Raw genomic sequence first — 55,162 nt, 5'->3', positions numbered from 1 at the left:
CCGCTCGACTTGGGCGCGTCGCTCCCCTGGGCGTTCTTGAACGACTCCGTCTCGGCTAGGCCGCGCCGCAGGTAGAACACCACCACCGCCAGCCCCCCGCCGATGACGAACGGGATCCGCCAGCCCCAGGATTCCAGGTCCGGCTCGGGCAGGATCGCCTGCAGCACCAGCAGCACCAGCAGCGCCAGCAACTGGCCCGAGATCAGCGTCACGTACTGGAAGGACGAGAAGAAGCCGCGGCGCCGCTTGCCGGCCATCTCGCTCAGATAGGTCGCGCTGGCCCCGTACTCGCCGCCGACGCTCAGGCCCTGCATCAGGCGCGCCAGCACCAGCAGCGCCGGCGCGATCCAGCCGATCTGGTCGTATCCCGGGGTCAGGGCGATCAGCAGCGAGCCGGCGCACATCAGCGACACCGACAGGGTCAGGCCCGCCTTGCGCCCCTTGCGGTCGGAATAGATGCCCATGATCCAGGCCCCGATCGGCCGCATCAGGAAGCCGACGGCGAACACCGCCGCAGCGTTCAGCAACTGCGCGGTGCGGTCGCCCGCCGGGAAGAAGACCGGAGCGAAATAGAGGGTGAAGGCCGAATAGACGTACCAATCGTACCACTCGACCAGGTTGCCGGTGGACCCGCCGATGATCGATTTGAGACGATGCCGGCGATCGGCGGCGGCGCTGTCGGCCATAAGACCCCTCCCCCTGGGGAACTACGAAACAGGCCGGCGCTCTTGCGGCGCCGGCCGGACGCCGGGAGACTACTTCCAGACGAGGGAGTCTTCCTAGGCCTGAAGCCTCAGTGCGCGCTCGACAGCTTCATCAGGACCAGCCCGCCGACGATCATCACCGCCGCCAGCACCCGCACCGCGCTGAGATGCTCGCCCAGCACCGCGACGCCGACGACGAAGGCGCCCACCGCGCCGATCCCGGTCCAGACGGTATAGGCCGTGCCCAGCGGCAGGGTCTTCATCGAGACCGACAGCAGGCCGAAGCTGGCCGTCACCGTCCCGAGGGTGATCACCGTCGGGACGAGCTTGGTGAAGCCGTCCGACTGTTTCATGGAGAACGCCCAGACCACCTCCAGCAGTCCGGCGACAAACAGAATGATCCAGGCCATCACGGCCCTCCTTTCGAAGAGCCGGGCCGTCCCGGACATTGCTACCCATGTGGTGGGGGAGGTCGTTCCTCGCGGCCCCTAGCTAGGGTTCGCCCGCCGCGTGGTCGTCGCCCGCCGGCCGGCTGGGGCTTGGCAGCCGGGGCGGGGCGTGGCATCGGTCCGCTGGCGCGCGGTGCGCCGGCTTAGCTCAGTTGGTAGAGCAGCGGTTTTGTAAACCGAAGGTCACGGGTTCGAATCCTGTAGCCGGCACCATTCCCCACGCGGGTCTCCGGGACCTTCCCTCATTCCACAGGCGGCCGAACTTGGACCTCAAGCCCATCGAGATCTTCATCGACGCCGACGCCTGCCCGGTGAAGGACGAGGTCTACAAGGTCGCCCAGCGCTATGGCCTGAAGACCTGGGTGGTTTCCAACGCCTTCATGCAGATCCCGCAGTCGCCCCTCGTGGCCCGGATGATCGTCGACGCCGGACCCGACGCGGCCGATGACTGGATCGCCGAGCAGATCGCCCCCGGCGACGTCGCGATCACCAACGACATCCCCCTGGCCGAGCGCGTGCTCAAGGCCGGCGGCCACGCCCTGGCCGCCAACGGCCGGCCCTTCACCGAGAACTCGATCGGGTCGGCGATGGCCCAGCGCGCCCTGATGGAGCAGTTGCGCTCCACCGGCGAGATGCTCGGCGGCCCCAAGCCCTTCGACCGCAACGACCGCTCGCGGTTCCTCCAGGCCCTCGACGAGACGATCCAGAAGGAACGCCGCCGTCGCGCCTTGCAACCGGGCCGCTCATGACTAGCTTGCGGTCAAGTTTGGTCGAGGGGTTACGAACATGCGCAACGCGCTGATGCTGTCTGTCCTGGGGTCCTGCGCCCTGCTCGCCGGCTGCGGCCAGGGGGGCGGCGAGAAGGCCGCGGAGCCTTCGACGGCGGCGCCGGCCGCGCCCGAACCCAGCGCCGCCGAGAAGCAGGCCCTCGTCGCCAGCCTGCCTGCGCCCTACAACACCGCCGACATCGACAACGGCAAGATGAAGTTCGCCATGTGCCGGTCGTGCCACACGATCGTCCCCGGCGGCGCCAACCTGACCGGCCCCAACCTGCACGGCGTCTTCGGCCGCAAGGCCGGCGCGCTCGAGACCTACAAGTATTCCGACGCCGTGAGGAACGCGGGCTTCGTCTGGGACGCCGAGCACCTGGACAAGTGGCTGGCCGAACCGCGCACCTTCCTGCCCGGCACCAAGATGTCGTTCGCCGGCCTCAAGGCCGAGAAGGACCGCATCGACCTCATCGCCTATCTGAAGGTCGAGACCGGCTATAAGGCCCCGTGAGGCGCTAGCATTCCAGAAAAGCAACCTTGACGAGAATAGAGTTCAGCCGCAGCATGACGCTGTCGAGGCTGCGCTTGCATCTGTCAGCCGAGATCCTGCGCCGGCGCCTGTGACACCCCCTTGTCGCAGCCGGCGCCACCCCGACAACTCGCCTCCCCCGCCGGGGGAGGCTTTTTCGTTGCAGGCCTATTCGGCGGCGTTGGCGGCGCGGGCCTGTTCGGCTTCCTCGAAGGCCTCGATGCGCCGCGCGGTCGCCTGGGGCGATTTCGTGAAGCGCGCCAGCATGTTGTAGAACACCGGCACGATGAACAGGGTCAGCAGGGTCGCGAAGATCGCCCCGAAGAAGATGACCACCCCGATCGTCTTGCGGCTCTCGCCGCCGGCCCCGCCCCACATGATCAGCGGAATCGCGCCGGCCGCCGCGGCGATCGAGGTCATGATGATCGGCCGCAGGCGCAGCGAGGCGCTCTCGATCACCGCCTCGCGGATCGACAGCCCCTCGTCGCGCAACTGGTTCGCGAACTCGACGATCAGGATGCCGTTCTTGGCGGCGATGCCGATCAGGATGATCAGGCCGATCTGGCTGTAGGTGTTGATGGTCGAGCCGGCGATCAGCAGGCCGAACAGCCCGCCCAAGGCCGCCACCGGCACGGTCAGCATGATCACGCCCGGGTGGATCCAGCTTTCGAACTGCGCGGCCAGCACCAGGAACACCAGCAGCAGCGCCATGCCGAACGCCAGCCCGACGGCGCCGCCGGCCTCCAGGTAGTCGCGCGCCATCCCGCCCCACTTCACCTGCGGGCCGGGCGGCATCTTGGCGATCTCGGTCTCGAAGAACTTGACCGCGTCGCCGACCGGATAGCCCGGATTGAGCTGGGCCGAGAGCGTGACCGAGCGCAGGCGATCGACGCGCGAGCGGTCGGGCGTGTCGCCCCGCACCTCGGTCGTCACCACCGTCGACAGCGGGATCAACTGCCCGGAACTGGCCCGGACATAGAGGTTGCCGATGTCCTTCTCGGTCTGGCGCTGCTCGCGGTCGGTCTGCAGCAGCACGTCGTATTCCTGGCCGTTCTTGATGTAGGTCGTGACCCGGCGCGTGCCGAAGTTGCTCTCCAGCGCCCGCCCGACCGCCTGGGCCGAGACGCCCAGCGCCGCAGCCTTCTCGCGGTCGACATTGACCAGCACCCGCGGGCTGGTCGGCTCATAGTCGATCCGCGCGCGCGACAGGCCGGGATTGGCTTCCGCCGCCGCCAGCAGCGGCTTGATCCAGGCCGCGATCTGCCCGTAGTCGTCGCCGGTGACGATCACGTCCACGCCGCTGCCGCCGCCACCGCCGCCGCCTCCCCGCTGGAAGGCCGGCCGCACCGAGGCGATGGCGCGCACCGAGGTGATCGACGAAAGCTCGCGGTTGAGCTGGGCGGCCAGCTCGTTCGAGGTCAGCCCGGCGTCCGGCGCCAGGTTGGCGTTGCCGAAGCCGCTGTTGAACTGGCTGCTGCCGCCGAAGCGCGGCACGCCGAGGATGTAGCGGGTGATGACCCCGTCCTTGAGCAGCTCCTGCAGCCGCGTCTCGACCTCGCCCGCCGCCTTCAGGGTGTAGTCGTAGCCGGCGCCCTCGGGACCGACGACGTTCAGGTCGATCCGTCCGCGATCCTCTTCCGGCACCAGTTCGCGCGGCAGGACGGAAAACAGGCCGCCGGCGCCGGCGGCCAGCACCACGACCAGCACCACGGTCGCGATGGTCGCGCGCCGCTCGCCCAGGATCGCGTCCAGCGAGGCGTGATAGGACCCCCGCAGCCTGTCCATCGCCCCGTCGACATAGCGGGCGATGAAGCCCTCGCCATGCGCCGGGCGCAGCAGCTTGGAGGCCAGCATCGGCGACAGGCTCAGCGCCAGCAGGGCCGAGAACGCCACCGCCGCGGCGATCGCCACCGCCAGCTCCACGAACAGCCGGCCGATGTATCCGGGCAGGAACATCAGCGGCGCGAACACCGAGATCAGCACGATCGTCGTGGCGACGACCGCGAAGAACACCTGGCGCGCGCCCCGCTGCGCCGCGACGATCGGCGGCTCGCCGTCGTCGATGCGGCGCTGGATGTTCTCGACCACCACGATGGCGTCGTCGACCACCAGGCCGATGGCCAGCACCAGGGCCAGCAGCGTCAGCAGGTTCAGCGAGAAACCCAGCGGCGCCAGGACGATGAAGGTCGACAGGATGCAGATCGGGGCCACCACCGAGGGGATCAGCGCCGCGCGCCACGTCCCCAGGAAGATGAAGTTCACCAGCGCCACGAGCGCCATGGAGATCCCCATCGTGATCCAGACTTCCTCGATCGCGTGCTTGGTGAAGATCGTATAGTCGACCGCCACCTCCAGCACCGTGCCCTTGGGCAGCGACTTGTTCAGTTCCGGCAGCAGGTCGCGCACGCCCTGCGAGATCTCCAGGTCGTTGGCCTGGGACTGGCGGGTGATCCCGATGCCGACCTGGTCGCGGCCGTTGGAGCGGAAGCTGCGGCGCCGCTCGTCCGGCCCCTCCTCCACCCGCGCGATGTCGCCCAGGCGGGTGACGTATTCCTGGGTGGTGTTGCCCGTGGCCGCGCCCGTGCGCGCGCCCGACGGCGTCACCGGAAGCTGGGCGAACTGCTCGGGCGTGGAATAGCCGCGCCCGACCCGGATGGTGAAATCCTTGTCCGGGGCCTCCAGCGAGCCGGCCGGCAGCTCCAGGTTCTGGCTGTTGAGCGCGTTCTCGACGTCGTCGACCGTCACCCCGCGCGCGGCCATGGCGTTGGGATCGAGCCAGATGCGCATCGAATAGAGCTGGCTGCCGCCGACGAACACCTGGGCCACGCCCGGCACCGTGGAGAACCGCTCGACCAGATAGCGCTGGGCGTAGTCCGACAGTTGCAGCCGGTTCAGCGTCGTCGACGCGAACGAGATGAACATGATCGGCGAGCCGTCGGCCGTCGCCTTGGCGATCTGCGGCGGATCGGCCTGCAGCGGCAGGTTGGCCGCGACCCGGCTGACGGCGTCGCGCACGTCGTTGGCGGCGTCGTCCAGGTTCCGGTCGAGCCGGAACGAGATGTTGATGTTCGAACGGCCGTCGCGCGACGAGGAATTGACCCGGTCGATCCCCTGGATGCCGGAGATCTGCCGCTCGATGACCTCGGTGATCCGCTCCTCGACCACCTCGGCCGACGCGCCGCGATAGGTGGTGGAGATCGACACCACCGGCGGGTCGACGCTGGGCAGTTCGCGCACCGTCAGCGAGGCGAAGGCCGCCACCCCGACGACGCAGAGGATGATCGCCGCGACCGCCGCGAAGACCGGGCGGCGGACCGAAATATCCGACAGCATCATGCGTCAGGCCGCGCGGCGCGCGCCCCGGGCTCGGCTGCGGCCGGCTCGGACGCCAGGATGCGGACCGGCTGGCCCGGCTGCAGCTTGTTCAGGCCGTCGGCGACGATCTGCTCGCCGACCCGCAGGCCCTCGCGGATCTCGACATAGCCGTCCTGGCGCACGCCGGTCAGCACCGGGCGCTGCTCGGTCATCGCCTGTTCGCCCTGGCGCGCGACCACATAGACGAAGGCGGAGTCGCCCTGCACGGTGACCGCCGATTCCGGCGCCGCCACCACCTGCCGCTGTCCCTGGGCGATGGCCACCCGCAGCATCATGCCCGGCTTCAGCTTGCGGCTGGGATTGGGGAATTCGGCCCGCGCGGTGATGGCGCGGCTGCGCTCGTCGATCCGGGTGTCCAGCTTCTGGATGCGGCCCTGGATCACCTCGCCCGGATAGGCGTCGATGCGGGCGGTGATCGGCTGGCCCTCGCGGATCGAGGCCAGGTAGCGGTCCGGCACTTCGAAGTCGACCCGCACGCTCGAGATGTCGTCCAGCGTCACGATCGGCGCGCCCGGATTGATCAGCGCGCCCGGGGCGATGTCCGAAAGCCCGACCACGCCGGCGAACGGCGCGCGGATCATGCGATCGCCTTCCCGGGCCCGGGCCGCGTCGACGTCGGCCTTGGCGGCCAGATAGGCCGCCTCGCGCTGGTCCAGCGCGGTCTTCGCCGCATAGCCCTGGGCGGCCAGTTGCTTCCAGCGGTCGTAGTCGCGCTGGGCCTGGACCATGCGCGCCTGCGCCTGGGCGATGCCGGCGCTCTGCTCGGTGGCCTTCAGCTCGACCAGCACCGCGCCTTGGGGCACCGACTGGCCGTCGGTGAAGCGGACCTTCTCGACCAGTTGGGTCGCCGCGGCCGTCAGGGTGACCGACTGGCGGCCCTTGGCCACGCCGATGACGTCGATGGCGTCGACGAAGGTCTTCGATTGCGCGCCGACCACGCTCACCGGCGAGGGGCCGCCCATGCCGCCGCGGCGGCCGCCCCCCGGCCCGCCGGGCCCGCCGCCGCCCTTTTGCGCGGCCATCGCGCCGCCGCCGGGGCCGCCCGGCCCCTCCTTCTTGCCCAGGGTCAGCTTCCAGCCGCCCGCGACCACCATAAGGCCCAGGATCACAATCGCGCCGACGAGGAAAAAGTGGCGTCGTAACAAGCTACGAAATCTCCGGGACGGCTGCGAAATGGAGTTAGGATGAGTGTGAATCGAGGCGGGTCTTATGGCGACGACATAGGCGCCGTCCAGTGACAGAACGATGGCTTTGCGTGTCGCTGCTGAAATACGGCGGCGATATCCCCGCCCGTATCACTCGACGAAGCTTACAAGTCCGTATTGGCGTCATGCTGCAAAGAAAACGGGCGCCCGAGACCGGGCGCCCGCCTTGGCCGTTCCTTGCGGATGACCTTAGACGTCGTAACCCGGCAAAGCCCGGTCGAGCTGCCGCAGCGCGCCCGGCCAGGCCAGCTTGCCGCCCAGGCCCCGGGACATCTGCATGGTCACCTCGTCCTGCGCCGCCTGGGGCGCGAACAGCACGTTCTCGCGTCCCGCCGACAGCGCCATGACCTGCTGCTTACAGGCCCGCTCCAGATAGAACATGTTGATCCAGCAGTCGGCCGCGGTCTCCCCCACCGTCAGGGTGCCGTGGTTGCGCAGCAGCATCATCTTCTTGTCGCCGATGTCGGCCACCAGGCGCTCGCGCTCGTCGAGGTTCAGCGCGATGCCCTCGTAGTCGTGATAGGCCAGCATGGTGCGCACGATCAGCGCATGCTGCGACAGCGGCAGCAGGCCGTCCTTCTGGGCCGCGACCGCGACCCCCTGGTCGGTGTGCAGGTGCATGACGAAATGGGCGTCTTCGCGCGCCGCGTGGATCGCGGAATGGATCGTGAAGCCCGCCGGATTGATGAAGTAGGGCGTCTCCTGGAGGATGTTGCCGTCCAGGTCGATCTTGACCAGCGCCGAGGCGGTCATCTCGCCGAAATACATGCCGTACGGGTTGATCAGGAATTGGTGATCAGGCCCCGGAAGACGCGCCGAAATGTGCGTATAGATGGCGTCGTCCCATCCATAGAGCGCAACGAGCCGATAGAGGGCGGCCAGGTCCACCCGGGCCTGCCATTCCTCAGCGCTAACCTTGCCTTTCAACGAGCCTACGCTCGCGATCGAACCATCGGCCATGGGGGCCTCCCTGCAGAATTTTATGCCTGATCGTTGATCACCAGAGTCGCGCCGACGGCGGCGAGCGTCAAGCGCCGCCTGGCACGTTGATTTCGCAGTGCAAACTGACGTTGACACCAAGCTTGGTTAGACGGAGAACTTCGTTAACGACAAGACCTGCTCGCGCATCATCAAGTAACGCTTGTCGGCCCGTATGTTCCTAAGGCTGGGGATGGCGGGCCCCTATTGAAAACAAGGTTGTACGCTCGGACGTGGAGGTCGCTGTGCCTGACACGACACTCAAGCTTGCCGCGATTGCAGTCTGCCTGACCCTCGCGGGCGCGGCCAAAGCCGCAACGGTCTACAGGGCGCCGCTGCTCGGCGCGAACGAGAACCCGCCGATCGCTTCGCCAGGCCATGGCGTCGCCCTCCTGGCCATCGACGGGGACCTGCTGACGGTCGCCGCCTCCTTCGACGACCTGCTCGGCGGCGTCGCCGCGGCGCATATCCACTGCTGTGCGCCGGCGCCCGCCAACGCGGGGGTCGCGACCCAGACCCCGACCTTCGTCGGCTTCCCGTCCGGCGTCGCCAGCGGCTCGTATCAGCAGGACTTCAGCCTCACCGCGCTCAGCACCTACAACCCCGCCTTCGTGACGGCCAACGGCGGGACCGCCGAGAGCGCGCGCAACGTCCTGCTGGCCGCCCTGGACAACGGCCAGGCCTATTTCAACATCCACACCACCTTCGCGCCGGCCGGCGAGATCCGCGGCCAGTTCGCGCTGGTCCCCGAGCCGGCCAGTTGGGCGCTGATGATCGCCGGCTTCGGCCTCGCGGGCGCGGCCATCCGCTGGCGGCGACGGGTCTTCACGGCCTGAGGCGTCAGGCCGTCGTCTTCACCCGCGCCACGGCGTCCAGCCACCGGGCGTAGGCCGCCTCGCGGTCGTGAGCGTTGAGGGACGGCTCCAGCCGCTCGGTCGAGGGCCTTGCCGAAGCCGCCTCCTCGACGCTGCCATAGACCCCGGCCCCCAGGCCGGCGAACAGCGCCGCGCCCAGCGCCGTCGTCTCCATATAGGTCGCACGCCCGACCGCGACGCCGGTCAGGTCGGCCAGCCTTTGGCTGAACCAGACGCTGCGCGACATGCCGCCGTCGATCCGCAGCTCCACGTCGCGGCCGAAGGCGCCGGGCGCGTCGGCCCGCATCGCCTCGATCAGGTCCCGCGTCTGCAGGGCGCAGGCGTCGAAGGCCGCATGCGCGATCTCCGCCAGGCCGGTGTCCCGCGTCATGCCGAACAGCGCCCCGCGGGCGTTGGCGTCCCACCAGGGCGCGCCCAGGCCGGTGAAGGCGGGCACCAGCACCACGCCATGATCGTCGCGCGCGGTCTGCGCCAGCGCCTCGACCCCGGCCCCGCCGCCCTCGACCTTCAGCCCCTCGTTGACCCATTGCAGGGCGGCCCCGGCGATGAAGATCGAACCTTCCAGCGCATAGGTCGGCCGCCCGCCCAGCCGCGCCGCCACCGTGGTCAGCAGCCGCGAGCGCGACGGCGCCAGGTGCTCGCCCGTATTGACCAGCATGAAGCAGCCGGTGCCATAGGTCGCCTTCATCTCGCCGGCGCGGATGCAGCCCTGCCCCATCAGCGCGGCCTGCTGGTCGCCGGCCACGCCCCGGATCGGGATCGCCCGCCCCAGCAGCCCGGGCTCGGTGGCGCCATAGTCGCCGGCGCAGTCCAGCACCGTCGGCATCAGCGCCCGGGGCGTCTCCAGCATGTCGAGCATCTCGTCCGACCAGGTCTGGGACTTCAGGTCGAACAGCATGGTGCGCGAGGCGTTGGTCGCGTCGGTGGCGTGCACCTTGCCGCCGGTCAGCTTCCAGATCACCCAGCTATCCATGGTCCCGGCCAGCAGCTCGCCGGCCTCGGCCCGCGCCCGCGCGCCCTCCACGGCCCCGAGGATCCAGGCGATCTTGGTCCCCGAGAAGTAGGGATCGAGCAGCAGCCCGGTGATCTCCGTGACCTGCGGCTCCCGCCCCGCCGCGCGCAGCCGCTCGCAGGTGGCCGCCGTGCGGCGGTCCTGCCAGACGATCGCCCGGTGGATCGGCTTGCCGGTGGCCTTGTCCCAGATCACCACCGTCTCGCGCTGGTTGGTGATCCCGATCGCGGCGACGTCCTCGACCGCCCGGCCCGACTTCGCCAGCGCCTCGCGCAGCACCGCGACCGAGGTTTCGTAGATCTCCTCGGCGTCGTGCTCGACCCACCCGTCGTCCGGATAGAACTGCTCCAGCGGTCGCCCGGCCTCGGCGAGGGGCGCCCCCTTGGCGTCGAACAGGATCGCCCGCGTCGAGGTGGTGCCCTGGTCCAGCGCCAGGATCAGAGGTTCCGCCATTCTCCGCCCCCTAATTCTCGCCCGGCGCACGACTCGCGCCCGCATGGTCAACAGGTTGTAACCATGTTTTCATCTGCTCGGAGCAGATTCGAGGCGTTCGTGGGGGATGCCAGTTTGAGCGTGGCCGCCAAGACCGATGATCTGCTGAATCTGGCCCGCAGCCGCGCGCCGGCCGATCGTGAGCGCCTGCTGCTGGCCATCGTCGATCTCTGCGACGCCGGCGAAAGCGCCGCCGGGCTGATGACCTCCCGGCCGATCCAGGCCCTGCTCAACTCGATCTTCATGTCGCTGGTGGTCGAGGCCGAGCGCGACATCCGCCGCCGGCTGTCGGAAAAGCTGGCCCAGGCCGACTGGGCGCCCTCGGCCCTGGTCAACGTCCTGGCCCTCGACGACATCGAGATCGCCCGCCCGATCATCGCCAGCAGCCCGGTGATCAAGGATCACGACCTGGTCCGCCTGCTGGTCGAGGCGACGATCGAGCACCAGATCGAGGTCGCCCGCCGCCCCAACATCGGCCCGCCCGTGGTCGCCGCCATCCTGCAGCAACGCGAGCCGGCGGTGCTGACCGCCCTGGCCGGCAACGCCACCGCCGCCCTGGGCGAGCATGACCTGGCCGTCCTGGTCGCGGCGTCGGAACGCACCGCGGCCATGCGCTCGCCCCTCGCCCGCCACCCGGGCCTGACCGACAACCTGGCCCGCCAGCTCTATGTCTGGGTCGGCCAGGCGCTGCGCCAGTCCCTGGTCGACCGCTTCCGCCTGGACGCGACCGAGCTCGACGCCGCCCTGGCGGTCTCCGTGCAGGAGGCCCACGGCGGCGGCGGCGCGGCCGCCGCGCCGCTCGCCCAGGCCCGCGAGGGCGAGCGCGAGGAGATGGAGCGGCGGCTGGTTGCCAAGCTCGACGCCGCCGGCCAGTTGCGGCCCGGCTACCTGCTGCGGGCCCTGAAGGAAGGCCGCCTCACCCTGTTCCTCGCCAGCCTGGCCACGCTCGGGCGGTTCGACCCGACGCATGTGCGCCGCGCCGTCGACTCCGACCGGCCCGAACTGCTGGCCCTGGCCTGCGCGGCCGTCGGCATCGACCGCAGCGTCTTCCCGACCATCCTGGAGATGGTGCGCAACCTCAACGCGGGCCTGCCGGGCGGCGGGCAGGAAGGCGCGCGCCGCGCCGGGGGCGCGTTCGGCCCGTTCGACGCCCACATCGCCGGCGCCGCGTTCCGCCGCGCGGTGAACCCTGGTTGACGGATCGCCCGTTTCACGGACTTTTGCCGGGCCATGTTCAAGCCTGAGCCCTTTGTGACCCGTCTCGCCTTCGAGGCCAGCGACCGCCCCGAGGCCCAGGAAGCCAAGGAAGCGCTCATCGCGCGCTATGGCCAGGCGCCGGAGGACGAGGCCCAGGTCATCGTCGCCCTCGGCGGCGACGGCTTCATGCTGGAAACCCTGCACGACAACCTCAAGAGCAGCCGCCCCATCTACGGCATGAACCGCGGCTCGGTCGGCTTCCTGATGAACGAGTACAGCGAGGACGGGCTGCTGGAGCGGATCAACGCCGCCGAGCGGGCCGTGATCCACCCGCTGTCGATGGTCGCCATCGACGCCGACGGCCGCCGGCACGAGGCCCTGGCCATCAACGAGGTCTCGCTCCTGCGCCAGACCCGCCAGACCGCCAAGCTGCGCATCTCCATCGACGGCAAGGTGCGGCTGGGGGAGTTGTCCTGCGACGGGGCGCTGGTCGCCACGCCGGCCGGCTCGACCGCCTACAACCTCTCGGCTCACGGCCCGATCATCCCCCTGGACGCCAAGGTGCTGGCCCTGACCCCGATCAGCGCCTTCCGCCCGCGGCGCTGGCGCGGCGCCCTGCTGGCCCACACCGCCAAGGTCAATTTCGAGATCCTGGAGGCCGACAAGCGCCCGGTCAGCGCCGTCGCCGACAACTTCGAGGTCCGCGACGTCGTCGAGGTGCAGATCGCCGAGAACCGCGACGTCGCCCTGCACATGCTGTTCGACGCCGGCCGCAGCCTGGAGGAACGGGTGCTCGCCGAGCAGTTTTCCGTGTGATTACCGCCGCTTCCCGGCTCATTCGTTGTTAACGCATGGCTTTTAGGCTGACGCCCGTTGTCCCAGGAGGCGCGTAGTGAGCCAGCAGAATCCGGTCATTCAGCCGCCCAGCCTTCGCCTGAAGGTCGGTGGTCGGTTCGGCGCGATCGATCCCAGCGCGATCGCCAAGGCCGAAGCGGCCCTGAAAAGCCTGTCGGGCAATTTCGCTCAATGGCTCTCCGAGGAAGTGGTCAAGCTCGACGCCGCGCGCCAGCGCGTGCGTGACGAGGGCGTCACCGCCGAGACCATGGAGACGCTCTACCTGCGCGCCCACGACCTCAAGGGCCTGGGCACGACCTACGAATTTCCGCTGATCACCCGCATCGGCGCCTCGCTGTGCCGGCTGATCGACGACAAGGACAAGCGCCTGACCGTGCCGCTGGCCCTGGTCGACGCCCATATCGACGCCATCAAGGCGGCGGTCCGCGACGACATCAAGACCGACGAGCATCCGGTCGGCCGCATCCTGATCGAAGAGCTGGAACGCAAGGTCGCCGCGGCGGCCTGACCGCCGCCTCGCCTCACATCACGTTGGCGAGCGGCTCCTCCACCACGCCGTAGCCGGCGTCCGGCGGCAGCACCAGCACCTTGCCGTCGGCGCGGTCGCGGATCTGCGGCTCGACCGTCACCAGCGGCCGCGCATTGGCCCGCGCCACGCAGTCGTCGGCGCTCATCGCCTCGGCCAGCAGCTTCACGTTCATCCGCGTCGGGAAGATCACCTTGCGCTCGCCCGCCTCGGCCAGCCGCAGCACCTCCCGCGGCGAGATCCATTCGGCGTCCACCGTCTCGCGGCCGTCGCATGCGGCCAGTTGGTCGTCCGGCGCCGTCACCACGTAGAACCAGGTGTCGAACCGCTTCGGGGTCAGCGGCGGCGTGATCCACCGCGCGAAAATCGTCAACGCATTCAAGTCGATGACGACATCCAGTTCGCGCACCACGTCAAGGAAGGCCAGTTCGCCGACATCGACCTTCTGGCGCACCTCCAGCGGCGCGGACTCCCCGCCGATCGGCGAGCCGTCCGCGCGACGGCCCAGCAGGATGCCCGCCTCCTCGAACACCTCGCGGATCGCGGCGATGCGCAGCCCGCGCTGCTCGGCGTCGAACCCGCCCCAGCCCAGGGCCTGGGCCTCCCACGCCGGGTCGTGATCGCCCGCATGGCTCTTGCCGCCCGGAAACACCAGCGCGCCCGAGGCGAAGTCGATCTGGTGATGGCGCTTGACCATCAGCACCTCGAACTCGGGATCATCGCGCAGCAGCAGAATCGTCGCGGCGGGCTTGATGTCTTGCGTCGTCATGCCGCCAGCTTGGGAGCCTCGCCGCGACCACGCAAGTATGACGCTAGGTCAGGCGCTGGCCTGCCGCCGGGCTTCGGCCTGCGCCTGGTACGAGGCCCGCGCCGCGCCCGACAGCCTGTCCATCTTGTCGAGCAGATAGTCGGTGTCCTCGCGCCCGGCGATCTCGGGCTGGGTCAGGAAGCGTTGCAGCATCCGCTCCTGGAAGCGCTCGCGGTCGCGCGCGCCGCCGTCGAACTCCATCGAGTGATAGGTGTCCACCCCGGCCCGGAACGCGCCATAGAGCCGCGCGGGCAGCCCCGCCCGGTCGTAGACCGCCTTCAGCCCCAGCGGCCCGGCGTCGTGGATCATCAGCCAGGTGCGGTGGTGCGGCACGCTGGCCAGCTCGGCCAGCCCCCACTCCAGGAAGGTCATATGCCCCTGGGCCAGGGCCCGCAGCAGCAGCGAGGCGGTCAGCCGCTCGTTCTGCATCAGATGCGCCACGAACGCCTTCACGTCGCTGGTCCGGCCGGCCTGGTCGACCAGGTCGACGGTCGCCCGCTCCCGCGCGCCCATGGCGATCTCCAGCGCCAGCTCGGCCGAGATCTCGTGATGGTTCAGCAGGTGGTCGCGCACCTGCTCGCCGACCAGGCTCACCAGCTTCTCGGTCACCGACAGCGGCAGGACGCTGCGATAGGCCACCGCCGAGAGCACCCGCTCGGACCGCTCGAACCGCCGCACCGCCTCGTCCAGGGTCTGGTCGGCGAACTCGGCGTTGTCGTTGGCGCAGGCGGCCTCGACCGCCCGCTCCTCGCCATGCTCGACGATCGCCCGGGTGACCTCCTGCGACAGCTTCGGCCGCTTGGCCACCGCCACCTGGCGCACGCCCCCGCCCACCCGGACGATCTCCACCAGGTCGGCGTCGGTGAACACCGGCGAAGCCCCCAGGATCGGCAGGCAGACGCTCTCCACGTCCCTGGCCAGGCGCAGGGCCACGTCGCGCGGCACCAGCGGCGAACTCTTCAGGGTGATCGACAGCGCCTGGCGCACCCGTTCGGCGGCGTCCTGCGCCATCACCCGCAGGATTTCATAGGCGTGCTCGCGGTCTTCGTCGCTCAGCGTCGCGGCGTCCAGCTTGCGGCAGATCTTCTGGGCGGCGAAGGCGCGCTCGTCCGGCGTCGCGCCCCTCACCAGCGTGCGGATGTCCTCGTCCGTCAGCGCCGCCCGCGTCGTCGCCATAACCCCAGCCCCCGATGGGGCGCCAGCGCCCCGCCAAAAGGATAATCCAAGGTTAAGCTTAACGATCGGTTGCCCGCCAGGCTGTGGATTTACCCTACCGCGTAACCTGTCGCCAACCGTGCCGCGCTAGGGTCCTCGCTTGCCGCCGAGGAACCGATTCATGCTGGTTGAGACCGATAAACTGGAGACCCGGGGCGGGTCGTCGGTCACCCAGCAGGCGCTCGAAACGCAGACCTCCCTGCTGCCTTACGCCCTGGCGGTTTTCGCCGTCAGCCTGCCGGTCTTCGTCTGGGCCGGATCCTACGCGCAGAACGCCGTCTGGATGACCGGCACCTTCGCGATCTTCGCCGCCGCCTGGGGCGTGTTCTACGCCGCGGTGAACTGGCTCAAGCGGCCCGAGGCGGCCCAGAACCTTACCCGGCGCGGCCAGGTCCACCTGCTGTGCGGCCTGATCTGGGCCGCCGCCGTGGCCCAGATGGCCGCCTTCGGCGACGGCGCCGGCCCTGCCCGCGACGAGCTGATGCTGATCTCGGTCGCCGCGGCGGTGATGGTGATCTTCTTCACCGCGCCCTGGCTGCCCAGCCTGCTGATCGTCGGCGCGGCCACCGCCGCCGGCCCGCTCTACTTCCTGCTGCGCAATCCCTCGGATCGGCCCCTCGCCAACCTGGCCTGGGGCGGGATGGCCCTGGCGCTGGCCCTGTCGCTGATCCTCAACCGCCTGCTGCGCCGCCAGTTCGCCCTGGCCGCCGAGCGCGAGGTGCTGATCGCCGACCGCGACCGCCGCATGGACCAGGCCCGCCGCCTCGCCCAGTCGAAATCCGACCTCGTGGCCACCCTCAGCCACGAGATCCGCAACGGCCTGACCGGCGTCGCCCACGTGCTGGCCTCCGCCGTCGGGCACAACGGCCGCAGCGCTCCCTCGCGCGAGCAGCTCTCGGCCGCCCTGGACGCCGCCAACGACCTGATCTCGGTGCTGAACACCACGCTCGATTCCGAGACCGCCGAGGCCGGCCGCCTCGAGGTCGACACCCACGCCTTCGACGCGGTCGCCCTGATCCGCGACCTGGTGATCCTCAACCGCCCGAACGCCGCCGCCCGCGGCCTGGAGCTGTCGCTGCACGTCTCGCCCGAGCTCTCCATCATGGAGCGGGGCGCGGCCGTGGCCGACGCCCACCGCGCCCGCCAGATCCTCGCCAACCTGCTCGGCAACGCGCTCAAGTTCACCGTCCGCGGCCGGGTCGAGGCGCGGGTCGAGCTGACCGCGGCCGGCCGCCTGGCGATCGAGATCGCCGACACCGGTCCCGGCCTCGCCCTCGAGGAGCTGGAACAGGCCTTCGAGCCGTTCAACCGCATCGCCCGCACCAGCGCCGGCACCTCCGGCGCGGGCCTTGGCCTCTCGCTGTCGCGCCAGCTCGCCCGGCTGATGGGCGGCGAGCTTTCCGCCCACAGCGCCGTCGGCGTCGGTTCCTGCTTCCGCCTGGAGCTGCCCTTCGACGCCGCCGCCCTGCCCGAGCGCGAACTGGACGCGCCGCGCGAGCTGGCGGCGGCCCAGGTCGAGGTGCGCCAGCGCCTGCGCGTGCTGATCGCCGAGGACGACGCCCTCAACGCCGCCATGCTGCGCGCCGTGGTCGAGCAGCTCGGCCACCAGGTCGTGCACGCGGTCGACGGCCGCCGCGCCGTGGACCTGGCCCGGGTCTGCGAGTTCGACCTGCTGATGATCGACGGGCGGATGCCCAACATGGACGGCCCGGCCGCCATCGCCGCCATCCGCGAGCTGGACAGCGACATCGCCCAGGTTCCGATCGTCGCGGTGATCGGCGGCGACGCCGACGAGGCCGAGGAATGCACCCAGGCCGGCGCCGACGCGGTGCTGCGCAAGCCGGTCAGCGTCACAGCCGTCGCCCGCGCGGTCGCCGACGCCGTCGCGGTCGAGCGCGACGACCAGCCGGCCCGCGCCTTCGCCTGACCTGACGCCCGGGCAGCCTTGAGGCCGCGCCCGCGCCCCGCCAAGATGCTCCCAACCAGAAAACGGGAGGAGCGCCGCGTGCTGTTGCAGGGTCTGAAGGTCGTCGAGTTCGCCTCCTACATCGCCGCGCCGGGCGCCGCCGGCGTCCTGGCCGACTGGGGCGCGGAGGTGATCAAGGTCGAACGGCCCGAGGGCGACCCGATGCGCCACGTCTTCGGCGACGCCAAGAGCGACCTTTCCGGCAACCCGACCTTCGGCCTCGACAACCGCGGCAAGCGCGCCGTCGTCCTCGACATCTCCAAGACCGAGGGCCGCGACGCCCTCGCCCGCCTGGCCGCCCAGGCCGACATCTTCCTGACCAACGTGCGTCCCGCCGCCCTCAAGCGCGCGGGCCTGGACGAGGCGACCCTGCGCGCGGCCAATCCGCGGCTGATCTACGCCATGGTCACCGGCTATGGGCTGGACGGCCCCGACGCGGCCAAGCCGGGCTTCGACGTCACCGCCTTCTGGTCGCGGGCGGGCGTGGCCCACATGCACGCGCCCAAGGGCGCGGACCCGTTCATCCTGCGCACCGGCGTCGGCGACCACATGACCTCGCTGGCCACCGTCTCGGCGATCCTGGCCGCGGTCTACGAGCGCGAGCGCACCGGCGTCGGCCGCGTCGTCCAGACCTCGCTGCTGGCCACCGGCGTCTACGCCGTCAGCTCCGACCTCGCCGTGCAACTGGCCTTCGGCAAGCTGGCCTCGAACCGGCCGCGCACCGCGCCGTTCGATCCGCTGGCCAACTTCTACCGCAGCCGCGACGGCCACTGGTTCGTGCTCAACCCGCGCGGGGCCAGCAACGACTGGCAGGTGCTCTGCGAGACCTTCGAGCGGCCCGACCTGCCGGCGGACGAGCGGTTCGCCACCGGCCGCGTCCGCCGCCAGAACAGCGCCGCCCTGGTCGAACAGCTCGACGCCGTCTTTTCCAGCCTGGACTTCGCCGAGATCGCCCGGCGGCTGGACGAGGCCGACCAGGTCTGGGCGCCGGTCCAGACCCCGGCCCAGGTCGCCGCCGACCCGCAGGCCGCCGCCGCCGGCGCCTTCGTGGAGATCGAGGACGGCCAGGGCGGAACCTACCGCTCGCCGGCCGCCCCGGCCCGCTTCCCGGGCGCGGATCTCGATCGTCGCCCGCCCGCGCCGGACCTGGGCCAGCACACCCGCCAGGTCCTGGCCGAACTCGGCTACTCCGCCGCCGAGATCGAGGCCATGCTCAGCGCCGGCGCGGCCGCATAGGCCCCGCCTCCGCCGGGATGAGCGGTGTTAAGCCTCAACTGGCCTTGTCGCGCGCCTCGGACAGCACCCGCAGCATCTCGCTGGTGAACAGCGAGCCGGTCATCCGCCGGCTGGCGCTGGCGTCGTCGTCGGCCTTGGTCCCGCGCAGGATCAGGTCGACCATCGCGTCCTGGCTGCTCTGCAGGGCCTGCTGCCGGGCCGAGGCGTACTGCACGAAGCCGCTGTCGGGCGCCGCCTGCCGCGCGCCCGTCGCCGCCGGCCCGCCGCCGCCCTTGGTCAGGTTGGCGTAGACCTCGGCCACCGTGGCCGGGCGGCCTTCGCGGTAGAAGATCGAGCGGTTCGCCCCCGCCGCCTCGGGAAAGATGCTGGCCGCGCTGGCCCCGGGCTGGGTGCGCATCGCCTCGATCAGCCGCGCCGAGCCCTGCGGCCCCAGGAAGTGCGCGGCATAGAGCTCGCCCGCCGTCGGCGCGCGCCCGACCCGCCCCCTCAGGTACGAGGCGTGGTCCGAGGTCAGCTCCCCGGCCATCAGCGAGGCGGCGTGCGGGTCGAGCCGCAGGTCCATCACCGCCTTGCGCGCCTCGGCTCCCGCCACCCGGTAACGCCCGTCCGGGCCCTTGGTGATCAGCTCGGCATAGCGCGCATAGCCGTACTTCGCGCCGTGCTGCTTGAGGGTCGACAGCCAGGTCTGCTCGACGAACTGGAACAGGCCCGCGGCCGAGGAGGTCGGCGCCTTGGCCTTGGGATTGTAGCCGCTCTCGCGCCCGGCGGTCTTCATCAGGAAGGTGAAGTCGACGCCCGTGGCGTTGGAAGCCCGCTGGATTGCGGCCTCCACGACTCCCTTGATTCCCTGGATCGACATGGCCCAGGTGTGCCCGTTCATGGTTAACGCGCCGCTAACCATGTTCTTTGGCCCGCGCGGGTTGCGCCCCGTCGGGCGGCCCACGATCTTGCGCATTCCACCTTCTCAGCGAGGACCGCCGATGCCCCAGCCGCTCATCACCTTCAACGACGGCGCGACCCTGCCGCAGCTTGGCCTGGGCGTCTGGCAGGTGCCCGACGACGAGGCGGCCGCGATCGTCCAGGCCGCGGTCGAGGCGGGCTATCGCCATGTCGACACCGCCGCCGTCTACAAGAACGAGACCGGCGTGGGCGCGGGTCTGGCGCGCGCCGACGCCGGCGCCGAGGTGGCCGTGACCACCAAGCTCTGGAACGAGAGCCAGGGCTATGACCGCGCCCTCAAGGCCTTCGACAAGTCGCTGCAGCGCCTTGGCCGCGACAGCGTCGACCTCTACCTGATCCACTGGCCCTGCCCGGCCCAGGACCTCTATGTCGAAAGCTGGAAGGCCCTGGTCCGCCTCAAGGAAGAGGGCCGCGCCAAGTCCATCGGCGTCTCCAACTTCGCCGCCGACCACCTGCGCCGCATCGTCGGCGAGACCGGCGTGACGCCGGCCGTCAACCAGATCGAGCTGCACCCCCGCTTCCAGCAGACCGCCCTGCGCGCCGTCCACGCCGAACTCGGGATCGTGACCGAGTGCTGGAGCCCGCTCGGCCAGGGCAAGCTCCTGCAGGACCCGGTGATCGGCAAGGTCGCCGCCAAGCACGGCAAGACCCCGGCCCAGACCGTGATCCGCTGGCACCTCGACAACGGCTTCCTGGTCATCCCGAAATCGGCCAATGCCGACCGCATCCGCCAGAACTTCGACGTCTTCGACTTCACGCTCGACGCCGAGGACATGGCCGCGATCGCCGGCCTCGACGCCGCCGACGGCCGCATCGGCCCCGACCCGCTGAGCTTCGGCTAACGGCCTGCCGGCGGGGCGGCGCCACTTGGTCACCGCCCCGCCACGGTTCAGCTTCCTGGCGGCCAAGCTCCGGACACGATCGCGGCGCGACCCTTTGTTTCAGCGACGAAAAACAAAGGGAGGTCGCCAATGGTCATCCGTCAGTTCCTGCCGGCCATGCTGGGCCCATCGCGGCCGCGCTCAGGCCGATCTCCGGCCGTCACCGCGGCCATCGCCCTGTCGATCGTCGTCCACGGCGGCCTGGCCGCCTATCTCGCCGTGAAGACCTGGAGCCCGCCGGAGATGCAGTCCCTGCCCGAGGGGCCGATCATCAATGTCCAGACCTACACCCCGCCGCCCAAGCCCCAGGCTCAGCCCAAGCCGGTCGAGCGCGCCGTGACCCCGCGGCAGGCGGCCCCCGTCGAGACGCCGTTCCCGACGCCCGCCCCGATCCCGCTGGCGCCCGCCCCGGCCCCCGCGCCCGTCGAGCCGCCGACCACCATCGCCCCGCCCGCGCCGCCGGTCCCGGCGCCCCCGGCGGTGATCGTCGCGCCTAACTGGCAGAAGCGCCCCGGCGCCGCCGAACTCGCGCGCTTCTACCCGGACTCCGCCCAGCGCCGCGGGATCGGCGGCACGGCGACCATCTCCTGCCAGGTCAGCGCCGCGGGCCTGCTCAGCGGCTGTTCGGTCGCCCGCGAGTCGCCCGCCGACGAGGGCTTCGGCCGCGCGGCCCTCAAGCTCGCCCCCTACTTCCGCATGAGCCCGATGACCCGCGACGGCCAGCCGGTGGAAGGCGGCACGGTCCAGATCCCGATCCGCTTCAGCCTCGGCGGCTGAGCCCCCTCGGCCTGCTCAATAGCTCTTGGGCAGGCCGAGCACCCGCTCGGCGATGTAGTTCATCACCATCTCGCGGCTGATCGGCGCGATCCGCGCGATCATCGCCTCGCGGAAGTAGCGCTCGACGTCGAACTCCTTGGCGTAGCCCATGCCGCCGTGCGCCAGCACCGCCGCCTCGCAGGCGCGAAAGCCCGCCTCGCCGCCCAGGTACTTGGCCGCATTGGCCTCGGCCCCGCATTCCCGGCCCGCGTCGAACAGCGCCGCGGCCTTGAAGGCCATCAGGTTCGCCGCCTCCAGCTCGGCCCAGGACCTGGCCAGCGGATGGGCCACGCCCTGGTTCTGGCCGATCGGCCGGCCGAACACGACCCGCTCCCTGGCGTAGCCCGCCGCCCGCGCCAGCGCCGCGCGGCCCAGGCCCACCGCCTCGGCGGCGAACAGCACCCGCTCGGGATTGAGCCCGTCCAGAAGATAGTAGAAGCCGCGCCCTTCCTCGCCGATCAGGTCGTCGGCCGGGACCTCCAGGTTGTCGATGAAGACGCTGTTGGACTCCACCGCCTTGCGGCCCATCTTCGGGATCACCGTCGCGCTGATCCTGCTGCGGTCGAAGTCGGTGTAGAACAGGCTCAGGCCCTCGGTCGCCTTCTTCACTTGGTCCTTCGGCGTGGTCCGGGCGATGATCAGCATCTTGTTGGCGCGCTGGGCCATGGTGGTCCACACCTTGCGGCCCGTGATCACATAGCCGTCGTTGGTGCGCGTCGCCCGCGTGGTCAGGCTGGTGGTGTCCAGGCCCGAGTCCGGCTCGGTGATGCCGATGCAGATCTTGTCCTCCCCCGACATCAGCCGCGGGATCGCCCGGTTTCTGAGGGCCTGGCTCCCATACCTGACGATAGGCATCGGCCCGAAGATGTTCAGGTGCATGGCGCTGGCGCCCGAGAACCCCGCCCCCGACTGCGCCACCGCCTGCATGACCAGCGCCGCCTCGGTCAGGCCCAGCCCCGCGCCGCCCAGCTCGGCCGGCATCGCCGTCCCCAGCCAGCCGCCCGCCGCCATGGCCGCCACGAATTCCTCAGGGAAATCACCGCTCTCGTCGGTCCTGCGCCAGTAGTCGGCGTCGAACCCGGCGCAGAGGCGGGCGACGCTCTCGACGATGGCTTCCTGTTCCTCGCTCAACCAGAAGCCGCTCATCGCTCTCTCCCTATTTCGCCGGCGCGTCGAACCTCGCCGGACTCATGGCCTCGGCAAAGGGACCAGCTTCCCCTTCCGTCACGCAAGCCACGATCAGCCGCGCGATCAGCGGCGCCAGCAGCCAGCCGTTGCGCCGCGCCCCCACCGCCAGCAGCACGTCCTGGTGCCGCCCGCGCCCGACCATCGGCAGGCCGTCGGGCGTCGCGCCGCGCACCCCGGTCTCGGCCACGAACGCCGCCCCGGCCAGGTCCGGGAACAGCCGCACGCCCGCGGCCCTCAGCGGCTCCACCTGCGACGGCTCCACCGCCCGGTCGCCCAGCCCCGCCTCCATGGTCGCGCCGAGGGTCAGGCCGCCGGGCGCGCCGGTGACGTAGGCGCCCTGCCCGCGCACCACCACGCCGCGATAGGCCCGCTCGCGGGTGCGCAGGATGTGTCCCTTGATCGGCGACAGCCTGGCCAGTTCCGGCGCCACGACCGCCAGGTCCTGCCCGGCCCCGGTGGCGATCACCAGCCGCTCGCCGCCTTCGAAGCCGGCGGCCGCAGCCTGCCGGAACTCCACGCCCGCCGCGACCGCGGCCCGGCGCAGGGCCGCCAGCGTGCTGGAGGCCTCGATCCGCCAGTCCTCGCGCACCAGCAAGCCGCGCCCCCAGCCCGCCGCCAGCCCCGGCGCCAGCCCGTCCAGGGCCGCGCGCTCCAGCTCGGTCGGATGCAGGCCCAGCCTGCGCAGGCCGCCGTCGACCCGGGCCAGGAACTCCTCGTCGCCCACCGCCACCGCCCCGGAGCGGTCGACAGTGACCCCGATGCGCGCCTCCAGCGCGGGCCAGAGGTTGCGCGCCGCCATCAGCAACGGGAAGTGAGGCGCCGCGCTGGCGTCCAGCACCGCCTCGAAGGCCGGCGCCAGCATGCCCGCCGCCACGCCCGAGGCGTTGTCGCCGTCCGCCCCCGGATCGAACACGGTCACGCGCGCCCCGGCGTCCGCCAGGGCCAGGGCCGTGGTCAGGCCCAGCGCGCCGGCCCCGGCCACGGTGATCTTGGGGCCTTTGCTCATGGGCCTAACGAGCGGGCTTCGCGCTCAAAATCAACCCCCCGGCGACGCCCCGCGCCGATAGCGCGCCAGGCCCAGGCGGAACAGCCCGGCCGCCAGCGCCGCATAGGCCAGGCCCGAGGCGACGACGACGACCAGGGTCCCGAGGCCCGGCTCGCGCAGCATCCGCACCGGCGCCAGCACCACGAAGGCGGCCGGCAGCACGGTGTAGGCGGCGATCTTCACCACGCCCTGGTGGATCGATCCCGGATAGCTGGAGAACAGCAGGGTGAAGTCGGTCAAATCGCGCGCGAAGCTCCGCGCTCCCGCCGCCCAGAACGCCAGGCTCGCGAACGAGATCGCGGCCGAGACGTAGACGCTCATGCCCGCGGCGATGGCGAGGGCCACCAGCGGCAGGTCCTGCAAGGTCACCCCCGCGAACAGCGCCAGCACCGCGACGCCGCAGGCCAGGTCGCCCCAGGCGGTGGCGATGCTCTCGCGCGCCAACAGCCGCGCGATCAGGCCCGTCGGCTGGGTCAGCAGGCCGTCCAGCTCCCCGCGCGCGATGGTCGCGGCCATGTCGCGATAGCCGCCGGCCAGCGCCCCGGCCAGGCCGACGATGCACATGGTCAGGCCAAGCAGCAGCGCCACATCCGCCATCCCCCAGCCGCCGACGCTGCGGAAGCCGGCGAAGAACAGCGCCCACAGGCTCAGGAACACCAGGTCGTTGACGATCATGCCGCCGACCTGCAGCGCGAAATTCCCCTTGTCCGCGAAGGACATGCGCACGGAAGCCGCGGCCTCCGCGGCGTAAAGCGCGACCAGCCGCATCACACCCCTCCCTTGCGCAGCACCTTGGCCAGGCCGGCCCGCCACAGCGCCAGGCACGCCGCGCTCAGCACGCAGATCCACAGCGCCTGCCAGCCCAGCGCCGTCAGGAACAGCCCCGCCGACGGCTCCAGCGTCATGGCGGCGGGCCAGTAGAGGTGCGCGGCGAAGGGCGAGGCCTTGGCGACCTGCTCCATCAACGGCGGATAGAGCGTCACCGGCGCATAGAGCCCGCCCAGCAGGAACATCAGCTTCTGGATCACTAGCTGGAACGGCAGCACCCGCCGCGCCCAGAACGCCATCAGCCCGGCCAGGGCGTAGAGCAGCACCCCGACCACGACGCCCAGCACGCCCAGGACCAGCAGGTAGGGAAACCCTTCCGCCGGCGGCCACGCGCGCCCGGACGCCGCCAGCAGCGCCAGCGCCGTGGCCCCCAGGGCGGTCAGCCGCGCCAGGGCCGCCCCCAGGTTCTGGCTGAGAACCTGGACCAGATACGACTTGGGCCGCAGCAGGTGCGGCTCCAGCCCACCGGAGCGGATGTCGTCCTCCAGCCGCAGATGCGTCGCCGGCAGCGACAGCGTCACCCACTCGGTCGCCCCGATATAGAGCGCGAACCCGCCGGCCGGCAGGGCGTAGGCCAGCGTGCCGGGAAGCTGTTCGGCCGCCACCTTGTCCCACAGCGCCGACAGCACCAGCAGCAGGATCACGAAGAACACGCAGCGCCCGGCCAGGATCGGCCAGGCCGCCAGCGTCTCGCCGAACCCGACGCGCAGCGCCGCCCAGGCCGCGCCGGCGCCGCGGCGCGCCTCAACGCCCGCTGCTGTTGGCGTAGATGTCATGGATCACCTCCTCCATCGGAGGATCTTCGATGGTCACGTCCTCGATGCCGCCCTGGGCCAGGGCCGCGGCGATGACCTGCTCCACGCGCGTCACGCGGGTGTCGACCTCCAGGATCGTCGCATGCGCGGCCGAGGGCCGGCGCACGACGCCGGGCAGCTCCAGGCACACCGCCGCACTGGCCGATTGCAGGGTGACGATCTTGCGTCCCAGGAACCGGCGGCGCAGTTGGTCGGTCGGCTGGTCGACCACGATCCGCCCCTCGCCCACCACGATGACCCGCTCGCAGACCAGTTCGATGTCGCGGGTGTCGTGCGAGGTCAGCGCCACGGTCAGGCCGTGGTCGCGGGCGTGCTCGCGCACGAAGTCGCGGATCGCCGCCTTGGCGGTCACGTCCAGGCCGATGGTCGGCTCGTCCAGGAACAGCAGCTCGGGCCCATGCAACAGGCTCGCCGTGATCTCGCAGCGCATCCGCTGGCCCAGCGACATGCGGTTGACCGGCTGGTCCATCAGCTCGGCCAGGGCGAAGCGCTCGGAAAGCTCGCCCAGCCGCCGGCGGAACACCGCCGCATCCTGGTCGTAGATCCGCGCCAGCAGGGCGAAGGAGTCCCGCGCCGGCAGCTCGCCCCACAACTGCGAGCGCTGCCCGAACACCACGCCGATCCGATAGGCCAGCGCCTTGCGCTCGCGCCAGGGAACCAGGCCCAGCACTTGCGCCTCGCCGGCCGTGGGCTCCAGGATGCCCGACAGCATCTTCAGCGTGGTCGACTTGCCCGCGCCGTTCGGCCCAATGATCGCCACGCGCTCGCCCGGCGCGATGTCGAACGACACCCCGGCCACGGCCTCGATGGTCACCTGATGCGAGGAAAACGCCCCGGCCAGCCCGCGGCCGCGCCTGGCGTAGCTATAGCGCTTGCAGAGGTTCCGGACGGCGATGGCGGGCGCGGTGGACATGGGCGGAACTCGAAGGACGGGACGGCGGGGCAAGGTCTGGGCATGCGAAATACGTCGGGCGCGGGTAAGCGAGCCCTTGGTAATTCGGCATTTTCGAAGCCTTGCCGGCCATCGCGTTCAAATCCGATCCACCGCGAACACGTTCGCGGAACGCGGGTAGGTTTAGGTCGAGCTTGAGCGCAAAGCAACACCGCTCGACCGATGCAGGGCGATCACCGACGCCGGAACAGCGTCTCCAGCCCCTGGATCACGTCCTCCATCAGCGAGGAGCCGGCGGTTCCGCCCTCGGCCAGGGTCAGCGACGCGGCGCCGTGCCCGCAGGCCCACACCGCCAGCGCCACCTTGTGGATCACGTCCGGCTCGACGCCCTGCTGGCTGGGCGACTGGACGATGACGCTCTCCAGCACGGCGAAGGCGCTGTCGCGGGCGCTGGCCACCTCCGGGTCGCTCATCAGGCCGGCGTCGAACATCAGTTCGTAGAGCGCCGGCTGCGAGCGCGCGAAGGCGAAATAGGCCAGGGCCGAGGTGCGGATCGGCGTCGCGTCCGGCGCATGGCTCGCGGCGTCCTTCAGGCTGGCCTCCAGCTCGCGGAAGCCCATGGCCGCCAGCCCCGCCATCAGCGCCGCCTTGGAGGCGTAGTGGTGATAGACCGACCCGGCCGCGATCCCGGCCCGCGCCGCCAGCGCCCGCAGGTTCAGCTCCGAGCGCCCGCCCGCCTCGAGCAGGGCCCGCGCCTCGTCCAGCAACTGGGTGCGCAGGTTGCCGACGTGATAGGGGCGCCGCCGCGCGCCGGAGTCGGTCCAGCTCATCGCGCCGCGCCCGCCGAAGGTCGGGCGTCCGAGATCGAAAGCGCGCTGTCGCGGCGGCCTGGCATGGCGTTCTCCCTTGCGCGCGATGTTCTCAAGCCGCTCGCCGCTTGTCGAGGCCGCCCACGTCCCGCATGCGATAAACTGACCATTGATAACCTACAGGGCCGCCGCTAGCGTCCCGGATACAAGAATTTTCGGGAGTACGGCATGGGCGCGGACGTGAAGGTCGCCATTCTGGGCGCGGGTTTTGCGGGTCTCTGCATGGGACTGAAGCTCAAGGCCCAGGGCGAGACGTCATTCGTCATCCTCGAAAAGGCCGATCGCGTCGGCGGCACCTGGCGGGAGAACACCTATCCCGGCGCCGGCTGCGACATCCCCAGCCACCTCTACTCCTATTCCTTCGCGCCGAACCCCGATTGGCCCGAGGTCTATTCCGCCCAGCCCGACATCCTAGCCTATATCGAGGGGGTGGTGGAGCAGCACGAGCTGTCGCCCCACATCCGCCTGGGCGCCGAGGTGACCGGCGCGGCCTGGGACGAGGCCGCCGGCCGCTGGCGCATCGCCCTGGCCGACGGCTCCAGCGTCACCGCCCAGGCCTTCGTCACCGCCTGGGGCCAGCTCAACCGGCCCAAGCTGCCGCCGATCGAGGGGCGCGAGACCTTCGCCGGCGCCGCCTTCCATTCGGCCCAGTGGGACGCCTCGGTCGACCTGGCCGGCAAGCGCGTGGCGGTGATCGGCAACGGCGCCAGCGCCATCCAGTTCGTGCCCGAGGTCGCCAAGGTCGCCGGCCGGCTGACCCTCTTCCAGCGCTCGCCCAACTGGATCGTGCCGCGCATGAACCGGCCCTACACCGAGGCGGAGAAGGCGCAGTTCCGGGCCCAGCCGGCCGCCATGCAGGCGGTGCGCTCGGAGATCTTCCGCATGGCCGAGGAGCGGCTGATCGCCAAGCGCAACGGGACCGCCCCGGTCGAGGAGGTCCCGATCCCCCTGGCCCATCTCCACGCCCAGGTCGCCGACCCCGAACTGCGCGCCAAGCTGACGCCGGACTACGAGATCGGCTGCAAGCGGGTGCTGATCTCCAACGACTTCTACCCCGCCCTCACCCGCCCGAACGTCGAGTTGGTCACCGACGCCATCGCCCGCATGACCCCGCAGGGCGTCGTGGACGGCCAGGGCCGCCTGCACGAGGCCGACGTGGTGATCTACGCCACCGGCTTCGAGACCAATTCCTTCGTCGGCGAGACCGCCCTGACCGGGCTCGGCGGAGTCAGCCTGGCCCGGGCCTGGAAATCCGGACCGGAGGCCCACCTGGGCGTCACCGTCGCCGGTTTCCCCAATCTTTTCATGCTCTACGGGCCGAACACCAACCTCGGCCACAACTCCATCATCTACATGATCGAGGCCCAGGTCGGCTACGTGCTGCAGGCCCTCGCCCAGGGCCGGCCGCTGAGCGTCAGGCCCGAGGTGATGGCCGCCTACAACGACAGGATCCAGGCCGAGCTCGCCCACACGCCCTGGGCCGGCGCCTGCACCAGTTGGTACAAGACGCCGGAGGGCAAGATCCTCAACAACTGGCCAGGCACGGCCCAGGCCTATGCCGAGGCCCTCGCCCGCTTCGACGCGGAGTCCTACGAGGAGGTCCGCGCCGCCGAGCCGGCCGCATAGGTCAGCCGAACACGAAGTCGGCGGCGCTCAGCGCCGACTTCGGCCAGCGCCAGTCGAACGTCAGGCCGCCCGGGCCGCCTCGGCCTCCTCCAGAACCCGCTGCAACGCGTCGAACAACCGGCCGACCTCGATGGGCTTGGGCACGAAGCCGTCCATCCCCGCGCCCAGGTACTCGGCCACCTGATGGGCCATGGCGTTGGCGGTCAGGGCGATGATCGGCGTGCGCGGCCGCTCCTCCAGCGCCTCCCGGCCGCGGATCAGGGCGCAGGCGCTCGGCCCGTCCATCACCGGCATCTGCACGTCCATCAGGATCACGTCCCACTCGCCCGTCTCCCAGGCGCGCACGGCCTCCAGGCCGTTCTCGACGATGAACGGGTCCACCCCGATCTGATGCAGCAGGGTCTTCAGGACCAGTTGGTTGACGGTGTTGTCCTCGGCCGCGAGGACGCGCAGGCCCGAACAGGCGCTGGCTTCGCGCTGCTGGTCGCCCACGCTCGGCGGCGTCGGCAGCGCCACGCTGGCCCCGACCCAGGCGAGCGGCAGGGTCACGTGGAACGTCGTTCCCTGCCCCGCCTCGCTCCGCGCCTCGATGGTTCCGCCCATCAGCCCGGCCAGTTCGCGGCAGATCGCCAGGCCAAGGCCGGTGCCGCCATAGCGGCGGGTCGTCGAGGCGTCCTCCTGCTCGAACTTCTGGAACAGGGCCGCCAGCCGGTGAGGCGCGATGCCGATCCCGGTGTCGGACACGACCAGGTGCAGGCCGGCCTCGTCACGGTCGACGCAGACCCGGACCTCGCCCTGCTCGGTGAACTTCAGCGCGTTGGAGACCAGGTTGTAGAGGATCTGGCGCACGCGGGTGGAGTCGCCGCGATAGACCCCCAGCGCCGCCGGCTCGATGCCCAGGCCGAAGGACAGCCCCTTCTTGTTGGCGATGGCGGTGAAGGCCGCGTGCGCCCCGCGCGCCAGCGCCGCGACGTCGAAGTCCGCCTCTTCCAGCTCCAGCTTGCCGGCCTCGATCTTCGACAGGTCCAGCACGTCGTTGAGGATCGCCAGCAGGGTCTCGCCCGACTGGCGGATCACCTCCAGCCGCTCGCGCTGGATGTCCGACAGCCCGTTCTCGGCCGCCATCGCCTGGGCCATGCCCAGCACCCCGTTCAGCGGGGTGCGGATCTCGTGGCTCATCGTCGCCAGGAAGGTGGACTTGGCCCGGTTGGCCGCCTCGGCGTCTTCCTTGGCCTGGACCAGGGCGCGCTCGGCCCCCTTGCGGGCGCTGATGTTCTGCAGGGCGCCGATCACCCGCAGCGGGCGGCCCCGCTCGTCGGCGATCAGCCGGGTGGCGCCCATCGTCCAGACCTCGCGGCCGTCGCCGCGCACCACCCGGTACTCGGGGTTGTAGGTCGAACCGTCGCGCACATGGCGGTTCCAGGCCTCCTCGACCATCGGCCGGTCGCGCGGATCGATGGTGCTGAAGATGTCCCGATGCAGTTCCTCATAGGTCTTCGGCTCGGTGAAGAACGTGTCCTCGGCCCCGGTCTTGATCAGCTCGCGGCGCACATAGTCCATCTCGAACACGTGGATGTCGGCGATCTCCATGGCCAGCATCAGCCGCTGTTCGGAACGTTCGGTCGCCTCCAGCGCCGCGATCATGTCGGTGATGTCGTAGCTGGCGACGATCAGCCCGCCCACGCCGCCGTCCGCGGTCTGCCAGGGGGCCAGCTCGGCCCGGAACCAGCGGATCGATCCGTCGTCCTCGACCACCTGGATGCGGTCGGCCTTGATGCTCTCGCCGCACAGCACCCGGTCATAGATCTCCTGCCAGCGCAGGAACATGTGGGGCGCCAGCTCGTAGATCGTCCGCCCGTAGACGATCTTGCCGGCCAGATCGAGGGTGTGGATCCAGCGCGGGCTGGCGCCGATCACGCGCATCTCGCGGTCGGTCAGCACCAGGGCCACGGGCATGGCCTCGATGATCGCCGCCAGGGTCGACTGCATGGCGTCGCGTTCGCGCTCGCTCTGTTCGCGGGCCTTGCCGGCCTGCGCCCGATCCCATTCGTCGGCGACGAACTGCGCCAGGTCGGCCAGCCGGCAGGCCAGTTGCCCTTCGAAGGCCCTCGGCGCGTCGCTGAAGACCGCCAGCACGCCCGGCGTCGTGCCGTCCGCCAGCCGGATCGGCGCCCCGACATAGGAGCGCAGGTAAGGCGGACCGACCACCGCGGGGCTGTCGGCGAACCGCGGGTCGGCTTGGGCGTCCTCGACCCACAGCAGCTCGCCGCTATCCTGGACCAGCTCGGCGGCGCGGTCGCGCTGGCGGATGATGCGGCTCTCGGGATCGCGGCTGCGCCACACCTCCCCGTCCTTCAGGAAGATGATCTGAGCTTCGAGCGCGGAAAACATGGTCTTGGCGAGCCGCGTGGCGCGGTCGCAGACAGCCTGGGAGATGTCCAGGCCAAACGGGCGCGTTTCGGCCGTGCCGTCCGCCATGCTGATCCCCCCTGATTCTTATTGATATCAGCGGGATGAAGGTGAGCGACTAAGGTTAAGGCTCGATTGAAGCGGTTGTGGCGCGCAGGGCGCTCAACCCCGCGCCGTGGCCGCCGGCCAGGCCCAGTCGCCGAACTCGCGCGGATGGATGAACTCGGGCCGGAACCAGGGCCGCTCGCGGGCGTCGAAGATCGAGGCCAGCCATTCGGCCACCTTGGCCACCCGTCCGGCCTTGGCCGCCTCGCGATGATGGCACAGCCACACCGTCGAACTGGCCAGCGGCGGGATGTCCAGCATCACCAGGTCGGGGGCCACGGCCACGATCGCCGTCGGGATCGCCCCGATGCCGGCGCCGCGCTGGATGGCGTGCAGCATCACCGTCGAGGAGTTCACCACCATCGCCGGGGCCGCCAGCTCGATGAACGCCGAGGTTTTCGCGCCCCATCGCCCGCGTTTGCTGACCTGGGCCGAGTGATAGACGAACCGATGGCCCACCGCCGCCTCGATCCGCGTGGGGGCCCCATACGTTTCCACGTAGTCGCGCGAGGCGAACAGCGCGTAATGCAGCGTCGCCAGCGGCGTGGCGGTCAATTCCGGGACCCCGCTGGCGTCCATAAGCTGGATCGAGAGGTCCACCTGGCTGTCGACAGGGTTCTCCGGATAGAATCCGCAGTCCAGGCCAAGCTTGATGCCGGGGTTCTCGCGGACGAAATCGGCGACCTCCAGCCCCAGCACGTAGCCGCCCAGCCCCTCGGGCATGGCGACCGTCACCTCGCCGGCGTCGGGGGTCTCGTGATCCAGGCTCAGGCGCTCGATATCCAGCGACGCTCGCTGCATGGTCAACGCCCGGTCGTAAACCATCTCGCCGGCCCGGGTCAGGGAAACCCCGCGCAGGCCTCGGTCGAACAGCTTCGCCCCGAGGCGGACTTCCAGGTCTTCGATGCGGCGTGTGACCGTGGGTTGAGTGGTGCGCAGGCGGCGCGCCGCGGCGCCGAAACTGCCAGTCTGGGCGGCCGCTACAAAGGTCTTGATGTCGTCCCAGTCGGCGTGACCGCCGTCGCCATTGTCCATCCGGCACCCAAAAGGCCGTGGCGCCCCCATACGAACTTCGAGGCTGCACACTCGAACATTGACGCTCTACCAAATCACATCTTCGCACAAGAAGGCGATGTGACGATGATCATTCGCGATTTCGCAGAACGCTGTCATCGAGGACTGGGCGAACTTGGCCTGACGCTCGCGACCCATGACGAGATCATCGAGGGCCGCGCCCTCGCCGCACGCACGGTCAGTCCCAACATCGCCACGGTGGAAACCCTGGCCCGGCTTCAGGATCTGACCCGGTCGTCCTCGTTCACCTTCCGCGGCGTCGATGGACGGCTCGCCGGGGTCATGGCGATCATCCCGCTGACCGCCGCGGCCCTGCCCGACCTGGCCGCCGGGATCTTCGACGGCGTCAACCCGCCGCAGGACCAGGCCGCCCGCCCGGGCGAGACCGTGGTGGCGATCTACGGCTGGGGCATGGCCGGAACCACCCTGCGCGGCCGCGCCACGGTGATGGCCGGGGCGGTCAGGCTGCACCGCGAGCTGTTCCCGACCATTCCGCTCTATGGCCGCGCGGCGACGCCCGGCGGCGAGCGCACCCTGCTCAAGCGCATCGGCGCGCATCCGGTCCCCGGCCCCGGCGGCCTGGTGGTCGCCGACGCCTGGGCCGGCGCCAGGAAGGCCGCCTGATGAACGCCAATGTCCGCCTGCCGCTGGAGGCCCGCGCCGTCGCCGACGTCGACGAGGGCGAGCTCGAGATCGCCGTCTGCCGCACCCTGCCCGACATCATGCAGGCCATGGCCGTCCGCTCCCTGGTCTATATGGGCGAGCAGGCCTGCCCCTACGACGAGGAATACGACGGCAACGACTTCGCCGGCACGACCCACCTGGTCCTGCGCCGCGACGGCGAGCCGATCGGCACGCTGCGGATCCGCTGGTTCGCCGACTTCGCCAAGGTCGAGCGTGTCGCCGTGCGGCGCGAATACCGCGGCGGCCGCGCCACCCTCATGCTGATCCTCGCCGCCAAGCGCCTGGCCGAGAAGAAGAACTACCGCCAGATCCTCGGCTACGGCCAGGTCCGGCTGATCCCCTTCTGGGAGCAGTATTTCAACGCCCGCATCCGTCCCGGCCGCGAGGGCTTCGTCTTCTCCGACCACGACTATGTCGAGATGGTCGTCGAGGGCGCGCCGCCGCCCGACGCCCTGACCCTCGAGAGCGACCCGATGGTGCTGCTGCGTCCCGAGGGCGCCTGGGACGAGGCCGGGATCCTCGACCGCTCCGCCGCCCGCGCCGCCACCAACCAGGGCGCCCAGTCGCGATGAGATCTCCGCCGCCCGCGGCCCTGGTGTGCCTGGACCTTCAGCGCGCCCGCCTGCTGGGTTCGCCCCCTGGTCTGGGCCGGGTCACCGCGACCTGCCGGCGCGTACTGGACCAGGCCCGCGCCCGCGGCTGGCCGGTGCTGCACGTCCATCGGCGCGAAGCCACGCCCGAAGGCGCACGCCCGATCCCGGGCCTGGAGCCGCTGCCCAGCGAGCCGGTCTTTCTGCGCCCCGGCCCCTCGGCCTTCTCGCACCCGGCGTTCGCCCGCCAGGCCATGGGCCTGGGCGGCCCCTTGGCCCTGGTCGGCTTTTCGCTGGCCGACAGCGTGCTGGCCACCGCCTTCGCCGCCGCCGACCGCAAGCTGCCGGTGGAGGTGCTGGCCGACGCCGTCGCCGCCGACGCCCGCGACGACCGTGCGCTGCGGCAGGCGCTCGGCGTCCCGCTGGCGGCCCTGTCGCCCCTTTGCCGGCTCATCTCGGCCGACGACCTGCTTCGAGAGGAGGCTGCGGCTTTCGCCGCGGCCAATGCGCCATGAGCGACATCAAGATCACCGCGGCGTGTCACGACGCCCGCAACTTCCTGCGCGCCCTCGACGACCAGGCCCAGATGGCCCCCGACACGCGCGAACTGCTGCAGATGGCCGCCCTGCTCGGGCCGCGCGATCGCGTGGCCCTCAGCCACATCATCAGGCGGGCCGGCGAGATCTGCGACCAGGAGGGCGAGGAGGTCGCCCTGGCCGTGCTCGACCAGATCGAGGCGATCCTGCAGGGCCGCAGGGCCGACGCCTGAGCGCCCCCGAGGCCAGTTGACGGCCGCTGGACTCTCGCCATAAGCGAGCATTAACTTTCTGTTGCAGTGCAACGTCGCTTTCACGATATAGGTGTGGCCGTGCAGGTTACGCCTATGTGAGATTGTCGGCCTGCGCTTTGGTACGTGATCAGGGACGTTTTTCAGTGAACGAGAACTCCGAGGACCAAGGACCGGACCCCATCGACGTCGCGGTCGGTCACCGCATTCGAGTGCGTCGCAAGTGGCTCGGCATTTCCCAATCGACTTTGGCCGACCACCTGGGCGTGAGCTTCCAGCAGGTGCAGAAGTATGAGCGCGGCGCCAACCGCGTCTCGGCCTCCATGCTCGTGCGCATCGCCCAGAAGCTCGACACCACCGTCGGCGAACTGGTCGGCGAGACCCCCACTCCGATGAGCGACGAGAGCCTGTTCGAGAAGCTCGCCGTGCCCGGCGCCGTGCAACTGCTCGAGGCCTTCGCCAGCGTCCAGCAGCCGTCGATGCGCACCGCGATCCTGAACCTGACCCGCTCCCTGATCGAGGAATCGGAAGAGACCGTCAGCGTCCGGCGCGCCCGTTGAGGCCCTAGCTTTCGCGCCTCGCCGCAAAGGCGAGGTGGTGGAGCACGACCCCGGCGGTCACCGCCACGTTGAGCGAGTCGAAGCCGTCCGCCATCGGGATGCGGACGGTCTTTGCGCGGTCCAGCAGCGCCTTCGACAGGCCCGGACCCTCGGCCCCCAGCACCACCGCCGCCCGCTTGGCCCGCGGCGTCTCGGCCAGGATCGCCGCCCCGCTGGGGCTCAGCGCCAGCGGCTCGAAGCCCTGGCCCTCCAGCAACTGCAACAGGTCCTGCTCGGGGCCCAGCCGCGCGAACGGCTTGAGCAGCGCCGCCCCCACCGAGACCCGGATCGCCTTGCGGTACAGCGGATCGCAGCAGGCGCGATCCAGGATCACCGCATCGACGCCGAACGCCGCGGCGTTGCGGAACAGGCCGCCCATGTTGTCGTGGTTGGCGATGCCGCTCAGCACCAGCACCAGCGCCTCGTCGGCCAGGCCGGCCAGCAGGTCCTCCGGCGCCGGCTCGGCCGTCCGCCGGCCCAGGGCCAGGATTCCCCGGTGGATCGGAAACCCCACCACCGCGTCCATCACCGCCTGGCTGGCGGCGTAGACCGGCGTCTCGCCCGGCAGCGCCGCGATCACGTCGCCCAGCGCCGCGACGCGCTTCTGGGCCAGCAGCAGCGACTGCGGCCGCGCCAGCGGCGAGCGGGCCAGCACCCGCACCACCACTTCGCCCTCGGCCACGAACAGCCCCTGGCGGCCGACGAGGTCGCGTTCCCGCACGTCGCGATAGGCGGCGATGCGCGGGTCGGCGGGGTCCTCGATGAGGATGACTTCGGCTACCAGATCTTCACCCGCTGTTCGGGGGCTAGGTACAGCCCCTGGCCCGGCTTGACGTCGAAGGCCGAGTACCACGGATCGAGGTTGCGCACGGTCTGGGCGCGATATTCGCCCGGCGAGTGCACGCCCGACAGCACGTTGCGCCGCAGCGAGGCCTCGCGGAACTTGCTGCGGTAGTTCTGCGCCCAGCCGAAATAGAACCGCTGGTCGGCGGTGAACCCGTCGATCACCGGCGCCGCCTGGCCCTTCAGCGACAGGTGATAGGCGTCGTAGGCGCTGGCCAGCCCCGCCAGGTCGGCGATGTTCTCGCCCAGCACCTGGGCGCCGTTCAGGTGCAGGCCCGGCAGCGGCTCATAGGCGCTGTACTGCGCCGCCAGCGCCTGGCCGCGGGCCTCGAACTGGGCCATGTCGGCCGGGCTCCACCAGTTCTTCAGGTCGCCCTTCACGTCGAACAGCGCCCCGGTGTCGTCGAAGCCGTGCACGATCTCGTGCCCGATCACCCCGCCGATGGCCCCGTAGTTCACTGCCGCGTCGGCGTTGGGATCGAAGAAGGTCGGCTCCAGGATCGCCGCCGGGAACACGATCATGTTCTGCATCGGCAGGTTCAGGGCGTTGACCGTCTGCGGCGTCATCCACCACTCGTCGTGATCGACCGGCCCCTGCAGCTTGGCCAGGTTGCGGCGATAGTCGAACAGCTCGGCGCGCCGCCAGTTGCCGTAGGCGTCGCCGCGCACGATCTCCAGCCCCGAATAGTCGCGCCACTTGTCCGGATAGCCGACGCCGACGCGGAAGACGGCCAGTTTCTCCTTGGCCTTGGCCTTGGTCTCGGCGGTCATCCAGTCCAGCCGGTCGATGCGCGCGTCGAAGGCGGCCAGGATGTTCTTCACCATCTCCTGCATCTGCGCCTTGGCCTGGGGGGTGAAGTGGCGCTCGACATAGATCTGGCCGACCGCCTCGCCCAGCGCGGTGTTGGTGTTGTCCACCCCGCGCTTCCAGCGGTCGCGCTGCTGGGGGGTCCCGGCCAGCGCCGTGCCGTTGAACGCGAAGTGCTCGTCGGCGAAGGCCTTGGAGAGGTAGGGCGCGCCGCGCTCGATGGCGTGGAACGCCAGATAGTCCTTCCAGGTGTCGATCGGCTGGCCGCCCACCAGCTTGGCGATCCCGGCGATGGCGCTGGGCTGCCAGGCGCCGAAGGTCGGCTGCCCGCTCAGCCCGGCCCCGTCCAGCCAGGCGGTCCAGTCGATGCCTGGCGCCTTGCGGGCCAGGTCGGCCCGGCTCCAGACGTTGTTGGCCTTGGCCACGTCGCCGGTCTCGTCCACGCTCCAGTGCGTCTTGGCGATGGCGGTCTCCAGCGCCAGGATCTTCGCCGCCCGCGCCTCGCCGTTCGCGTATCCGGCCAGGGCGAACATCGCGGCGATGTGGGCCTTGTACTTGCCGCGTAACTCCTGGAACCGCGCGCTGTCGTCCAGGTAATAGGCCCGATCCGGCAGCCCCAGCCCGCCCTGCATCAGGTAGGGCCGGTACCTGGACGTGTCGTTCATGTCCTCGGCGACCCACAGTCCGAACAGGCGGTCGGTCGTGTAGTCGGTCATGTTCAGGGCGTCGACGTCGGCCCGCAGCGTCGCGCCCAGCTCGCGCGACAGGTCGGCCCGGGTCCGGATCGCGCCGATCCGGTCCAGTTCCGGCTTCAGCGGCGCGGCGCCCGCCGCCTCGATCGCCGCCTCGTCCATGAAGCTGGCGTAGAAGTCGCCGATCTTGCGGGCGTTGGAGCCCTCCGCGGCACGCCCTTCGGCGGCCTCCTCCAGGATCGCCCGCGTGCGCTCGGTCGCCAGGTCGTTCAGCACCGCGAAGGTGTTGTAGCTGCCGCGGTCGGCGGGGATCTCGGTGGCCTTCATCCACCCGCCGTTGGCGTAGGCGTAGAAGTCGTCGCCCGGCGCGACGGCGGTGTCCATGCCCGCCACGTCGAAGCCGAATGCGCCGTACTGCGGCTTGGGCCTGGGCGCCTCGGCGACCGGCGCCTCCACGGCCGGCGGCGGCGCGGTCGTCGCGCAGGCCGACAGCAGGATCGGCGCGCACGCGCCCAGCAACAGGGTTTTCCAGGTGGTCATCGAGCGCTCCCATGCGCGGCGCCTCCCCGGCGCCGCCAGCCTTTGGAGCCTTCATACACCGGCCGCGCGCCGCGGAACCGGCCCGAGCATTAAACTTACGTCATCCGTTACGGCTGTTACGCCGCATGGGCCCGCCGCACGCTGCTCAGGATCGCCTGCGCCGCGCCCGCCGCCTGGCTGCGGATGTCCGGCACCGAGGTGATCTCCCAGAACGCCCCGCGGGTCAGCGGCCCCACCGCGAACAGCCCCGGCTCGGGCCGCCCGCCCGCCCCGATCAGCCGCGAGCCGATGTCCACGTCCGCCCCCAGCCGGCACGGATCGGGCCGGATATGTCCCCGCGCCAGCAGCCGTTGCAGCAGCGGCTCGGTCGCCCGCTCCAGGTCGCCCAGCAGGCCCGCGCAGTTGACCACCGCCGAGACGCCCAGCCGGCGGGTCATCCCGCTCCCGCGCGGACGCCAGGCGACCTCGACATTGTCGCGCGTCAGGGTCAGGCCGGTGACCTCCCCGGCCCGCACGACCAGTTCGCGCCCGCGCATCATCAGCCCGATCCGGCGCGCCACGCTGGGCGCCAGGCGGTGGCGGTGCACGTCCCACCAGGGCCGCAGGTGGCGCAGGAAGGACTGCCGCTGGGCCTGGCTCCAGCCCAGCCAGATGGACTGCACGTGCGGGCGCAGGGAATCGATCGCCTCGCGCCACTGGCCGTCCGCCGAGGCCGCCCGCACCGCCGCCAGCACCTGGCGCGGCGAGCCCTCGGGCGCGACCTCCAGGCCATGTTCGGAGGTCGGCGCGTGCTGGCGCGGTGTCAGGCCCCGGCGCGAGATCGCCCAGAACCGGCGCCCCGGCCGCCACAGGCTGACGGCGGCGTCGATCATGGTCAGCCCGGTGCCCAGCAGCAGGACGTCGGCCGCCTCCTCGTCCAGCTTCGCCTTCGGGTCCCAGGGATCGCCGATGTAGCGCGGCGAGGCCAGCAGCGCCTCGCTCGCCGCCGCCGGGGGCGCCGGCCGCAGCACGCCCAGCGCCAGCACCACCGCCGCCGCCTCGATCTCCCGGCCCAGCGCCAGCCGCACGCGCCAGCCCTCGCCCGAGCGCTGCACGTCGACCGCCTCGTCCTGCTCCAGCAGCAGCCGGCCCGCCGCCGTGGTCTCCAGCGCCTCGCGCAGCAGGTCCTGCAGGTAGTCGCCATAGACCCCGCGCGTGACGAAGCCGCCGTGCGAGCTCCAGCCTTCGTGCCCCGCCAGCCAGCGGGTGAAGTGTTCGGGATCGTCCGGATAGGCGCTCATATTGGCCACGCGGACGTTCAGCAGATGGTCGGGATTGCCGGTGGAATACGCCGCGCCGCGCCCGAAGGCCTTGGCGCGCTCGATCAGCCGCACGGTGGGGCCGTCCGGATCGGCGGCCAGGTGCAGGGCCGTCAGCAGCCCTGAGAACCCTGCCCCGATCACCGCAACTGTCGGCCGCTGACCCATCGAATTGAACTCCAAACGCGTATGCAGGATAAATTCCTATCATTTTTGTGGAGTTTAAAAACGACAGAAAAACTGCATTCGAACGCAGATCGGATGAGACGGCTGTGGAAACTCGGGTTAAAACTTGACGCCTGCGTCATCTTTGGCTTGAGAACCTCGGACGCATCGGACTTGGAGGAGGAACTGATGAGCGACGGCAATATCGATCTGAGCAAGGACGCCCGGGCGCTGGCCTATTCGACGCCGCTCGACCAGATCAATCCGGCCCAGCCGGCCCTCTTCCAGTCGAACGAGATGTGGTGGAACTTCGAGCGCCTGCGCAAGGAGGCCCCGGTCCACTACACGGCCGACAGCGAGTACGGCCCGTACTGGTCGATCACCAAGTACAACGACATCATGGCGGTCGATACGAACCACCAGGTGTTCTCCTCCGAGCCGGGCATCACCATCGCCGACCAGAACGGCGACGAGGGTCCGCTGCCGATGTTCATCGCCATGGACCCGCCCAAGCATGACATCCAGCGCAAGACCGTCAGCCCGGCCGTCTCGCCCACCAATCTCCAGATCCTCGGCCCGCTGATCCGCGAACGCGCCGCCGCGATCCTCGACAGCCTGCCGATCGGCGAGGAGTTCGACTGGGTCGACAAGGTGTCGATGGAACTGACGGCCATGACCCTGGCCACCCTGTTCGGCATCGATCAGGCCGACCGCCGCAAGCTGACCTACTGGTCGGACGTGGTCACCGCCGTTCCCGGCCACGGGCTGATCGACACCCTCGAGCAGAAGATGCAGATCTTCCTCGAGTACCACGCCTACTTCACCGAGCGCTGGAACGAGCGGGTCAACGCCGAGCCGACCGGCGACCTGATCTCCATGCTGGCCCACGGCAAGGACACGCGGGACATGTCGCCGCGCGAGTACTTCGGCAACGTCGTGCTGCTGACCGTCGGCGGCAACGACACCACCCGCAACACCATCTCCGGCTCGATCCTGGCCCTGAACCAGAACCCCGACCAGTACCGGAAGCTGCGCGAGAACCCCTCGCTGATCCCCTCGATGGTGTCGGAGACCATCCGCTGGCAGACCCCGCTGGCTCACATGCGCCGCCGCGCGACCCAGGACTTCGAGTTCCAGGGCAAGCAGATCCGCGAAGGCGACAAGGTGGTCATGTGGTACGTCTCGGGCAACCGCGACGAGGAAGTCATCGAGCGTCCGAACGACTACATCATCGACCGCGAACGGCCCCGGAACCACATGTCCTTCGGCTTCGGCATCCACCGCTGCGTGGGCAACCGCCTGGCCGAGCTGCAGCTCCAGATCATCTGGGAAGAGATCATGAAGCGTTTCCCCGACATCCAGTTGGTCGAGGAGCCCAAGCGCGTCTACTCGACCTTCGTGAAGGGCTACGAGTCGATGAAGGTGGTCATCCCCAAGCGCGCCTGACCGCCTTCCTCGCACGACGAACACGAGAGCCCGGGCCCCGCGCCCGGGCTCTTTTCGCATGCGCCCGCCCCGCTCCGGCCTTCGCAGGAAGGAGGCGCCATCCGACCGGCGCTGCCATAGTATCCAGCGACACCGCGGCACGAGGAGGCACGCCATGCCGTTCGACATCGAGGCCCACGTCCGGCGCCTGGCCCAGGACGGCTACACCGTCATCGAGGACTTCGCCGACGCCGGCGCCCTGGCCGCCGCCCGCGAGGCCCTGGCCCCTCACCTCGGCTCGCACCACGGCCGCAACGCCTTCGAGGGTTTCGCCACCGAGCGCGTCTACACCCTGGTCGCGCGCGGCAAGGTGTTCGAGGACCTGACCGCCGAACCGCGGCTGCTCGCCCTGCTCGACCGCTTCCTCCAGCCCGGCTATCTGCTGACCGCCAGCCAGGCGATCTGCATCCATCCCGGCGAGGCCGCCCAGGCGGTCCATTTCGACGACGGCTTCTATCGCCAGCCGCGCCCCCGCCCCGCCATCAGCCTCTCGCTGATCGGCGCCATCGACGCCTTCACCGCCACCAACGGCGCCACCGACATCATTCCCGGCAGCCATCTCTGGAGCGACGCCGACATCGCCGCCCTCTCGCCGGACAAGGCGCGCTCCATGCTCCAGCCCGTGATCATGCCGGCCGGCGGCGCCATCGTCTTCCAGGGCACGCTGCTGCACCGCGGCGGCGCCAATCGCAGCGACGCCCCGCGCCTGGCCTTCACCAACCAGTATTGCGAGCCCTGGGGCCGCACGCAGGAGAACTTCTATCTCGGCGTCCCGCGCGAGCGGGTGAAGGCGATGTCGCCCCGTCTGCAGGACCTGCTCGGCTACAACATCTGGCCGCCGTTCATGGGCCAGGTCACCGGCTCCCACCCGCTCAAGAGCCTGGACGACGGCTGGGTCCCGCCGGTGGAGCGGCAGGCCAACTGATCGCGGGTCATCCCAGATTCCGCCGGAACAGCGCGTTGAGCCGCGCCCAGTGCCGCTCGGCGCTCGCCTTGTCATAGGCGGCCCGCTGCGGGAACGCGAAGCCGTGCTCGACCTTCGGATAGAGCTCGACCTCGGCGTCGATCCTGTCCGCCGCCAGCGACTGGCCCAGCGCCTGCACCGTCTCCAGCGGCGCCCAGCGGTCGATCTCGGCGCAGGCGAAGTAGAGCTCGCCCTTGGCCTTGCGCGCCGCCAGGTGCGGGCTGTCGGCCTTGTCGGTCACCAGGAACGTCCCGTAGATCGACGCCGCCGCCGCGACCTTGTCCGCATGCCGCGCCGCCGCGTTGATCGAGAACTGCCCGCTCATGCAGTAGCCGACGCAGCCGATCTTCGCCGTCGAGGCGGCCGCCTGCCCCTGGGCGAAGGCCACCAGGGCGTCGGTGTCCTCCATCACCATGGGAATGCTCAGCCCGTTCATCAGCTCGAACATCCGCGCCCGGCCCGGATCGTTCGGATCGGGCGACAGCGGCCCCAGCTCCATCACCCCGGCCCGGTAATAGAGGTTGGGCAGCATCACGTAATAGCCGGCGCTGGCCAGCCGCCGGGCCATGTCGCGCAATTCCTCGCGGATGGCCGGAGCGTCCATGTAGAACAGGATCAGCGGGTGCGGCCCGTCCCGGTCGGGATGGACGATGAAGGTGGCCGTCGCCCCGTCCCTGGTCGGGATGTCGAGGGTCTGCTCGATCATTGGCCGCCGCCCGGCCCGCGGCGCAGCCGCTCCAGTTCCTTCTGCACCATCCGCTCGCGCTGGTCCCCGACCGAGGCGTAGACCGACAGCCCGTGCGCGGCCAGGCCGACGCCCCAGCCCAACATCGGCCAGACGAACCACAGATAGGACGGCGAGGTCAGCAGGTTCAGCGCCGCCAGCCCGCCGTTGATGATCACATAGGCCGTCAGGTGCGCCCGGAACCCCAGCTTGGCGTCGGCGCGCCGCTCGGCCAGCTTGCGCAGTTCGTTCTCATCGGTCATCGCGGACCTCTAACCTCTCGGCATCAGTACGCAGGCCCGCGCCAGCGAGACGCGGGTCAATTCGCGGCGGCGCAGGAACACCTGCATCGCATCGGTGGTCGGATCGCGCGACACCTGCCATTCGCCCAGGTCGCGATAGCGGGTCATCAGCAGCAGCCGGCGCGCCGCGGCGGTTCGGTCGGCCTCGTCCTCCTCGGCCAGGAACAGGCCATGGATCCTGGTCTCGAACCGCGCCTCGAAGTCGGGCCACGCCTCGCCCGACAGCCGCACGAACTCATCGACCGCACCGCCGTCGATGGTGAACCAGTTGTGGACATAGATCCCGCCCGGCGCCGGCGGCGCATCGTCCACCGGCCGCAGGGTCGGGGTCAGGCGCTGGCGGTCGCTGGCCACGATCCCCGGCGTGAACGACACCCGCGTCCCGGCCGTGGCCAGCACCAGGGCCTGGTCGGAGGCGAAGCCCAGCAGCGGCGCGAACACCGCCCGCACCCCGGCCGACCCGTAGAGATGGTCGGCCAGCAGCCTCTGGGCCGTGCGCTCGCGCCCGAGCGTAAGCTGAAAATAGTCGTATTCCAACGGCTTGGCCCTAGTAGTTGACGCGCGAGGAGATCGCGCCGTCCACCAGCATGTTGATCCCCGTGGTGAAGGCCGAGCGCGGGCTGGCCAGGAACACCGTCGCCGCCGCCACCTCTTCCGGGGTCGCCATCCGGCCGGTCGGGTTGCGCTTGATCATCTGGTCGAAGAACTGCGGCATGCCGGCCTTGACGTTGCCCCAGACGCCGCCCTCGAAGAATACCGTGCCCGGCGAGACCACATTGGCCCGGATGTGCTTGGCGGCGTTCTCGCGCGCCAGGCCCTTGGCGTAGTGGATCAGCGCCGCCTTCATCGCGCCGTAGGACGAGGCGTTGGCCGCCTCGGCCGCCGACACCGACGAGGTGATCAGGAACGCCGCGTCGCCATGCGTCTCGCCGGCCTTCTCCAGGAACGGCCGGGCCGCCTCGAAGCTGCGCACCGCGCCCAGGATGTCGATCTCGAACATCGCGCGCCATTCGTCCTCGCCCGCGCCCTGCACCAGGGCGCTGGCGTTGGAGACCATGACGTCGATGCCGCCGAGCGTCTCGCCGGCTTCCTTGACGAAGGCCCGGATCGCTGCGCCGTCGGCGATGTCCACCGCCTTGCCGAACGCCTTGACGCCCTTGGCCTCCAGCGCCTTCACCGCCTCGGCCACCTGGTCGGCGCCCCGCGCGCAGATGGCGACGTCGGCGCCCTCCTCGGCCAGCAGGTCGGCGATCGCCCGCCCGATGCCCCGCGATCCGCCCGTCACGACCGCCTTCTTGCCCTTCAGCCCCAGGTCCATGTTCCGCTCCCGTTGTTCGTTGGACGCAGTTCTAACCCAAAGGTGCGACGCTTGCGCAGACTTGACAGGAGGTTCGCGCCGACAATTTGTGAGCCGATGCTCACCCAGCCGACATCCACCAAGGACAAGCTGCTGCGCGCGGCCCTGGAGATCGGCGCGCGCGACGGCCTGGAAGCGGCCACCACCGCCGCCATCGCGGCCAAGGCCGGCGTCGCCGAAGGCACGCTCTACCGGCACTTTCCGTCCAAGGACGACCTGCTGATCGAGGTCTATCGCGGCATCAAGCGCAAGATCTTCGAGGCCATCAGCGACGGCGAGGACGGCGGCGAGGCCCCCGACGCCCGCCTCAAGCGCGTCTGGCGCAAGCTCTACGAGGCCTATCGCGGCGACGCCGAGGCCTTCATGTTCGGCCAGCGCTTCGCCGAGTCCGCCCTCTCCAAGCGCGAGGGCGGCGCCGCCCACGAGCAGATCGCCGGCGCCGTCTCGCGCCTGCGCCGGGCCGGGATCGAGCGCGGCCTGTTCAAGGACCTGCCGGGCGACCTGCTGAGCAACCTGTTCTTCGCCCCCGTCGGCCACATGCTGAAGACCGAGCTCAAGGGCCGCAGTTGGACCGAGGCCGAGCTCGACGCCACCGCCGAGGCGGTGCTGGATTCCTGGCGGGCCTGAAACGCCCCCCTAGAACGGCGCCGGCACGCCGGGCGGCATCTTCAGATACAGCGGCAGGCTGAAATCGAGGAAGACCGCCTCGCCCTCGAGCCGGTTCTTGGCGTCGAACTCCTTGATCGCGTGCAGCCGCAGCGTCGCCGGCCGCTTGCCGAGCTCGAAGTTGTAGGCCGCGTGCGCGCCGACCCCCGTCACCCGGCCCTCGAAGTCGCCCAGCCGCGCCCCGGACCCGGAGTCGCCGGTGACCTGCTGGAAGTAGTAGGCCTGGACGCCGGCCGACCAGCTCTTGTTGAACTTCTTCTCGATCGAGCCTTCCAGATGGAATTCGGTCCCGGTCTCGTAATTGGTGTGCTCGTTCTCGCCGTTGAACGTGAACCCGGCCTTGCCCGAGACGTCCCAGCCGGCCGCCTCGTTCAGATAGGTTCCGGCCAGCGAGACGTCGGCCGCCCAGCGGTGAAAGGCCAGGTTGGCCAACTGGTCCTCGCGGTAGGTCCCGATCGGGATGTTGATCAGCGTGCTGGCGGCGATATGGACGTCGCCCTTCTTCCAGCCCCACATCGCCGTCAGGATCGGGTCGCCGACCACCATGGTGGAGTCGCTGGCGCTGCGGGAGATCTGCGTCCCTCCCGGGCCGGTCAGCGTCGCCGAGATGGTGACGTCCGGCCCGCCGATCGGAATGGCCGCGCCCAGGGCCAGGGTCCCGCCGCCCAGGTTCGTCGTCGGCGCCCACAGCAAGGTCGCGAAGTTGGCGTTGATGCTGGCCTCCAGGCCGGCGACGACATTGCCGCCGATCACGAACTGCCGCTCGCCGCCGGCCTTGCCGCTGTAATAATACTGGGTGTCGGCGAAGAACACGCCGGGCAGCGGCGGCAGCACCGCCGCGCCGGGGCCGCCCGATCCCAGCAGATAGACGCTGGCGCCGCCTTCCGAGGCGCTCGCCTGCCCGGCCAGCAGCATCGCCACGGCCGCCGCCGCGCCGCCCAGCAGCGACGCCGTCGTCTTGTTGGCCTTATTCATCGCAATCCCCAATGGCGCCAGATCCGCTCCGGATCGTGGCGACAGGGCCCGACGGCGCCCATGAGGTGAAACCCGCAGTTGCTCATGGGCAGAGCAATGACGCGCGGATGTCGGCGGACTTACAGCGCCCTTTCCATGACGATGAACTCCAGGTCGTCCCGGACCGGCTGGCCGAAGCGCAGGTCCGCGTATGGGAACGGCCGCGTCTCGCCGGTGCGGGCATAGCCGCGCCGCTCGTACCAGGCGATCAGGGTGTCGCGGATCTGGATCACCGTCATTCGCACCCGCCGGGCGCCCTGCGCGCGCGCATGATCCTCGGCCGCCGCCAGCAGGGTTCGCCCCAGCCGGCGGTCCTGCAGGTCGGGCCGCACGGTCAGCATCCCCAGATACCAGGCGCCGCCGTCGCTCGGCTCCAGCCACACGCAGCCCAGCAGCGGCCCGCCCGGTTCGTCGCGCAGGGTCATCAGCGCCGCCTGGGCGTTGGCGGCCAGGTCCCTGGCCAGGGTCTGCGCGTCGGTGCGCTGGCCGCCCAGATAGTCGGCCTCGGTGGTCCACCCCTGGCGGGAGGTCTCGCCGCGATAGGCGGAGTTCACCAGGTCGGCGACGGCGGGAAGGTCGGAGGAATCGGCGGGGGCGAAATGCATGCCTCCGGTAAATCCACAAGCGGCGCGGGCCCGCAAGCTCAGCGATCGGCCTCGCCGCCGATCTCCTCGCGCGCGCTTTCCATGACCCTGACGACCACGTCCAGTTGCTCGCCCAGATAGGCCAGACGGTCCGCCTCCTGGCCGGGCGCCGCCGCCGCGGCCTCGTCGCCGGCCAGCACCGCCAGCATGCGATTGAGCATGAACATGTGGCCATAGCACTGCCGGCTCGGCCAGCGCGCCCGCGGCGTGGCGAGCAGGTCGGCGATGCTCGGCTGGATGGCCATCTGCCCGATGGTGTCCAGGGCGGTCGCGGCGCGCCGGTAGTCGCCCGCCTCGACCGCCTTCACCACCCGCGCGACCGCCTTCTCGGCCAGGTCCAGCACGTCGGTGACGTCCTGGGCGAACTCCGCGCGGGCGCTGCGCTCCTGGCGGGCCGAGCGCATGGCGGGAAACAGCCCCGCCCAGATGGCCGCCCCCACCGCCGCCAGCGTGCCGACGCCCTGCACCCAGGCGGCGACCTCCGCGCTGTTCTGCGGCGGAAACCGCAGCAGGATGACGACCAGCACGGCCATCAGGGCGTAGAAGACGATGACCGCATGGCGGCCGCTGGGCGCGTTCTGCATGGGCCTACCTCAGCACAGCTTCACGCTCCAGGCACGCGCGGCGTCGGCCGGAACACCATCCATCTCTTGACGCTTTCTCCTCCAGCGTCTAATTATCCGCATGTGAGTGAGCGCTCACATCCCCCACAATCCATATCTGCGGAGTCCTCCCATGATCCGTCGGGAAATCGGCCGTACCGGCCGTGACGTGAATGCTATCGGCCTGGGCTGCATGGGCATGTCGGTCGCCTATGGCGAGCCGATGAACGAAGCCGACGCCGTCAAGCTGCTGCACCAGGCGCTGGACCTCGGCGTCGACCATTTCGACACCGCCGAGCTCTACGGTTTCGGCGCCAACGAGACCCTGCTCGGCCAGGCCTTCCACGACCGCCGCGACAAGGCCTTCATCGCCACCAAGTTCGGCCCGGTCGGCAACCTCGCCGAGCGCACCGTCCGCGGCGTCGACGGCTCGGAAGCCAACATGCGCCGGGCCATCGAGCAGTCCCTGCGCCTGCTGAAGACCGACCACGTCGACCTCTACTACCTGCACCGCAAGGACCCGAACCTGCCCATCGAGGAGACGGTCGGGGCCATGGCCAAGCTGGTCGAGGAGGGCAAGGTCCGCGCGCTCGGCCTCTCCGAGGTCAACGCCGACAGCCTCCGCCGCGCCCAGGCCGTCCACCCGATCGCCGCCGTACAGTGGGAGTATTCGATCTTCACCCGCGACATCGAGAAGGAGGTCCTGCCGCTGTGCTGGGAAACCGGCGTGACGGTGGTGGCCTACTCCCCGCTCGGCCGCGGCATGCTGACCGGCGCCTTCACCCGCGAGCACAAGCCACAGGGGAACGACTACCGCGCGGTGATCTCGCCGCGCTTCAAGGACGGCGCCTACGAGGCCAATATCGCCCTGGTCGAGGAGATCGAGAAGATCGCCCAGGCCCGCGGCGCCAGCGCCTCGCAGATCGCCCTGGCCTGGGTCCTGGCCGCCAAGCCGAACGTGGTCACCATCCCCGGCACCACCCGGCTGGCGAACCTGGAATCCAACCTCGCCGCGGCCGACATCGCCCTGACCGAGGCCGAAACCGCCAGCCTCGACGCCCTGGCCGCCAAGGTCGCCGGCGACCGCTACGACGAACGCGGCATGACCCTGGTCAACGCGTAGAAGAGCCGCAGATGCTCCCCCTCTGGGGGAGCTGTCAGCGAAGCTGACTGAGGGGGACTCTGACTCCCCAGGAGCAGTCCCCCTCCGTCTCGGCGCTACGCGCCGATCCACCTCCCCCAAGAGGGGAGGATCCAGGCGAACGCCCCATTTGATTTCCCCCGCGGAACGGCGTCACCCTCCCAGGCGGAATCGAGGGCGCGTCAGACGCCCTGGGGAGGAACACCATGAAGACCGCCGCCTTGGCGCTGGCCCTTTGCGCCGCCGCCAGCCTGGCTCACGCCAAGACCATCGCCGTCGCCCCCGGCCCCGACGCCCAGGAGCGGGTGCAGACCGCCTTGCTCGACGCCAGGCCCGGCGACGTGGTCGCCCTCGGCGCCGGCCGCTTCGAGTTCACCGACGGCCTCTCGCTCGACGTCGACGACGTGACGGTCACCGGCGCGGGCCAGGACAAGACCATCCTCTCGTTCAAGGGCCAGAAGGGCGCGGGCGAGGGCCTGCTGGTCACCTCCGACCGCGTCGCCGTGCGCGACCTGACGGTGCAGGACACCAAGGGCGACGGGATCAAGTCCAAGGGCTCGGACCAGATCAGCTTCCTCTCGCTGACCGTCGAATGGACCGGCGGCCCAAAGGAGACCAACGGCGCCTATGGCGTCTATCCGGTGTCCTCGACCAACGTGCTGATCGACCGCGTCACCGTCCGCGGCGCCTCGGACGCCGGCATCTATGTCGGCCAGTCCAGGAACATCATCGTCAAGAACAGCCGCGCCGAGTTCAACGTCGCCGGCATCGAGATCGAGAACTCGATGAACGCCGACGTGTTCGACAACGTCGCCACCCGCAACACCGGCGGCATCCTGGTGTTCGACCTGCCGAACCTGCCGCAGATGGGCGGCCATTCCACCCGCCTGTTCCGCAACCAGGTGGTCGACAACGACACCCCGAACTTCGCGCCCAAGGGCAACATCGTCGCCAACGTCCCGGTCGGGACCGGCGTCATGCTGATGGCCAACAAGAACGTCCACGTCTTCGAGAACCGGATCGACGGCAACCAGACCGCCGCCGTCATGCTGGTCGCCTATGTCGAGGCCTTCGACGACAAGACCTACAATCCCCTGCCCCGCGACATCGTCGTGCGCGACAACCTGATCGGCAGGAACGGCTTCCAGCCCGGCTTCGCGGGCGGCGAGCTGCTGGCCAAGGCGTTCGGCGGCGCCCTGCCGCCGGTGATCTGGGACGGCGTCGTCACCCATCCGGCCAGCCCCGAGACGGTGAAGGTCTGGCTCAAGGACGGCCCGGTCGTGAACCTCAACCTGCCGGCCCCCGGCGCCACCGACAAGGCCGCCCCCACCCTGGCCCAGACCCTGGGCGAACCGGGCCTCGCCGAGCCGCCGCCCGTCGTCCTGCCCCCCGCCCAGGCCAGCCTGGCGCCATGAGCCGCACCACTCTCAAGCAAACCCGGTCTCGGCGCGCACGCGCCGGCGCCGCCGCGCTCCTCTGTCTCGGCGCCGCCCCGCCGCCGCCGCCCGTGGCGCTGGACGCCCTGCTGGCGCCGACCCCGGCTCCGACGCTGGACGCCTACCGCCTGTTCACCGACCCCGGCGCCCGCGCGCCCAACGCCGGCCTGACGCCCTACGCCCTCAACACCCCGCTCTTCAGCGACTACGCCGAGAAGACCCGCTACGTCTTCCTGCCGCCGGGAACCAAGGCGGCCTACCGCGCGGCCGGCGCCTTCGACTTTCCGGTCGGCACGACCCTGGTGAAGACCTTCGCCTACCCGGCCGACGTCCGCCGCCCCGCCGCCCAGGTGCGCTATCTCGAGACCCGGCTGCTGATCCGCCAGGCCGGCGGCTGGACCGCGCTCGCCTACGTCTGGAACCCCGAGCAGACCCGGGCCACGCTCAAGCGCGCCGGCGCGCGCCTCGACGTCGGCTTCATCGACGCCAAGGGCCAGTCCCGCCAGGTCGACTACGCCGTGCCCAACGCCAACCAGTGCAAGGAATGCCATTCCCTGGCCGGCGAACTGGTCCCCATCGGCCCCAAGGCGCGCAACCTCAACGGCCCCTATCCCTACGCCGCGGGCGCGGAGAACCAGCTCGCCCACTGGACCCGCGCCGGGCTGCTGAGCGGCGCGCCCGCCCCGGCCGCCGCCCCGCGCACCGCCGTCTGGGACGACCCGCGCGAGCCGCTGGCCGACCGCGGCCGCGCCTATCTCGACGCCAACTGCGCCCACTGTCACAACCCGGCGGGCATGGCCTCCAATTCCGGCCTCAACCTCGACATCGAGGAGCAGCGCCCCGCCGCCATGGGGATCGGCAAGCGCCCGGTCGCCGCCGGCCGCGGATCGGGCGGGCTGGAGGTCTCCATCGCCCCCGGCGCGCCGGAGCAATCGATCCTGCTGCACCGGATGCGGTCGACCGAGCCCGGAGTGATGATGCCCGAGCTCGGCCGCTCCCTGGTCCACGAGGAAGGCGTCGCCCTGGTCGCCGCCTATATCGCCAGCCTGAAGCCCTAAAGCGCCTCGGCCTCCAGCCCCGGCGGGGTCGGCGCCGGCGGCGGGCGCTTCTCGATCTTCGGCAGGAACGCCGCCAGCAGGCCGATGGCCGGCAGGAAGGCGCAGATCCGGTAGACCGTCTCGATGCTGGTCCTGTCGGCCACCATGCCCAGGATCGCCGCCCCCAGCCCGCCCATGCCGAACGAGAAGCCGAACAGCAGGCCCGACATCATGCCGACCTTGCCCGGCGCCAGCTCCTGGGCGAACACCACGATCGCCGGGAAGGCCGAGGCCAGGATCAAGCCGATGACCACCACCAGCGGCCCGGTCCAGAACGCGTCCGCGAACGGCAGCAACAGGCTGAACGGCAGCACGCCCAGGATCGAGAACCAGATCACGTACTTGCGCCCGAACCGGTCGCCCAGCGGCCCGCCCGCCACGGTCCCGGCCGCCACCGCCCCCAGGAACAGGAACAGATGGAGCTGCGCGCCCTGCACCGAGGCGCCGAACTTATCCATCATGTAGAAGGTCAGGTAGTTGGTCAGGCTGGCCAGGTAGACGTACTTCGAGAAGATCAGCGCCAGCAGGATCGAGATCCCGATCGCCACCTGGCGGCTGGGCGGGGCGAGCGGCTGCGGGCCCTTGGCCGCCGCCTTCAGCCGCGAGAGGCCGTGGGTGCGATACCAGTTGGCCACGTTCCACAGGATCGCGCCGGCCAGCAGCGCCAGCAGCGCGAAGAACGCCAGGCTCGACTGCCCCCAACGCACCACCACCACCGCCGCGGCCAGCGGGCCCAACGCCGAGCCGGCGTTGCCGCCGACCTGGAACAGCGACTGCGCCAGGCCGTGCCGGCCGCCCGCCGCCATCCGCGCCACCCGGCTCGATTCCGGATGGAACACCGACGAGCCCATGCCCAGCAGGCAGGCGCCGATCACCACCAGGCCATAGGTGTGGGCCACCGACAGCACCGCCAGCCCGGCCAGCGAGAACAGCGTCCCGGCCGGCAGCGCCATCGGCGTCGGCCGCTTGTCGGCATAGAGCCCGATCATCGGCTGCAGGATCGAGGCGGTGACCTGATAGGCCAGGGTTACGATCCCGATCTGCCCGAAGGTGAGCCCCAGCTCGGCCTTGAGGTTCGGATAGATGGCCGGAAGCAGCGCCTGCATCATGTCGTTGAGCAGGTGGCAGAAGCTGATCGCCAGGATCACCCCGAAGGCCGTCCCGCCCGCCGCCTGAACCTGCTTGTTCGCCGTGATCGCCTGTCCGCCCATCTGAGCCGCTCCATGACTTGAGGGCGCTCCGATAGGCGTTTCCCGCACAGCCCGCATTCCTGTATGGGTCGTTCAGTTTCGCGAGTGGGACATATGGCCGTCTGGATCGATCCCAGCGACGTCGAGGACACGCCCCGGCCGGTCGTCGCCATCGCCAACGACTACCCGCCCCACTTCGAGCTGGAGTGGCATCGCCATCGCCGCGGCCAGTTGCTCTATGCGGCCCGGGGCGTGGTCGTCGTCTCGACGCCGCAGGGCGCCTGGGTCGCCCCGCCCGAGCGCGCCGTCTGGACCCCGCCCACCGTGCCCCATGCGGTGAAGATGGTCGGCTCTGTCAGCACCCGCGGCATCCTGCTCGACCCCGGGGCCTGCCCCGCCCTCGGCGACGCCAGCCGGGTGATCGAGGTCTCGCCCCTGCTGCGCAGCCTGCTGCTGGCCGCCAGCGAGCTGCCGCGCGAATACGCCCCCGACGGCCGCGATGGCCTGGTCATCGACCTGCTGCTGGCCGAGCTGGCGCTGGCGCCGGTCATCCCCCTGGCCGCGCCGTTCCCGCAGAGCCCGGCCCTGGCCGCCAAGTGCCGCGCCTTCCTGGAGGCCCCCAGCCCGCACGACACCATCGATGGCTGGAGCGCCGAGCTCGGCATGGGCCGCCGCGCCTTCACCCGCGCCTTCCGCCGCGAGACCGGGATGAGCTTCGCCGAGTGGCGCCAGCAGGCCTGCGTCCTCGTCGCCCTGCCCCGCCTGGCCGCCGGCGACCAGGTCACCGCCATCGCCCTCGACCTCGGCTACGAAAGCCCCGCCGCCTTCACCACCATGTTCAAGCGCCGCCTCGGCGTCGCGCCCAGCCGGTATCAGGGCTGAAGCGCCCCCACGAGGGCAGGGCGAGCGCATATGGCGCCGTCGCCCACGTCCTGCGATCGGGCGGCCCGGCCATGACGAGGAGCTTAAGCGTGTCATCCCGGTTTCGGCGCAGCCGAAGACCGGGACCCATGAACACCAGATCCCGCAAGCCTCGCGTCCACCCGGCCGACGCAGCGCGAATGGGTCCCGGTCTTGCTCCGCAAGCCGCGATGGCGCGCAGGACTAAATCCGCGCCTCGATCCACCCGACGATATCGCCCAGCACCTCCTCCTTGCCGAGGTCGTTCAGCAGGTCGTGGAAGTGCCCCTCGTACAGCTTCAGCGTCTTGTCGGCCGATCCGGCGTGCTCGTGGAAGAACTGGCTGCCCTTGGGCAGGGTCGCCTTGTCTTCCGTGCCGTGGATGATCAGCACCGGCAGGGTGATGGTCGGAATCTCCTTGGTCAGCCGCTCGTCCGCCCGCTGCAGGGCCGCGACCGTGATGCTCGGCTGGGTCTCGTCGTGGATCAGCGGATCGTCGTTCATCGCCTTCACCACCGCCAGGTCGCGCGAGAAGTCCTCGTTCTTCAGCTTCAGGACCCCGACATTGGGCGCCAGGTGGCTGACCCCCTTGATCACCTGCAGGGCGATGTCCGGCGCCGGCACCCGGAACGCGAAGCTCTCGCAGATCAGCCCCGCCAGCTCGGCCTGCTGGTCCAGGGCGTAGATGCAGGCGATCACCCCGCCGGCGCTGTGGCCCAGCAGGAACACCGGCAGGCCCGGATCGCGCGACTTGGCGATGCCGATCACCCGCGAGAGGTCGTCCTCGTATTCGCCGACCCGCTCGACGTGAAAGCGCTCGCCCTCGGATCGGCCGCGGCCGCGATAGTCGGGCGCGTAGACCGAAAACCCCATGGCCGCCAACTGCTCGCCGACCCACAGGTACTGGCCGCTGTGGGAATTGAACCCGTGGCTGATCACCACGACGGCCCTGGGCGGCCCCTCCGGCCGCCACGAGCGCATGAACAGCTTGAGGCCGCCGGCCCCCTCGAAAGTTTCTTCCTTCGGAACCTGAGCCATGGCGCCCTCGCAAGTTGTCAGACGCGCAACCTACCCCCGAACGAGCGAACGCCGCTATCCGAAAGCGCCGGCGGGCGGCCTAATCGGCGAACGCGCCGGCATAGCGCTCGCGCAGCAGGTTCTTCTGCACCTTGCCCATGGCGTTGCGCGGCAGCTCCTCGACGAAGAACACCTTCTTGGGCGTCTTGAAGGCCGCCAGCTTCTCGCGCAGCGCGGCGATCACCGCCGCCTCCTCGCCGCGCCCGATCACCACCGCCGCCACCGCCTCGCCGAAGTCCGGATGCGGCAGGCCGATCACCGCGCTCTCGCTCACCCCCTCCATCTCGTCGAGGATCAGCTCGATCTCCTTGGGATAGACGTTGAAGCCGCCGGAGATGATCAGGTCCTTGGCCCGGCCGCTGATCCACACCCGCCCGTCCGGGTCCTGGCGCCCGACGTCGCCGGTGATGAAGAAGCCGTCGGCCGTGAACTCCTGGGCGGTCTTCTCGGGCATCCGCCAGTAGCCGCCGAACACGCTGGGCCCCTTGATCTCGATGACCCCGGTCTCCTCGCCGCCGCCGATCCTCAAGTCCACGCCCGGCAGCGGATAGCCGACGCTGCCGGCGATGCGCTCGCCCTCCAGCGGGTTGGAGGTGATGATCACCGCCTCGCTCATCCCGTAGCGCTCCAGGATCCGCTGCCCCGTCCGCGCCTCGAACTCGGCGAAGGTCGATTCCAGCAGCGGCGCCGAGCCGCTGATGAACAGCCGCATGTGCGCCGCCGCCGCCCGCGTGAACCCCGGATTGGCCAGCAGCCGCGTGTAGAAGGTCGGAACCCCCATCATCACGCTCGACCTCGGCAGCCCGGCCAGCACCTGGGCGTCGTCGTACCTGGCCAGCCAGACCATCGGCGCTCCCGACAGGAACGCACAGTGCAGCGCCACGAACAGCCCGTGCACATGGAAGATCGGCAGGGCGTGCAGCAGCACGTCGTCTTCCGAGAACCCCCAGGCCGCATGCAGCGCCAGGGCGTTGGCCGCCAGGTTCCCGTGGCTCAGCATCGCGCCCTTGGACCGCCCGGTGGTGCCCGAGGTGTAGATGATCGAGGCCAGGTCGTCCTCGCCGCGCGCCAGGGTCTCCAGCAGCGGTTCGCGGCTGCGCGCGTCGGCGACCAGCTCGACCGCGTCCTCGACGAACAGCACCGGCTGCGCGTCGTCCATGAAGTAGTCGATCTCGCTCTCGGTATAGGCGGTGTTCAGCGGCAGGAAGACCGCCCCCACCTTCAGGGTCGCCAGGTAGACGACCACCGCCTCGACGCTCTTCTCCGACTGCAGCGCCACCCGGTCGCCGGGCTCGACCTCGTACTCGACCAGCAGCGCCGCCGTCCGCGCCACGTCGTCCTCCAGCGCCCCATACGAAACCGCGCTCCCATCCGGCAGTAGGAACGCCGGCCTGGACCGATCGGCGGGAAAACGCGAGGCGAGCAGCTCGTAGAGGTTCATGCCCCTTGCCTAGCGGGTCAGACCCGCAAGGAGAAGAACCGCCCCGCACAATCGCTTCCCCAGGGGGCGCAGAAACGAAGAGTCGTCATCAAGTCAGTTGAGCTCTTGCGGCGGGGCGGCGCCTCATTCGTCAGGCCCGGCGTCAATGGGTCCCGGACAAGCCCTGCGGGCTTTCCGGGATGACACGGGAGGCGCGCCCGCGCCATCCACCCCCACGGCGCCTTCGTGCTCTTCGTGTCCTTCGTGGTCTTGTGTTTCAAAATCCGCCGAGCAGCTTGCCCCAGGCGCCACCGGAGAAAAAACAGGTGTCATCCCGGTTTGCGCAGCAAGACCGGGACCCATGAACACCGGATGGACCAGAACCCGGCAGGGCCGCGCCTCATTCGTCAGGCGCGGCGTCAATGGGTCCCGGACAA

At 70.4% G+C, this 55,162-nt stretch carries 52 protein-coding genes, 1 tRNA gene and 1 pseudogene (1 of these 54 cut by a window edge); 24 read left to right on the top strand and 30 right to left on the bottom strand.

Annotation, left to right across the window (positions count from 1 at the left end; translation table 11 throughout):
- Both RTL41_RS18960 and RTL41_RS18955 read right to left on the bottom strand, forming a co-directional pair.
- Window positions 1-686, bottom strand: partial view of an MFS transporter gene (locus RTL41_RS18960; RefSeq protein ID WP_312166734.1) — the 5' portion only. The gene continues 607 nt to the left of window position 1, outside the view; 686 of the gene's 1,293 nt are visible here — the first part of the coding sequence; the start codon lies at window positions 684-686; the stop codon falls past the left edge of the window.
- Window positions 687-793: 107 nt separating this feature from the next.
- Window positions 794-1,114, bottom strand: coding sequence for a multidrug efflux SMR transporter (locus tag RTL41_RS18955; protein ID WP_312166732.1), 321 nt, complete (start codon window positions 1,112-1,114; stop codon window positions 794-796).
- A 176-nt stretch (window positions 1,115-1,290) separates the two neighbouring features.
- On the opposite strand from RTL41_RS18955, the gene RTL41_RS18950 reads away from it, so the two are divergent.
- From RTL41_RS18950 to RTL41_RS18940, 3 genes are all read left to right on the top strand, one after another.
- A tRNA-Thr gene (locus RTL41_RS18950) sits at window positions 1,291-1,366 on the top strand.
- A 50-nt stretch (window positions 1,367-1,416) separates the two neighbouring features.
- The gene (locus tag RTL41_RS18945; protein WP_312166731.1) at window positions 1,417-1,902 is read left to right on the top strand and encodes a YaiI/YqxD family protein; all 486 of its coding nucleotides are present in this window, start codon (window positions 1,417-1,419) and stop codon (window positions 1,900-1,902) included.
- Window positions 1,903-1,939: 37 nt separating this feature from the next.
- A complete protein-coding gene (locus RTL41_RS18940; RefSeq protein ID WP_312166729.1) occupies window positions 1,940-2,434 on the top strand; it encodes a cytochrome c family protein in 495 nt (164 codons plus the stop codon).
- 186 nt (window positions 2,435-2,620) lie between these two features.
- Here the strand turns inward: RTL41_RS18940 and RTL41_RS18935 are convergent, their stop codons facing one another.
- From RTL41_RS18935 to RTL41_RS18925, 3 genes are all read right to left on the bottom strand, one after another.
- Window positions 2,621-5,785, bottom strand: a complete 3,165-nt coding sequence (locus RTL41_RS18935) for an efflux RND transporter permease subunit (RefSeq protein WP_312166727.1) — start codon at window positions 5,783-5,785, stop codon at window positions 2,621-2,623.
- Window positions 5,785-6,936 (bottom strand): efflux RND transporter periplasmic adaptor subunit, encoded by a 1,152-nt coding sequence (locus tag RTL41_RS18930; RefSeq protein ID WP_312166726.1) that lies wholly within the window; start codon window positions 6,934-6,936, stop codon window positions 5,785-5,787. Before RTL41_RS18930 ends, RTL41_RS18935 begins: the two co-directional genes overlap by 1 nt.
- A 285-nt stretch (window positions 6,937-7,221) precedes the next feature.
- Window positions 7,222-7,992, bottom strand: a complete 771-nt coding sequence (locus RTL41_RS18925; RefSeq protein WP_312166724.1) for a class II aldolase/adducin family protein — start codon at window positions 7,990-7,992, stop codon at window positions 7,222-7,224.
- A 263-nt stretch (window positions 7,993-8,255) separates the two neighbouring features.
- Between RTL41_RS18925 and RTL41_RS18920 the strand changes: the two genes are divergently transcribed.
- Entirely contained in the window at window positions 8,256-8,846 is a 591-nt protein-coding gene (locus RTL41_RS18920; protein WP_312166722.1) for a CHRD domain-containing protein, read from the top strand.
- 4 nt (window positions 8,847-8,850) lie between these two features.
- Here RTL41_RS18920 and glpK read toward each other — a convergent pair whose 3' ends face one another.
- Window positions 8,851-10,350: a glycerol kinase GlpK gene (glpK, locus tag RTL41_RS18915; protein ID WP_312166720.1), complete on the bottom strand. Its 1,500-nt coding sequence runs from the start codon at window positions 10,348-10,350 to the stop codon at window positions 8,851-8,853.
- 120 nt (window positions 10,351-10,470) lie between these two features.
- Here glpK and RTL41_RS18910 point away from each other — a divergent pair, with 120 nt between their 5' ends.
- The 3 genes from RTL41_RS18910 (at window position 10,471) to RTL41_RS18900 (ending at window position 12,949) form a co-directional block, all read left to right on the top strand.
- Complete coding sequence (locus tag RTL41_RS18910) at window positions 10,471-11,586, top strand: DUF2336 domain-containing protein (protein WP_312166757.1); 1,116 nt, start codon at window positions 10,471-10,473, stop codon at window positions 11,584-11,586.
- Between the two features lie 33 nt (window positions 11,587-11,619).
- A complete protein-coding gene (locus RTL41_RS18905) occupies window positions 11,620-12,402 on the top strand; it encodes an NAD kinase (RefSeq protein ID WP_312166718.1) in 783 nt (260 codons plus the stop codon).
- Window positions 12,403-12,478: 76 nt separating this feature from the next.
- Window positions 12,479-12,949, top strand: coding sequence for an Hpt domain-containing protein (locus tag RTL41_RS18900; RefSeq protein ID WP_312166717.1), 471 nt, complete (start codon window positions 12,479-12,481; stop codon window positions 12,947-12,949).
- Between the two features lie 13 nt (window positions 12,950-12,962).
- On the opposite strand, the gene RTL41_RS18895 is transcribed toward RTL41_RS18900, so the two are convergent.
- Window positions 12,963-13,736: an NUDIX hydrolase gene (locus RTL41_RS18895; protein WP_312166715.1), complete on the bottom strand. Its 774-nt coding sequence runs from the start codon at window positions 13,734-13,736 to the stop codon at window positions 12,963-12,965.
- 48 nt (window positions 13,737-13,784) lie between these two features.
- Window positions 13,785-14,951 (bottom strand): DUF2336 domain-containing protein, encoded by a 1,167-nt coding sequence (locus tag RTL41_RS18890; RefSeq protein WP_312166713.1) that lies wholly within the window; start codon window positions 14,949-14,951, stop codon window positions 13,785-13,787.
- Between the two features lie 160 nt (window positions 14,952-15,111).
- Here RTL41_RS18890 and RTL41_RS18885 point away from each other — a divergent pair, with 160 nt between their 5' ends.
- Together RTL41_RS18885 and RTL41_RS18880 are read left to right on the top strand one after the other, a co-directional pair.
- Window positions 15,112-16,917 carry an ATP-binding protein gene (locus tag RTL41_RS18885; protein ID WP_312166712.1) on the top strand — a complete coding sequence of 602 codons (1,806 nt, stop codon included), beginning with the start codon at window positions 15,112-15,114 and terminating at the stop codon, window positions 16,915-16,917.
- A 78-nt stretch (window positions 16,918-16,995) separates the two neighbouring features.
- Window positions 16,996-18,192: a CaiB/BaiF CoA-transferase family protein gene (locus RTL41_RS18880; RefSeq protein WP_312166710.1), complete on the top strand. Its 1,197-nt coding sequence runs from the start codon at window positions 16,996-16,998 to the stop codon at window positions 18,190-18,192.
- A gap of 34 nt (window positions 18,193-18,226) precedes the next feature.
- On the opposite strand, the gene RTL41_RS18875 is transcribed toward RTL41_RS18880, so the two are convergent.
- Complete coding sequence (locus RTL41_RS18875; RefSeq protein WP_312166709.1) at window positions 18,227-19,072, bottom strand: transglycosylase SLT domain-containing protein; 846 nt, start codon at window positions 19,070-19,072, stop codon at window positions 18,227-18,229.
- Window positions 19,073-19,172: 100 nt separating this feature from the next.
- Here RTL41_RS18875 and RTL41_RS18870 point away from each other — a divergent pair, with 100 nt between their 5' ends.
- Both RTL41_RS18870 and RTL41_RS18865 read left to right on the top strand, forming a co-directional pair.
- Window positions 19,173-19,994, top strand: coding sequence for an aldo/keto reductase (locus RTL41_RS18870; protein WP_312166707.1), 822 nt, complete (start codon window positions 19,173-19,175; stop codon window positions 19,992-19,994).
- Window positions 19,995-20,123: 129 nt separating this feature from the next.
- Window positions 20,124-20,810, top strand: coding sequence for an energy transducer TonB (locus tag RTL41_RS18865; RefSeq protein ID WP_312166705.1), 687 nt, complete (start codon window positions 20,124-20,126; stop codon window positions 20,808-20,810).
- A 15-nt stretch (window positions 20,811-20,825) separates the two neighbouring features.
- On the opposite strand, the gene RTL41_RS18860 is transcribed toward RTL41_RS18865, so the two are convergent.
- The 6 genes and pseudogenes from RTL41_RS18860 to RTL41_RS18835 all read right to left on the bottom strand — a co-directional run bounded on the left by RTL41_RS18860 (window position 20,826) and on the right by RTL41_RS18835 (window position 26,447).
- Window positions 20,826-21,995 carry an acyl-CoA dehydrogenase family protein gene (locus RTL41_RS18860; protein WP_312166703.1) on the bottom strand — a complete coding sequence of 390 codons (1,170 nt, stop codon included), beginning with the start codon at window positions 21,993-21,995 and terminating at the stop codon, window positions 20,826-20,828.
- Window positions 21,996-22,005: 10 nt separating this feature from the next.
- Complete coding sequence (locus RTL41_RS18855; RefSeq protein WP_312166702.1) at window positions 22,006-23,043, bottom strand: FAD-dependent oxidoreductase; 1,038 nt, start codon at window positions 23,041-23,043, stop codon at window positions 22,006-22,008.
- A gap of 30 nt (window positions 23,044-23,073) precedes the next feature.
- Window positions 23,074-23,850, bottom strand: a complete 777-nt coding sequence (locus RTL41_RS18850) for an ABC-2 family transporter protein (protein WP_312166701.1) — start codon at window positions 23,848-23,850, stop codon at window positions 23,074-23,076.
- Window positions 23,850-24,686 carry an ABC-2 family transporter protein gene (locus RTL41_RS18845; RefSeq protein ID WP_312166700.1) on the bottom strand — a complete coding sequence of 279 codons (837 nt, stop codon included), beginning with the start codon at window positions 24,684-24,686 and terminating at the stop codon, window positions 23,850-23,852. The genes RTL41_RS18850 and RTL41_RS18845 overlap by 1 nt, the downstream gene beginning before the upstream one ends.
- Window positions 24,655-25,512 (bottom strand): annotated as a pseudogene (locus tag RTL41_RS18840) (ATP-binding cassette domain-containing protein); the annotation flags it as partial. The gene RTL41_RS18845 and the pseudogene RTL41_RS18840, both read right to left, overlap by 32 nt.
- Window positions 25,513-25,850: 338 nt before the next feature.
- Window positions 25,851-26,447, bottom strand: coding sequence for a TetR-like C-terminal domain-containing protein (locus RTL41_RS18835; protein ID WP_312166697.1), 597 nt, complete (start codon window positions 26,445-26,447; stop codon window positions 25,851-25,853).
- 207 nt (window positions 26,448-26,654) lie between these two features.
- Here RTL41_RS18835 and RTL41_RS18830 point away from each other — a divergent pair, with 207 nt between their 5' ends.
- Window positions 26,655-28,112, top strand: coding sequence for an NAD(P)/FAD-dependent oxidoreductase (locus tag RTL41_RS18830; RefSeq protein ID WP_312166695.1), 1,458 nt, complete (start codon window positions 26,655-26,657; stop codon window positions 28,110-28,112).
- 60 nt (window positions 28,113-28,172) lie between these two features.
- Here RTL41_RS18830 and RTL41_RS18825 read toward each other — a convergent pair whose 3' ends face one another.
- Together RTL41_RS18825 and RTL41_RS18820 are read right to left on the bottom strand one after the other, a co-directional pair.
- Window positions 28,173-30,590, bottom strand: a complete 2,418-nt coding sequence (locus RTL41_RS18825; protein WP_312166693.1) for an ATP-binding protein — start codon at window positions 30,588-30,590, stop codon at window positions 28,173-28,175.
- 93 nt (window positions 30,591-30,683) lie between these two features.
- Window positions 30,684-31,661, bottom strand: coding sequence for a LysR family transcriptional regulator (locus tag RTL41_RS18820; protein WP_312166691.1), 978 nt, complete (start codon window positions 31,659-31,661; stop codon window positions 30,684-30,686).
- A gap of 105 nt (window positions 31,662-31,766) precedes the next feature.
- On the opposite strand from RTL41_RS18820, the gene RTL41_RS18815 reads away from it, so the two are divergent.
- From RTL41_RS18815 to RTL41_RS18795, 5 genes are all read left to right on the top strand, one after another.
- Complete coding sequence (locus tag RTL41_RS18815) at window positions 31,767-32,324, top strand: hypothetical protein (protein WP_312166689.1); 558 nt, start codon at window positions 31,767-31,769, stop codon at window positions 32,322-32,324.
- Window positions 32,324-32,956: a GNAT family N-acetyltransferase gene (locus tag RTL41_RS18810; RefSeq protein WP_312166688.1), complete on the top strand. Its 633-nt coding sequence runs from the start codon at window positions 32,324-32,326 to the stop codon at window positions 32,954-32,956. The genes RTL41_RS18815 and RTL41_RS18810 overlap by 1 nt, the downstream gene beginning before the upstream one ends.
- On the top strand, window positions 32,953-33,489 hold the full coding sequence (locus RTL41_RS18805; RefSeq protein ID WP_312166686.1) for an isochorismatase family protein: 537 nt from the start codon (window positions 32,953-32,955) through the stop codon (window positions 33,487-33,489). Before RTL41_RS18810 ends, RTL41_RS18805 begins: the two co-directional genes overlap by 4 nt.
- Window positions 33,486-33,743 (top strand): hypothetical protein, encoded by a 258-nt coding sequence (locus RTL41_RS18800; RefSeq protein WP_312166684.1) that lies wholly within the window; start codon window positions 33,486-33,488, stop codon window positions 33,741-33,743. Before RTL41_RS18805 ends, RTL41_RS18800 begins: the two co-directional genes overlap by 4 nt.
- A gap of 164 nt (window positions 33,744-33,907) precedes the next feature.
- Window positions 33,908-34,321 carry a helix-turn-helix transcriptional regulator gene (locus RTL41_RS18795; protein WP_312166682.1) on the top strand — a complete coding sequence of 138 codons (414 nt, stop codon included), beginning with the start codon at window positions 33,908-33,910 and terminating at the stop codon, window positions 34,319-34,321.
- A 4-nt stretch (window positions 34,322-34,325) separates the two neighbouring features.
- Here RTL41_RS18795 and RTL41_RS18790 read toward each other — a convergent pair whose 3' ends face one another.
- From RTL41_RS18790 to RTL41_RS18780, 3 genes are all read right to left on the bottom strand, one after another.
- Window positions 34,326-35,081 (bottom strand): RNA methyltransferase, encoded by a 756-nt coding sequence (locus RTL41_RS18790; protein ID WP_312166680.1) that lies wholly within the window; start codon window positions 35,079-35,081, stop codon window positions 34,326-34,328.
- A 56-nt stretch (window positions 35,082-35,137) separates the two neighbouring features.
- Window positions 35,138-37,243: a M13 family metallopeptidase gene (locus RTL41_RS18785; protein ID WP_312166678.1), complete on the bottom strand. Its 2,106-nt coding sequence runs from the start codon at window positions 37,241-37,243 to the stop codon at window positions 35,138-35,140.
- A 116-nt stretch (window positions 37,244-37,359) separates the two neighbouring features.
- Window positions 37,360-38,709 (bottom strand): FAD-dependent oxidoreductase, encoded by a 1,350-nt coding sequence (locus tag RTL41_RS18780; RefSeq protein ID WP_312166676.1) that lies wholly within the window; start codon window positions 38,707-38,709, stop codon window positions 37,360-37,362.
- A 186-nt stretch (window positions 38,710-38,895) separates the two neighbouring features.
- On the opposite strand from RTL41_RS18780, the gene RTL41_RS18775 reads away from it, so the two are divergent.
- Complete coding sequence (locus tag RTL41_RS18775; protein WP_312166675.1) at window positions 38,896-40,152, top strand: cytochrome P450; 1,257 nt, start codon at window positions 38,896-38,898, stop codon at window positions 40,150-40,152.
- Window positions 40,153-40,306: 154 nt separating this feature from the next.
- Window positions 40,307-41,116 carry a phytanoyl-CoA dioxygenase family protein gene (locus RTL41_RS18770; protein WP_312166673.1) on the top strand — a complete coding sequence of 270 codons (810 nt, stop codon included), beginning with the start codon at window positions 40,307-40,309 and terminating at the stop codon, window positions 41,114-41,116.
- Between the two features lie 7 nt (window positions 41,117-41,123).
- Here RTL41_RS18770 and RTL41_RS18765 read toward each other — a convergent pair whose 3' ends face one another.
- Genes RTL41_RS18765 through RTL41_RS18750 form a run of 4 tightly spaced genes read right to left on the bottom strand, consistent with a single transcriptional unit; the run spans window position 41,124 to window position 43,499 of the window.
- Entirely contained in the window at window positions 41,124-41,861 is a 738-nt protein-coding gene (locus RTL41_RS18765; RefSeq protein ID WP_312166671.1) for a dienelactone hydrolase family protein, read from the bottom strand.
- Window positions 41,858-42,142, bottom strand: a complete 285-nt coding sequence (locus RTL41_RS18760; protein WP_312166669.1) for a 2TM domain-containing protein — start codon at window positions 42,140-42,142, stop codon at window positions 41,858-41,860. The genes RTL41_RS18765 and RTL41_RS18760 overlap by 4 nt, the downstream gene beginning before the upstream one ends.
- Before the next feature lie 9 nt (window positions 42,143-42,151).
- Window positions 42,152-42,718 carry a hypothetical protein gene (locus tag RTL41_RS18755; protein WP_312166667.1) on the bottom strand — a complete coding sequence of 189 codons (567 nt, stop codon included), beginning with the start codon at window positions 42,716-42,718 and terminating at the stop codon, window positions 42,152-42,154.
- A gap of 10 nt (window positions 42,719-42,728) precedes the next feature.
- A complete protein-coding gene (locus RTL41_RS18750; RefSeq protein ID WP_312166666.1) occupies window positions 42,729-43,499 on the bottom strand; it encodes an SDR family oxidoreductase in 771 nt (256 codons plus the stop codon).
- Between the two features lie 96 nt (window positions 43,500-43,595).
- Between RTL41_RS18750 and RTL41_RS18745 the strand changes: the two genes are divergently transcribed.
- On the top strand, window positions 43,596-44,165 hold the full coding sequence (locus RTL41_RS18745) for a TetR/AcrR family transcriptional regulator (RefSeq protein ID WP_312166664.1): 570 nt from the start codon (window positions 43,596-43,598) through the stop codon (window positions 44,163-44,165).
- Between the two features lie 9 nt (window positions 44,166-44,174).
- Here RTL41_RS18745 and RTL41_RS18740 read toward each other — a convergent pair whose 3' ends face one another.
- The 3 genes from RTL41_RS18740 to RTL41_RS18730 form a co-directional block, all read right to left on the bottom strand.
- Window positions 44,175-45,179, bottom strand: a complete 1,005-nt coding sequence (locus RTL41_RS18740; RefSeq protein WP_312166662.1) for a transporter — start codon at window positions 45,177-45,179, stop codon at window positions 44,175-44,177.
- 119 nt (window positions 45,180-45,298) lie between these two features.
- Complete coding sequence (locus RTL41_RS18735) at window positions 45,299-45,823, bottom strand: GNAT family N-acetyltransferase (protein WP_312166661.1); 525 nt, start codon at window positions 45,821-45,823, stop codon at window positions 45,299-45,301.
- Between the two features lie 38 nt (window positions 45,824-45,861).
- A complete protein-coding gene (locus RTL41_RS18730; RefSeq protein WP_312166660.1) occupies window positions 45,862-46,446 on the bottom strand; it encodes a hypothetical protein in 585 nt (194 codons plus the stop codon).
- Window positions 46,447-46,597: 151 nt separating this feature from the next.
- Between RTL41_RS18730 and RTL41_RS18725 the strand changes: the two genes are divergently transcribed.
- The 3 genes from RTL41_RS18725 to RTL41_RS18715 all read left to right on the top strand — a co-directional run bounded on the left by RTL41_RS18725 (window position 46,598) and on the right by RTL41_RS18715 (window position 50,099).
- Window positions 46,598-47,587, top strand: a complete 990-nt coding sequence (locus RTL41_RS18725; protein ID WP_312166659.1) for an aldo/keto reductase — start codon at window positions 46,598-46,600, stop codon at window positions 47,585-47,587.
- Window positions 47,588-47,811: 224 nt separating this feature from the next.
- The gene (locus RTL41_RS18720; protein WP_312166658.1) at window positions 47,812-49,020 is read left to right on the top strand and encodes a parallel beta-helix domain-containing protein; all 1,209 of its coding nucleotides are present in this window, start codon (window positions 47,812-47,814) and stop codon (window positions 49,018-49,020) included.
- A complete protein-coding gene (locus tag RTL41_RS18715) occupies window positions 49,017-50,099 on the top strand; it encodes an SO2930 family diheme c-type cytochrome (protein ID WP_312166656.1) in 1,083 nt (360 codons plus the stop codon). The genes RTL41_RS18720 and RTL41_RS18715 overlap by 4 nt, the downstream gene beginning before the upstream one ends.
- Here the strand turns inward: RTL41_RS18715 and RTL41_RS18710 are convergent.
- Complete coding sequence (locus RTL41_RS18710; protein ID WP_312166655.1) at window positions 50,096-51,349, bottom strand: MFS transporter; 1,254 nt, start codon at window positions 51,347-51,349, stop codon at window positions 50,096-50,098. The genes RTL41_RS18715 and RTL41_RS18710 overlap by 4 nt on opposite strands.
- 93 nt (window positions 51,350-51,442) lie before the next feature.
- Here RTL41_RS18710 and RTL41_RS18705 point away from each other — a divergent pair, with 93 nt between their 5' ends.
- Window positions 51,443-52,210, top strand: coding sequence for a helix-turn-helix transcriptional regulator (locus RTL41_RS18705; RefSeq protein WP_312166654.1), 768 nt, complete (start codon window positions 51,443-51,445; stop codon window positions 52,208-52,210).
- Between the two features lie 222 nt (window positions 52,211-52,432).
- Here the strand turns inward: RTL41_RS18705 and RTL41_RS18700 are convergent, their stop codons facing one another.
- Window positions 52,433-53,266 carry an alpha/beta hydrolase gene (locus RTL41_RS18700; protein ID WP_312166652.1) on the bottom strand — a complete coding sequence of 278 codons (834 nt, stop codon included), beginning with the start codon at window positions 53,264-53,266 and terminating at the stop codon, window positions 52,433-52,435.
- A gap of 79 nt (window positions 53,267-53,345) precedes the next feature.
- Window positions 53,346-54,746 (bottom strand): AMP-binding protein, encoded by a 1,401-nt coding sequence (locus tag RTL41_RS18695; protein WP_312166650.1) that lies wholly within the window; start codon window positions 54,744-54,746, stop codon window positions 53,346-53,348.
- Window positions 54,747-55,162 lie beyond the last annotated feature (416 nt).

Origin of the sequence: Phenylobacterium sp., assembly GCF_031984885.1 — a bacterium.
In the GTDB taxonomy this organism is placed as follows: domain Bacteria; phylum Pseudomonadota; class Alphaproteobacteria; order Caulobacterales; family Caulobacteraceae; genus Phenylobacterium.
Note: the sequence above shows the minus strand (reverse complement) of the source record. Positions and strands in the feature narration are given on the sequence as shown.

What these genes read in the sequence shown, in the direction of transcription:
- RTL41_RS18955 (WP_312166732.1), bottom strand. Translation starts at nt 1,114, where the DNA reads ATGGCCTGGATCATTCTGTTTGTCGCCGGACTGCTGGAGGTGGTCTGG.
- RTL41_RS18940 (WP_312166729.1), top strand. Translation starts at nt 1,940, where the DNA reads ATGCGCAACGCGCTGATGCTGTCTGTCCTGGGGTCCTGCGCCCTGCTC.
- RTL41_RS18935 (WP_312166727.1), bottom strand. Translation starts at nt 5,785, where the DNA reads ATGCTGTCGGATATTTCGGTCCGCCGCCCGGTCTTCGCGGCGGTCGCG.
- RTL41_RS18925 (WP_312166724.1), bottom strand. Translation starts at nt 7,992, where the DNA reads ATGGCCGATGGTTCGATCGCGAGCGTAGGCTCGTTGAAAGGCAAGGTT.
- glpK (WP_312166720.1), bottom strand. Translation starts at nt 10,350, where the DNA reads ATGGCGGAACCTCTGATCCTGGCGCTGGACCAGGGCACCACCTCGACG.
- RTL41_RS18905 (WP_312166718.1), top strand. Translation starts at nt 11,620, where the DNA reads ATGTTCAAGCCTGAGCCCTTTGTGACCCGTCTCGCCTTCGAGGCCAGC.
- RTL41_RS18895 (WP_312166715.1), bottom strand. Translation starts at nt 13,736, where the DNA reads ATGACGACGCAAGACATCAAGCCCGCCGCGACGATTCTGCTGCTGCGC.
- RTL41_RS18890 (WP_312166713.1), bottom strand. Translation starts at nt 14,951, where the DNA reads ATGGCGACGACGCGGGCGGCGCTGACGGACGAGGACATCCGCACGCTG.
- RTL41_RS18885 (WP_312166712.1), top strand. Translation starts at nt 15,112, where the DNA reads ATGCTGGTTGAGACCGATAAACTGGAGACCCGGGGCGGGTCGTCGGTC.
- RTL41_RS18875 (WP_312166709.1), bottom strand. Translation starts at nt 19,072, where the DNA reads ATGAACGGGCACACCTGGGCCATGTCGATCCAGGGAATCAAGGGAGTC.
- RTL41_RS18870 (WP_312166707.1), top strand. Translation starts at nt 19,173, where the DNA reads ATGCCCCAGCCGCTCATCACCTTCAACGACGGCGCGACCCTGCCGCAG.
- RTL41_RS18865 (WP_312166705.1), top strand. Translation starts at nt 20,124, where the DNA reads ATGGTCATCCGTCAGTTCCTGCCGGCCATGCTGGGCCCATCGCGGCCG.
- RTL41_RS18860 (WP_312166703.1), bottom strand. Translation starts at nt 21,995, where the DNA reads ATGAGCGGCTTCTGGTTGAGCGAGGAACAGGAAGCCATCGTCGAGAGC.
- RTL41_RS18855 (WP_312166702.1), bottom strand. Translation starts at nt 23,043, where the DNA reads ATGAGCAAAGGCCCCAAGATCACCGTGGCCGGGGCCGGCGCGCTGGGC.
- RTL41_RS18850 (WP_312166701.1), bottom strand. Translation starts at nt 23,850, where the DNA reads ATGCGGCTGGTCGCGCTTTACGCCGCGGAGGCCGCGGCTTCCGTGCGC.
- RTL41_RS18845 (WP_312166700.1), bottom strand. Translation starts at nt 24,686, where the DNA reads ATGACATCTACGCCAACAGCAGCGGGCGTTGAGGCGCGCCGCGGCGCC.
- RTL41_RS18835 (WP_312166697.1), bottom strand. Translation starts at nt 26,447, where the DNA reads ATGAGCTGGACCGACTCCGGCGCGCGGCGGCGCCCCTATCACGTCGGC.
- RTL41_RS18830 (WP_312166695.1), top strand. Translation starts at nt 26,655, where the DNA reads ATGGGCGCGGACGTGAAGGTCGCCATTCTGGGCGCGGGTTTTGCGGGT.
- RTL41_RS18825 (WP_312166693.1), bottom strand. Translation starts at nt 30,590, where the DNA reads ATGGCGGACGGCACGGCCGAAACGCGCCCGTTTGGCCTGGACATCTCC.
- RTL41_RS18820 (WP_312166691.1), bottom strand. Translation starts at nt 31,661, where the DNA reads ATGGACAATGGCGACGGCGGTCACGCCGACTGGGACGACATCAAGACC.
- RTL41_RS18815 (WP_312166689.1), top strand. Translation starts at nt 31,767, where the DNA reads ATGATCATTCGCGATTTCGCAGAACGCTGTCATCGAGGACTGGGCGAA.
- RTL41_RS18810 (WP_312166688.1), top strand. Translation starts at nt 32,324, where the DNA reads ATGAACGCCAATGTCCGCCTGCCGCTGGAGGCCCGCGCCGTCGCCGAC.
- RTL41_RS18805 (WP_312166686.1), top strand. Translation starts at nt 32,953, where the DNA reads ATGAGATCTCCGCCGCCCGCGGCCCTGGTGTGCCTGGACCTTCAGCGC.
- RTL41_RS18800 (WP_312166684.1), top strand. Translation starts at nt 33,486, where the DNA reads ATGAGCGACATCAAGATCACCGCGGCGTGTCACGACGCCCGCAACTTC.
- RTL41_RS18785 (WP_312166678.1), bottom strand. Translation starts at nt 37,243, where the DNA reads ATGACCACCTGGAAAACCCTGTTGCTGGGCGCGTGCGCGCCGATCCTG.
- RTL41_RS18780 (WP_312166676.1), bottom strand. Translation starts at nt 38,709, where the DNA reads ATGGGTCAGCGGCCGACAGTTGCGGTGATCGGGGCAGGGTTCTCAGGG.
- RTL41_RS18775 (WP_312166675.1), top strand. Translation starts at nt 38,896, where the DNA reads ATGAGCGACGGCAATATCGATCTGAGCAAGGACGCCCGGGCGCTGGCC.
- RTL41_RS18770 (WP_312166673.1), top strand. Translation starts at nt 40,307, where the DNA reads ATGCCGTTCGACATCGAGGCCCACGTCCGGCGCCTGGCCCAGGACGGC.
- RTL41_RS18765 (WP_312166671.1), bottom strand. Translation starts at nt 41,861, where the DNA reads ATGATCGAGCAGACCCTCGACATCCCGACCAGGGACGGGGCGACGGCC.
- RTL41_RS18760 (WP_312166669.1), bottom strand. Translation starts at nt 42,142, where the DNA reads ATGACCGATGAGAACGAACTGCGCAAGCTGGCCGAGCGGCGCGCCGAC.
- RTL41_RS18750 (WP_312166666.1), bottom strand. Translation starts at nt 43,499, where the DNA reads ATGGACCTGGGGCTGAAGGGCAAGAAGGCGGTCGTGACGGGCGGATCG.
- RTL41_RS18745 (WP_312166664.1), top strand. Translation starts at nt 43,596, where the DNA reads ATGCTCACCCAGCCGACATCCACCAAGGACAAGCTGCTGCGCGCGGCC.
- RTL41_RS18740 (WP_312166662.1), bottom strand. Translation starts at nt 45,179, where the DNA reads ATGAATAAGGCCAACAAGACGACGGCGTCGCTGCTGGGCGGCGCGGCG.
- RTL41_RS18735 (WP_312166661.1), bottom strand. Translation starts at nt 45,823, where the DNA reads ATGCATTTCGCCCCCGCCGATTCCTCCGACCTTCCCGCCGTCGCCGAC.
- RTL41_RS18730 (WP_312166660.1), bottom strand. Translation starts at nt 46,446, where the DNA reads ATGCAGAACGCGCCCAGCGGCCGCCATGCGGTCATCGTCTTCTACGCC.
- RTL41_RS18725 (WP_312166659.1), top strand. Translation starts at nt 46,598, where the DNA reads ATGATCCGTCGGGAAATCGGCCGTACCGGCCGTGACGTGAATGCTATC.
- RTL41_RS18720 (WP_312166658.1), top strand. Translation starts at nt 47,812, where the DNA reads ATGAAGACCGCCGCCTTGGCGCTGGCCCTTTGCGCCGCCGCCAGCCTG.
- RTL41_RS18715 (WP_312166656.1), top strand. Translation starts at nt 49,017, where the DNA reads ATGAGCCGCACCACTCTCAAGCAAACCCGGTCTCGGCGCGCACGCGCC.
- RTL41_RS18710 (WP_312166655.1), bottom strand. Translation starts at nt 51,349, where the DNA reads ATGGGCGGACAGGCGATCACGGCGAACAAGCAGGTTCAGGCGGCGGGC.
- RTL41_RS18705 (WP_312166654.1), top strand. Translation starts at nt 51,443, where the DNA reads ATGGCCGTCTGGATCGATCCCAGCGACGTCGAGGACACGCCCCGGCCG.
- RTL41_RS18700 (WP_312166652.1), bottom strand. Translation starts at nt 53,266, where the DNA reads ATGGCTCAGGTTCCGAAGGAAGAAACTTTCGAGGGGGCCGGCGGCCTC.
- RTL41_RS18695 (WP_312166650.1), bottom strand. Translation starts at nt 54,746, where the DNA reads ATGAACCTCTACGAGCTGCTCGCCTCGCGTTTTCCCGCCGATCGGTCC.